The sequence below is a fragment of the Halorubrum halophilum genome (assembly GCF_000739595.1).
GTDB lineage: Archaea > Halobacteriota > Halobacteria > Halobacteriales > Haloferacaceae > Halorubrum > Halorubrum halophilum.
In genome coordinates, this window is the sequence record NZ_BBJP01000023.1 from 1 (window position 1) to 55,800 (window position 55,800).

Genomic DNA, 55,800 nt, shown 5'->3' on the forward strand with positions numbered 1-55,800 from the left:
TAATGTAGTATGGTCTTGAAGTGGGCTAGGAAAGCGCTCGCGCGGCTTCGCCGTGCGAGCGCGGTCATGGTTTCGTGAGTTCCGCGAAATCGCGCTGATGTGTGTCGTCTATAACATCAAGCGCTTCGTCAAACAGTGAATCTCTACGCCTTACAGCGATTCAACACAGCCTCTCAATATCGAACTCCTTTGTTTCGGAACCTTGGGTACTGACTAGGATCGCCTGACCCTTTGTTCCCCCGTCTAGGATATTGTTCGTGACTGTGTAGTTCGAACCATCACTAAACAGGATCGCCTGGGGGTCATCTCTCTCTGAGGAAGACAGGGTGAACTCGTTGTTACTGACAACTGTTTCTGCCGTCCCGGCGTCATCAATTCGGATCCCGTGCGGGCTCGACCTGGAGAGTTCAACCGTATTATTTCTGAACACCAGTCCTTCGCCGGGGTTCACATAGACCACTTCCCCGTTGGACAGGTCAATATCGAACCCGCTAAGCAGTACATCACTGGCGGAAACCTCTATACGATCTGCTGTTGCGTCAATAGTCGGTCGCGCGAATATCGACTGAATGTCGAGCGATTTGTCGACCGACACAGCATTGTATGTCGATCCGTCGACGGCTAACGTATCGCCATCGCTCGCGTCGTCGATAGCAGTCTGTAGCGCGTCACCACCCCCAGTAACCAGGGTGATATCACCGGGATAGAGGGCGCGACCAGACTTCTGAACAGAGGGTGTGAACGTGTTATTTTGATCAACCGACGTTAGATCAAGGGTCTCACTCGCATCTTGGACGAACACTTCCACATCCGGACTGTCCGCGCTGAAACTGTTCCCAGTGACAGACACATTAGACGCGCTTTCAGTGACGATAAGATGCGTTGGTGGTGCGAAGTTACCAGATGTCGTCGTTTCGACATTCGAGATATCGTTATTCTCGATCGTCACGTCGGTCGGTCCCGTCGTACTGTTACCGCCTTCCGACAGGGCGAGTACCTGCGTGAAGCCGCCAGGGTCGTTCGTTCCAGGGATATCTCCTTCCGTATTGAGGTCACTGATCGTGTTCCCTACAATCTCACCCGAAACATCGCCGTTGAACCTCACAGCGACCGCAGACCGCGTATCAAGCAGGTCCGTGATGCTATTATTTGCGATACGAGCCCCATCAATCCCCTCATCAATACTTCCGAGACTCCGCTGAGAATTAATGTGTACCGCCTGGAGTGCGCCTTGATCTTCGTCGGTCCCTTCTAGGTCCGTAATCGTGTTGCTCTCGACAGTAATTTGATCAGTCGCCCCTTGGGCGTAAACCGCCATGGGGTTCGCGTCATCGTTTTCTGTCCCGATCTCAGTGATAACGTTGCTTATCACTGACACACCTGTGTTTCCGGATTCCACGTTTACGCCAAGAGCACCGGCATTATCATCCGGACCGGAAGGAGAACCTTCCGGATTCTGGATATTGAGACGCTCGACTGTCACATCGTTCGACTGGACGGTGATTGTATCAGAATTCTGGCCGACAACAATTGCTGCGTCTCCCGATTCCGGATCAGTCGTTCCTCGAAGCGTTAACCCTTCAACGTCAACCTCGACACTCTCCTCGTAGGTTCCCGGCTCAACGTATACTGTGGTTCCATCTACGTCATCTACAGCGCCTTGGATCGAACTATACTCGCCGTCGTCCGGATTTTTGCTTACGACAGCAGCATCTTCTCCGACTCCATCAGAGGGGCTCGAATCGGTTGGGACATCGACATCAGCAGTAAGTGTTGCTGTGAGCATCTGATCCCCGTCATCCGATTCGAGGACGTTCGTGTCGATGTGGACGCCCATCTTGACGGTTTCACCGACGGGAACCGTCACAACGCTGTTCGTTCCGTCGTTCAGTTTTCGACTGGATTCTCCGTCCGGGTAGAACCAGATATCGTCGTCGCTCAGGTCGCCCCCACCGAAATTCGCCTAGACGTAGATCGTCTGTGTCCCCTGATTGGTAATTCTGAAAACGTCGTCGAAGTCGTAGACCGAGCTCAGGCCGACACCGCTTCCGCCGTTACCCGAGTTGTCGAAGTTCAGCGCGATCTGATCCGCATTACTGGAATCCTGCGTCGCGAACTCGCTGTTCGCGGACGACGACGGCGACGGTTCGATTCCGAGATAGGCGTTGTTCTCGTTTGCGACCGTCACCGAGACGTCGCGATCGGCCTCAACGCTGGTGAACGCTCCGGTTCCGATCACGCCAGCTGTGCCTGCCGCACCGCCAATCGAGATGAGCAGCGTACGTCGTTTCATGTTCAGAAGGTGGCCCTACAAAGGGCGATGCCCACCGGCGGAATCGAACCGCCGTACGCCAACGTGGGTAAAAATGGGGTGGTTCAGTTTAGATGTCGTTGGCACTTATCGTCGCATCTGCGCTGAAGTCGTCAATGCTGGGATCGTCGGTTATGACTTTAATTCCGATATTCTGGGAGTTTCCGGTGTTGATTGTAACCGGACTACTGTTGAGCGGACTGCTTGAATTAGATCCCGGATAGAACTGGACGGTCACTCCGCTCGCATCCGGATCAAAGTCACTATCTGAGAGCTCTGAGATCGAGACTTCGACATCCTGTGTTCCTTGATTTTTGATCTGGAACACATTGTCGAACTCGTAGGTCGAATCAAGGCCAACGCCGTCGCTACTGTCTTGCGTTCCGTTGGCGTCGTTAATATCGAACGAGATCTGGTTTTTCGTATTCTGCTGGGCAAATGTCGCGTTTTCGTAGACTGTTCCGTCAAGCTTGTCAATTCCGAGATAGGCTTTGTCCTCGTCGGCAACGTTGACGCTCACCGATCGGTCCGCAGTTACACTCGTGAATGCTCCAGTACCAACCGCTGCGGCCGACCCGGCGGCGAGCGATCCGACACCAATTATGAAGTTCCTACGGTTCATAGTGACTTTAATTTATTATTGATCAGCGTTCGTGGTCGTCGCATCCCCGCTGATCGTCAGGCTACCACTAAGATCACTAGTTCCTGAATTGATGGCGAAGTCAACGTCAACCGATTGTCCCGGATCAAGCTGAACTGCTCCGTCGGAGTCGGTGTTCGACCCTGAATTCAGCTGATCGACGGCAGTACTGAGGGCAGCACGAACCCCATCGGAACCGGGTGCCGATATACTACCGGGCGATTGAACTTCGAGATCGTCGGAATTGTTAGCCTCAAGACTCACTTCCACGCTCTGAGTACCCTGATTCGTGATCTTGAATACTTCTTTGGCCACGGTGTTGGCGTTCGGATTTACGCCGGACCCGCTATTTCCGGAGTCATTGAAATTGACAGCGTACTCGTCGCTGCCGGTATCGAAGTATGCGTCGTTCGGGTCACTCGAGTTATCGAGCCCGAGGAACGCGTTGGCGTCTTCGGCAACCTGAACGTCGACCTGCCGATCCGCACTCACACTCGTGAACGCACCCGTACCCATTGCAGCTGCACTACCCGTAGCCAATGCACCCAGACCGGCGATGAACTTGCGTCGGTTTGCCATTGTTGTTGACCTCGTTGACCGCACACGACCCGCGGGCCGCCGACGCGGGACATCCCGCGTCACCCGGGGTCGCTCTACTTCACCCATGAGGCCTATCCCATATCGTTATGAATTTCCAGAAACACTTCCGGGCGAGACTGAACTACAGACCGATCGGTTCCGCTCCCGCCTGAACCCTGATTCGATCGCTTCAGGCCCGGCCTGAGACCTCCTCGCGATCCGTTCAGGGCCGTCCTGAAGCGGCAATCGTTGCTGCGGAGATGCTATCGTATCTGATAAGAACCGGCAAATAATGAACTGACCATCACCGATCACAAACAGAGTAAATACAGTTTTTCAGAGGTATAACCCACTAAAACCCCAGAATAACACATCTACGCGAACAACTGTTTGAACGGAGAAAAAGTTTGTCTGAGTATCATAACCACGGGATTTATGTTGGCCGCTTCATATGTGTCTGACAGATATGGCGTCGGTGCAACAGGTTGACGGGGGAGGGACCGAACCGGCGACAGACATCTCCGAGGACGAGCTGTTCGACGTACTGGCGAACCAGCGCCGGCGGTTCGCGGTCCATCTGCTGAAGCGCGAGGAGGCCGACTCGATCGCGATCGGCGACATGGCCGAGCAGATCGCGGCGTGGGAGAACGGGATCGATATGAAAGAGATCACGGGCAACGAGCGCAAGCGCGTCTACACCGCGCTCCAGCAGTCGCACCTGCCGAAGATGGACGACGCGGGCGTCGTCGACTTCAACAAGGACCGCGGGATCGTCGAGCCGACGCCCGCGCTGCAGAACGTCGACCTCTACATGGACGTGGTCGAGGGGAGGGAAATCCCGTGGAGCGACTACTACCTCGGACTCTCCGGGGTGACCGTCGCGCTCACCGGCGCGGTGTGGCTCGACGCGTGGCCGTTCGTCCTCCTCCCCGACATGGCGTGGATGCTCGCGATCGTCGTCGCGTTCGCGTTCTCCGCGATCACGCACAAGTACTACACCGCGGAGATGAAGGTCGGAGAGCCGGAAGAGCCCCCGGAACTGACGTAAGGCAAAGGGGTTCAGGGGGCGCATAACCTTAGGGTCGGATCGCGTTGTGTCGGGTGAACGAAGTGCGGATCTCTGCCATCTATGAAACGACGACACGCCATCCTGCTGCTCGGCGGCGCGAGTTCCGGCGCGATGAGCGTCGGCACCGGCGCGTTCAGCAGCGTCGAGGCCGATCGCGGCGTCGAGGTAAACGTGGTCGAAGACGACGAGGCGTATCTGGGACTCGATGTTAAAACTAGGACTGTGACGGTCGGACAATCGACAGAGGTAGTGGAGATCACGAACCGTTTCGCGGATACGGAAAATCTCTCACTTGACGTGACTGTCGAGAGTACGGACGACATTGTTGATGAAGTCACGGTGTCCGATCAAAACCTCGGAAAACGTTCTTCACTGGAGATCGGTTCTGGTGAAAGCGAACCGGTGTCAATCAGGTGTAATCAATCCGGATCGGCGTCGTTCAAGCTTCAGTTCATTGGCGAAGTTGGTGGGTCCTCCGTAGAGAAGACACGGAAGTTCAACGATATTAACTGTGAAGCAAAAAGTAATCAGGAAATTTCTGGAATAACATTCGAATCAGGAAAATCAGGTATCGTAATCAATAGAGATGAAGCTACGGGTGCGTCTGTTTATTATGAGAAAGATAGTGGTCTCGGGAAAGCATATAGCGACGACGTGTCAGTAAATGAGACCCTCAAACTGAAGCAAGATTTCGATGGGCCGAACAATGGGGGAGAGATTGTCGCTGTTGCTGTTGACGGGGTAGAAGGCATATACGTCCATCCAGATTTCAATAAAACGGACTACGAGATCCCAGCTAGTAGCGGGCAGGCTAAGACGCAGACGGATACAGAACCTAGCGGCTACTTAGACGAGTACACCAATTGACGGACTATTCGGTGCTATTCATAGAAGGAGATGAACCCGCCAACCTCCGAGACGTAATGCGTACCAACCTGACGTATTCCGCCCACCGGATCACCTGCTCGTAGCGGGGCCGTCGCCCGGGACCACCGTCGGCACCGGACGAGCCCTCCTCAGGCGCTCGGTGACGCGGACGTTGATCGTCGTCGTCTCGGGGTCGTCGACGTCGGCGTCGTTCGTGCCCGTGTCAGACATACGTGCGTGTTGCGCTCGCGGTCGTATAAATGACACCGGACGAAGCCACCGTCCGCGACGTCAGAGTAGTCAGCCCACGAATCAAGCCGAATGCAGGAACGAATCGCGCCGAAACCTATGAATACATTGTACACATAGCAAACGCCATGCCCACCATCTCCACCCGCGTCCCCGAGGACCTCGAAGCCGAACTCGAGGCGTACCTCGAATCGGAACGCCTCGACCGGAGCACGGCGGTCCGGAAGCTCCTCTCCGAGGGGCTCGAAGCGTGGCGCACCGAGCGCGCGCTCGAACGCTTCGCCGACGGCGACGTTTCTCTTATAAAGGCTGCCGAACTCGCGGACCGCTCCGTCTGGGAGTTCGCCGACCTCGTCGCGGACGCCGACGACGCGTGGGTCTCGGGCGACCACCTCGAAGCCGACCTCGACGAGCTGTGAGCTGGGTCTTCGACGCGACGCCGCTGATCTACCTCGCGAAGGCGGAGCGGCTCGACGTTATCGAGACGCTGACCGAGCCGCGAGTCGTCCCGGAAGCCGTCCACCGCGAGGTCGTGACGACCGGCGTCGAGCAGGGGTACGACGACGCGCGCCGGATCGAGCGCGCGGTGGAAAACGACCTCGTCGACGTCGTCGCAGTTGAGACGGACGACTCGCCGGTAACGACGCGGCTCGCCGAGCATCCGGGGTTGAGCGACGCCGATGCCGCGGTCCTCGCCTCCGCGGACGCCCGCGACGCAGTCGCCGTGATGGACGAGTCGGCTGGGCGCTCCGCAGCCGAAGTGGAGGATATCGAGACGCGAGGGACCGCGTACCTCGTCCTCGCCGCCGTGAAGGACGGGAGACTGTCGACGGAAGAGGGACGAGACGCCGTCGACGCGATGATCGATCACGGCTGGTACGTGGCGCCGGACGTGTACACGAAGATCGTCGGGAAGCTGGAGTCGTTCGAGTAACGACTATGAGGGCTCGTGAGAAAGTCACCCGATATGGCATCGTCGCTCCCTCTATCAGAGGAAGAAAAGGAACGAATGCGGCGCGGTCGGGTCAGTTCCGGGGTCGCGACCGACGAAGCGGACATCGACGAGATACTCTACGGCTGAGTTCGAGTGTCGGCCTATTCGTCGTTGTTATTTTCTTCGTTACACTCATCTTCCGCCCGCAACGTCTCGTCCGCGAACTCCCGAATTCGCTTTCTGTCCTCGGCGCTCACGTCGACCGCCTGCGCGCTCTCGATCTGGCCGTTCACGACCGCGTTCTGCTGTGATCCCCACACCTCTGGCGGCTGTTCCTTGATATACTCGGCCCACCGGATCACCTGCTCGTAGCGGGGCGGTCGCTCGGGGCCGTCGTCGGCTTCGGCCGAGCCCTCCTCAGGCGTTCGTGAGTCGCTCATAGCGCTCCTCGACGCCGAGTCGTTCGACCCATGTTTCGAGTCGGTCGCGGGAAAGCGTTTCTCCGAAGACGGTGTAGAGGTGCGCGGCGTCTTCGAGGTCGGTGCGACCGCCGAGCGAGAGCTTGTACGCGATCTGGAGTTCGAGCGGCCCGATGGGGACCGTGTTCCCGCCGACGTGCGCGTCCACCGCGTTCGCGAGAGACGCGTCGTCGAACTCGTCGCTCGGGAACTTCACTTCGAGGTGGGGCGTCATCTCGCCGTCGGGCGCGATCCAGATGTTCGTCTCGTTGGAGAGATTCCCGTACATCTCGGAGAGCGGCATCGCGGGTCCCCAGTACCCCTCGCGTTCCAGCTCGGCGACGAGATCGTCGATCCGCTCCGCCGAACATCGCTCGACGAACACGTCGATGTCCTCGGTCGACCGCGATCGACCGGCGAGGATCGCGACGTAGCCGGCGACGAAGACGTGGTCGATGTCGAGCCGGGAGAGGATCGCAGAGAAGCCGACCGCGAGCTCGTCGAGTCGATTCGGCTCGCGGTCGACGACGAGCCCCCGATCGGTGAGTTCGACGCCGGTCATACGGGCCGATTCGCGCGATGGCAGATAAACCTCCCCGACGAACCCGCCGGGAACAGCGCGATCAGGCGTCGTATCCACCGCGCCGTTCAGATGGCCTTATGTGTCCCCCGTACTCACCGTAGCACATGGACGACCACTCTCACGAGCCCGACCCGGACAAGCGCGTGACCTCTCCCATGCAGACGTTCGGCAGCCGCGAGGTCGGTATCGGCGCGGCCGTCACCCTCGTCGGCCTGCTCGTCGCGTACGTCATCCCGTTCCTCTTCACCTTCTGAGCGACGACATCGCTCGCGGCTTTTCGGATCATCGAGAACCGCCGACAGCGACCCGCCTACCGCGGGTACCAGGCCAGCGGGTGCGCGGCGGTGAGCTCTAAGCTCACCGGCTCGTCGAGGTCGAACTCCTCGACGTGGTTGTGGAGGCAGTGGACGACCTCCCCGGACTCCAACTCGACCCGATAGACGAACGAGGGGCCGACGTACTGCCGCGAGACGATGGTCCCGTCGGCCAGTTCCGGGCTCGCCGGGCTCGCCCGGAGGTCGTCGGGGCGAATGAGCACGTCGACGGGCGCGCCGTCGTAAACGGTGTCGTACCCCTCCAGCGTGACGGCGTCGAACCGACCGATCCCGGTCTCGACCTTCCCGTCGCGGAGGTGTCCTTCGAGGAACGATGCCCGTCCGAGGAAGGAGGCGACGAACTTCGACTCGGGGCGCTCGAACACCGACTCGGGGCGGCCGACCTGCTCGATCTGTCCGTCGTTCATCACGGCGACGCGATCGGAGATGGAGAGCGCTTCTTCCTGATCGTGGGTGACGGAGACGGCGGTGACGCCGGCCTCCTTCAGGATCTGACGGACCTCCTCGCGCATCTCGACGCGGAGCCGCACGTCGAGGTTCGAGAACGGCTCGTCGAGGAGCAGCACGTCGGGTTCGGGCGCGAGCGACCGTGCGAGCGCGACGCGCTGTTTCTGCCCGCCGGAGAGCTGGTCCGGCGTCTTCTCGCCGTGTTCGGGGAGGTCGACGAGGTCGAGCATCTCGTCGACGCGGGCCGCGTTCGCGTCCGCGCTGTCGTCCAGCCCGAACGCGATGTTCTCTCGGACGGTGAGGTGGGGGAACAGCGCGAAGTTCTGGAAGACGATCCCCACGTCGCGCTGCTCGGGCGGGACGAACGCGCCGTCGCCGGAGACGGTCTCGTCGCCGAGGGTGATCTGCCCCTCGGTCGGCTCCTCCAGCCCGGCGATGGTCCGGAGCGTCGTCGTCTTCCCGCAGCCGGACGGCCCGAGAAAGGTGAGAAGCTCTCCCGGCTTGACGTCGAGAGAGACGCCGTCAACGGCGGTCTCCGACCCGAATTCCTTCGTCACGTCCGACAGCGACAAGACGGGGTCCGGCGACGCTGCGGCGGGCGGCTCGGTCGCGCCGGCGGGCGATTCGTTCGTGTCCGCGGACGACTCGCTCTCGTCCCGGGCCGACTGCGTCCGTTCGACTGATTGCGTGTGAGACATCGGTATGTCGGGCGCCGGACCGCCCGGCGTCCCGTAACTGGGACTACGTATTTTAGGAAAACCTAAAAGCGTATCGCTCGCTCCCTCTCGGCGGTAACGCGGGAGGCAACCCCTGCGCCGGTCTGACGGTGGTCCGCGAGACGATTCAGGCGAGTTCCCGTTCGATGACGCCCCGGAGCTCCCGGATCGCGTCGGCGTCGAGCGCGACCGCGTCGTCGCCGGCCGCAAGCGAGAGCGTCCCGTCGGTCGTCACGTCGCCGAGCCGGAGAACGGGCAGCTTGCCCGCGATCTCGGCGACCGCCTCGGGGTCGGTCGTCTGGACGACGAGCCGCCCGGGCGTCTCCTCGAAGGCCGCGACGCGGTCCGGGAGGCTCACGTCGGCGCCTGCCTCGTCGGTCACGAGTTCCGCGAGCGCGACCGCGAGCCCGCCGTCGCTCACGTCGTGGGTCGCGAGCGTCGACTCGTGGCGAGCGACCGACGCGAGCGACGCGACGCGGTCCGCGAGCCCCTCGGCCTCCGCGTCCGGTAGCGTCGGGAACCGGTCGGTGCCGCCCGCCTGCGCGAGGTACTCGGAGCCGCCGAGCGCGCCGCCGTCGGCGCCGCCGGCTCCGACCAACAGGAGTTCGGAGTCGCTCGCGCGGTCGGCGTCGAGGGCGGCGGGGGGCGCGTCGTACCCGCGGCGAGTCCCGAGCAGCGCCAGCGTCGGCGTCGGCGGGATCGGTCCCTCGACGCTGTCGTTGTACAGCGAGACGTTGCCGCCGACGACGGGGGCGTCGAGGTCGGCACAGGCGTCGGCGAGCCCGTCGACGACCCCCTTGAAGCCGCCGTACACGTCGGGCTTCTCCGGGTTACCGCCGTTGAGGCAGTCGACCGCGGCCAGCGGGACCGCGCCCTTCGCGGCGAGGTTGGTCGCGTTTTCGAGGGCGACCGCGCGGGCGCCCTCGTAGGGCGCGGTCTCGGTCCAGTTCGGGTTCGCACCGGAGGAGAGCGCGAGGCCGACGCCCTCGCTGCTGTCTTCACCCGCTGCCGCCTCCCGGATCGCCATGATCGCGGCGTCGTCCCCGGGTTTCATCGCCGTGCGAACCCCGACCTCGTGGTCGTACTGGCGGTACACCCAGCGCTTGCTCGCGGTCGAGGGGGCCGAGACGACCGCCTCGACCGCCTCGTCGAGGGCCGGTTCGGGCTCCGGGAGGTCGCGGTCCGGCTGCGTCGGGGCCTCGCTCGCGAGGTCGTTCATCGGGGCGCCGTCGGCGAGGTACTCGGCGTCCACGTCGACGACGACCTCGGACTCGGCGTCGTCGGAGTCGCCCTCCCCGGCGCCCGCGAACTCGCAGACGTAGTTCCCGTCGGTCACCTCGCCGATGACGGAGCAGCCGAGGTCGAAGCGCTCGGCGAGCGCCTCGACGCGCGCCACGTCCTCGGGCGCGACTTCGTAGCACATCCGCTCCTGGCTCTCGGCCAGCAGGATCTCCATCGCGTTCATCTTCGGCTCGCGCTGGTGGACGGCGTCGAGGTCGAGCCGAGCGCCGAGCCCGCCCTTCGCGACCAGTTCGGAGGAGGCGCCACCGAGGCCCGCCGCGCCGAGGTCGCGGGCCGACAGAATCAGATCCTCGTCCACGAGCGCCTCGTTGCACTCGATCAGCCGCTTTTCGGCGTAGGGGTCGCCCACCTGCACCGCGGGGCGGTCCTCCGTCTCGGCGTCCTCGGCGAGGTCCTCCGAGGCGAAGGAGGCACCGCCGAGCCCGTCGCGCCCGGTGCCGTTGCCGACGAGGACGAGCTTGTTCCCGGGTTCCTGCGCGGTCGCGGTCACGAGGCGGTCCTCGTTGGTGAGCCCGACGCAGGCGACGTTGACGAGGGGGTTCCCCTCGTAGCCGTCGTGAAAGGCGACGCTCCCGCCGACCGTGGGGACGCCGATGCAGTTGCCGTAGTGGGAGATTCCCTCGACGACGCCCTCGAAGAGGTATCGGGAGCGCTCGCGGTCGAAGCCGCCGAAGTACAGCGAGTCGAGCAGAGCGATGGGGTACGCGCCCATCGACATCGTGTCGCGGACGATGCCGCCGACGCCCGTCGCCGCCCCGTCGAACGGGTCCACGAAGGAGGGGTGGTTGTGGCTCTCGACGCCGAAGGTGACGTACTGGTCGCCGTAGTCGTCGGCGTCGCGGTTGGCCGCCGGCACGTCGGCGGCGTCCGGCTCGGGCAGCGCGAGGACCGCCGCGTCGTCGCCGGGGCCGACGACGACCTGATCGCCCTCGCTCTCGAACGCCGACAGCAGGGGCCGCGAGGAGCGGTACGCGCAGTGCTCGCTCCAGAGGTTCTCGAACAGCGCGGCCTCGGCCGCCGTCGGCTCCCGGCCGAGCTCCGCGACGACGAGCTCGTGGTCCGAATCGGACAGACTCATTCACTTACGTGGTTATCGAGCCGGTTCTAATGCTTTTCTATGTACACGTTCGTGTGATAAAATACGACTTCGACGACGCCACCGCTCGCGGTGCTGTGCGGTGGCGCGCGCCTCCGAGTGGCCGCCAGGGGCGGCCACGAGGAGTCCGTGCGAGGGACGCGGTGAGCGCTTTTAAGCGCGAACCGCGAGGCTGGGGAGGCGTGAGGCTGCGGTGCTGCGCGGTTGGGTGGGACTCAAAGGGGCAGTCGCGAGGACGAAGCCTAACGACGCAAGCACCACAACGAGGGAGCGAGTGAAACGAGCGACTGAGTGAGGAGCGCAGCGAGTCATGCGAGTCGTCGCGGCTGGGGCTTTGGAGGTGGTCACCGTCGATCTGCTAGAAGCCATCTATAAGCGATCGACTGCGACTGTGGAGGCGTTCGCCGTCGATCCGCCGGCAGTCATTTATAAGTAACCGGCTGACTTCGTCGAAACCCTCCGTAACTGGTGACGGATCGCCTGTCTGTACCAATTCCGGTCAAGCGGTGACCAGTTGCATCAGCAGTCCGACTGCCCAGATCACCAGCCCGAAGACGAGGAGATACGTGGTCGGCCCGTACTCGTCGACAATGGGGTTCTCTTCGTATCGAACTACCCCGTACAGGCCGGCCAGTAACAGAACGACGCCACCGATACCCTGCAGCACGGCACCGGCCGTGAAGGGCCGTCCCCCGACGATTCCGATCTGGGCTAAGAGCAAGACGCTGACCGCAACGAAACAGATCGCGACCAATCTGGAGGGATGCATGGACGCCAGATCACCCGTCACTCGTAATACTGCACCGAATTATATCAATTAGAGACAGTCGTGACACGCCCAGCAACCACTTATAAAGCCACGAGCGAGACGCCGTAGATCGCCAGCGATCCGACCGCGCCGACGGCCAGCGACTTCGCGTTCAGCCGCACCGCGCGTCGCCGGTCGGCTTCGAGCGCGTCCGCGTTGGCCACCTCTTGCGTCCCCTCACCGACGTCGAAGACGCCGATTCCCGCGAATCCGACGCAGAACCGCTCGCGGTACTGGAAGTAGCCCATCGCGGCGCCGTACAACGGGAACAGCGAGGCGATCAGCGTCCAGCGCGGCCAGCCCATCGCGAGGACCACGGCAACAGTAACCGCCGCGAGCAGCAGCGACCCGACTCCGAGGAGGAGCCGCCGTCGCTGCTGGGCCGGTCCGATGTTACACACGCCCGGTTGGTACTCCATACCGATCGCACGGGAGCCGCGTTCGAAAAGGGTCCGGATCCGCGCGGGAATCGCGCTCTGTTCGACGAGCGATCGACGATCACGACGGCCCATTTATTACCGAACGGCTGGAAGGAACGTCCAAGAGGAGTTATGACTGAAGAGTCACCTCGGGACAGGGAGTTACGGCGGTACGAGACGATCCTCGACTCGCTCGACGACGCCGTCTACGCCGTGCGTCCCGACGGAACCATCGCGTACGTCAACGAGCGGTACGCCGAGATGAAGGGCGTGAGCCCCGAGGAGCTGCTGGGAACGAACATCTACGACTGGGTGACCGAGGAGGCCGCGGAGAAGGCGAGGCGGGTCCGCCGCGAGATCGAGGCCGGAGAGCGGGGGGCCGGCGCGGTCGAGTACGAGTTCCTCACCGCGGACGGGGAACGGTTTCCGGTGGAGATGCGGTTCAACCGGCTCGTGGCGGGGCAGATCGGGGACGGTGCCTCCGAACTCGACCGCGTCGGCGTCATCAGAGACGTCCGCGAGCGGAAGCGGCGCGAGGAGGCGCTCCGAGAGAACAACGAGCGACTGGAGGAGTTCGCGAGCATCGTCTCGCACGACCTCCGGAACCCCCTCAGCGTCGCACAGGGGCGACTGGACCTCGCTCGCGAGGAGCACGACTCCGAGCACCTCGACGCCGTCGCCGACGCCCACGAGCGGATGGAGACGCTCATCGACGACCTCCTGACGCTCGCCCGCGACGGCGAGGGCGTCGAGGAGACCGAGCGGGTCTCCCTCGGCGAGTTCGCCGAGACGTGCTGGGACGGCGTCGAGACCGCGGGAGCCTCGCTTCGGGTCGAGACCGATCGCGCGATTCTCGCGGACCGGAGCCGACTCAGACAGCTCTTCGAGAACCTCCTGCGGAATGCGATCGAGCACGCGAGCGAGGATGTCACGGTGACGGTCGGCGACCTCGACGGCGGCTTCTACGTCGCTGACGACGGTTCGGGGATCCCCGAAAACGACCGCGAAAGGGTGTTCGAGACCGGCTACTCCACGAACGAGGACGGCACCGGGTTCGGCTTGGAAATCGTCGAGACCGTCGCGGAAGCCCACGGGTGGGATGTGCGTGTCACCGACGCCGCGGGGGGAGGCGCCCGCTTCGAGTTCACCGGAGTCGACGTGCTCGAGTGAGCGCTCCCCGGGCCGACACCTCCCCCGCGCTCACCCCTCCGCTTTCCGCGGTGGCAACCCTCAAAAGGGCTCCCGACGACCGTTCCGTGTGAAACGGATCCAGCTCGGCAACACCGTCTTCGAGGGCGAGAACGACGCGTACCTGCTCGACGGCGAGACGACCGCGCTCGTCGACACCGGCGTCGCGCTCCCGGACGTGCGCGAGGAGTTGGCGGCCGGCCTCGCCGAGCACGGCGTCGCGTTCGCCGACGTGGACGCGATCGCCCTCACTCACTGGCACCCCGATCACGCGGGGCTGGCCGGCGAGATCCAGGCCGAGGGCGACGCCGACGTGTACGTCCACGAGGCGGACGCGTCGCTGGTTGACGGGAGCGAGGCGCCCCTGTTCGCCGACCATGACCTCCAGCGCGAGACGTTCGATCGGTGGGGGATGCCCGAGCCCGACCGGGAGCGACTGACCGCCTTCTTCGACTCCGTGAGCGCCGGCCTCAGCGGGCGCCCCGCCGACGTGACGACGTTCGGTGACGGCGACGCGATCGACGCCGGCGGCGTCGAACTCGAAGCGGTCCACCTGCCGGGCCACACCGCCGGGCTCACTGGGTTCGCCTTCGACCCGCGCGAGGTCCCCGGCCACGAGCCGGTCGCCGGCGCAGATGCGACGCAAGAACTATTCGCCGGCGACGCGCTCCTCCCGCGGTACACCCCGAACGTCGGCGGCGCGGACGTGCGGGTCGAGAGACCCCTCGCCGCCTACGCCGAGAGCCTCGCGCGGCTCGTCGCCCGCGGCTTCGATGCGGCCCACCCCGGCCACCGCGAGCGGATCGACGAGCCGGGCCTGCGGGCCGCGACCATCCTCGACCACCACCGACACCGCACTCGACGAGTGCTTGACGCCCTCGCCGACGGGGGACCCGCGACCGCGTGGGAGGTCTCGGCCGCGCTGTTCGGCGACCTCTCGGAGATCCACGTCCTCCACGGCCCCGGCGAGGCGTTCGCGCACCTCGACCACCTCGCAGACGCCGGCGTCGTCGAGCGCGACGGGACCGCCTACCGACTGGTCGATCCGGACCCCGACGTCGACGCGCTGTTCCCGACCACCCCGCTCGACGACGCGGTCGACGGGTCGGCGGGATAGGCCGGCGAACCGACGTATCGACTCCTTCCCCCGCCGAAAGCTATTCCCGCGGGACCGCGTATCCACGGACGTGAAGCGGGACGCCCTCCTCGCGGTCGCCCTCGCCCTCCTCGCGGTCGTCGCGCTCGGCGTCGCCGCCGCCACGCTCGACTCGGCCGTTAGCCTCGGCGGCGGAGTCGGCGGGACCCAAGGCGACGCGCCCAGCGCCGGCGAGGGACCGGGCGACCCGGGCCTCTCACCGTCGCCCGGTGGGGAGGTGTCCCTCGCCGCGCAGCCGCTGTGCTACGAGTTCCTCCGCGAGCCGCCGGCGCTCCTCGTGCTCTCCGGGCTCGTCGTCGGGCTCGCGGCGATCGCCTACCGGGACACGCGCTCGCCGCTCGCCGCCCTCGCGGTCGCCGGCGCGGTCGGCGTCCCGATCGGGCTGCTGTGGGCGGCGCTGACCGCCTGCGAGTCGGCATCGACCGAGGCCGAGTTCGAGTTCGGCATCGCCGGCCCCGACGACGGGATCGTCCCCGAGGGCGCGGCCGGCGGCGCGGGCGCCGGTGGGGGCGAGGGGGCTGCCTCGGCGCCGGAGCTCCTGTTCGTACTCCTCGTGATCGCTGCGCTCGCCGCCAGCGTCGGCGTCCTTCTCCTCGCCGGCGGCGACGACGAGGCGACACCGGGCGCCGGAGCCGCCGAGGACGACCCCGAGGACTCAGAGCCCGACCTCACCGCCGTCGGCCGAACCGCCGGCGAAGCCGCCGACCGGATCGAGGAGTCCGACGCCGACAACGAGGTATACCGGGCGTGGCGCGACATGACGACGGTGCTCGACGTGGATCGGCCCGCCTCCTCGACGCCCGCGGAGTTCGCGGCCGCGGCGGTCGACGCCGGCGTCGACGAGGAGCCCGTCGCGACGCTCACCGAGGTCTTCGAGCGAGTCCGGTACGGCGGCGAAGACGCCACCGACGACCGCGAGCGGCGAGCGGTCGAGGCGCTGCGCCGGATCGAAGAGCGGTACGGCGACGGGGATCACCAGAGTGACCTGGCGACCTCCGGGGGTGACCGGTAGTGCGCCCCCTCGCGGTCGTCGGCGTCGCGGCGGTCGGGGTCGGGTTCGTCGCGGTCGTAAACCGCGGAATCGCGGCCGCGCTCGACCCCTCCGCCGTCGTCGTCACCCTGATCGGCGCCCTCGCCGTCGTGCAGGGGATCCGGTACGCGAACGAGCGCCGCGGCCGCGACCGACGGATCTCCGACCCCGGCGAACCGGAGCGACGGGCGCCCGCGACCGTACCGGGGGCCGACCTCGACGAGCGAATCGCCCGGATGACCGCCGGGTCTCCCGGGGGATACGCCTCGCGCCGCGAACTCCGGGAGCGGATCCGGACCGCCGCGGTGGCGGCGGTCGCCCGGGAGCGGAACCGCTCGACCGCCGCGGCTGAGCGGGCCGTAGCGGTCGGGACGTGGACCGACGACCCGACCGCGGCCGCGTTCCTCGCTGACGACGCGTCGTACCCGATCCGAGTTCGTCTCCGAGCCGCGATCCGTGGTCGGTCGCGGTACGGGTACGGGCTCCGCGCCGCGCTCGGCGCGATCGAACGGCTCGACGGCGACGATCCGGGGGGGTCGGCCCGATGAGCGCCAGACCCACCGAGGCCGGCTCCCCGGGCGACGACGCCGCGAGCCGCGAGACGGGAGACCGAGAGGCGACCCCCGCGACCGAGCGCACGCCACTCAGACGGTCTGAGACGGCTCGGTGGGACGGGATCGCCGGCGTCGCCCTCGCGCTCGTCGGGGTCGGCGTCGTCACCCGGCAGCCCGGGCTCGTGCTGGCCGGCGCCGTCGGCCTCGGGTACGCCGTCTACGCGCGGATCGGCGAGGCGCCCGAGGCGACGGTCGAAGTGTCTCGGACTGTGAGCGACGACGCCCCGGCGCCGGGCGACGAGGTGACCGTCGCGGTTCGCGCGCGCAACGTCGGCGACGCCCCCCTGCCGGACCTCCGGCTCGTCGACGGGGTGCCGTCCGGGCTGGAGGTCGTCGACGGCCCGGCGCGGATCGCGACCGCGCTCCGACCGGGCGCGACGGCGACCTTCGAGTACACCGTCCGGGCGAGCCGCGGGGAACACGAGTGGGAGCCGACCCGCGGGATCACGCGGACCGCGGCCGGCTCTCGGGAGCGCGCGACCGAGCTCGCGACGCCGACCCGGATCGTCTGCACCCCGGAGCTCTCGGCGGGCGGCGACCTCCCGCTGCGGGGGTTGACAACGATCGACCACGGCCGCGTTCCGACCGACGTCGGGGGCGCTGGCGTCGAGTTCCACGCCACCCGCGAGTACCGCCGCGGCGACCCCGTCAAGCGCATTGACTGGAACCGGCGGGCGCGGACGGGGGAGCTGGCGACGCTCGAACTCCGGGAGGAGCGCGCCGCGACCGTCGTCCTCCTGATCGACGCACGGGAGTCGGCGTACGCCGCGTCCGAGCCCGACGCCGACACCGCCGTCGAGGCGAGCGTCGAGGCCGCCGGGCAGGCGTTCACCGCGCTGCTCGACGGCGGGGACCGGGTCGGCATCGCGGCGGTCGGCCCGCGTGACTGCTGGCTCTCTCCGGGGGCCGGCACGGCGCACGCGGCCCGCGGGCGCGAGACGCTGGCGACCGACCCCGCGCTGGCGCCGACGCCGAGCGAGGGGCGGTTCTACGGGTCGCTGTGGCTCCGGCGGTTCCGCCGACGGCTCCCGGCCGACGCGCAGGTGCTCTTCTTCACCCCGCTGCTCGACGACTACGCGGTCTCGCTCGCGCGCCGAATCGACGCCCACGGTCACCTCGTCACCGTCTGCTCGCCCGACGTGACCGCCGGCGACACGCCCGGGACGAGGTTGGTTTCGTTCGAGCGCCGCGAACGGCTCCGAGAGCTGCGCGGGGCGGGGATCCGCGCCGTCGAGTGGGGCGACCGGTCGTTCCCCGTCGCGGTCGCGCGGGCCACCGGGAGGTGGTCGCGGTGAGCCGGCGCGGGACGGCGGACGGCGACGCGGACCCCGGTGATACGGACGACCGCGAGCGCGACGCTCGCCCGCCGACCGTCGCGGTCGCCGCGAGCCTCGTCGCCGGTGCGGTCGCGGCGCTGTCCGCGTTCCTCGCCGCCCCCCTCGGCGGGGCGCTCGTGGGGCTCGCAACGGTCGGCTTCCTCGCCGGGTCGCTCCGGCGGTCCGCTCGGATCCTCTCGTGGGCCGCGGGGGTCGGCGTCGTCGGGATCGCGGTCGCGGGATACCTCGGTGGGGCGGTCGAACCCCTGCTCGCGGCCGGCGTCGCGCTCGCGCTCGCGTGGGACCTCGCGGACCACGGGATCTCCCTCGGCGAGCAGGTCGGGCGAGACGGGCGGACTCGCCGGAACGTCGCGGTCCACGCCGGGACGAACCTGCTCGCGGGCGGGCTCTCGGTCGCGGTCGTCTACGGGACCTATCTGGCCGCCGCCGGGAACCAGCCGGTCGCCGCGCTCGCACTCCTCCTGTTCGGGGCGGTGGCGCTGGCGTCGGCGGTGCGGTGAGCGTCGAATCTCGCGGTTCGCGCGGTTCCCTCGCCCCGCCGCCGATCGCGAGTTCTTTTGTACTCCCTCGCCGACGCTTCGGTATGCACACCGAAGCGACCGCAGTGACCGCAGTGACCGCCGCGACCCCGGCCGCCGCAGGGACCGCGGCGGCTGCGGCGACCGCGGCAGCTACGGCGACCGCGGCGACCGCGGCGGCCGCCACGAGGAGGTGGTCGGCGTGACGGATCTGGTGACGTTCGGCGAGACGATGCTCCGGCTCTCGCCGCCGCGCGGCGAGCGGCTGGAGACCACCGAGAATCTGGGCGTGCAGGCGGGCGGCGCGGAGAGCAACGTCGCGGTCGGCGCCGCCCGGCTCGGCGCCGACGCCGTCTGGCTCTCGAAGCTCCCGGAGTCGCCGCTCGGCCGCCGGATCATCGGCGAGCTCCGAAGCCACGGCGTCCGGACGGGCGTGTCGTGGGCCGACCCCGAGACGAGCCGACTCGGCACGTACTACCTCGAACACGGCGGCGAGCCGCGCGGGACGAACGTGATCTACGACCGCGCCGACGCCGCGATCACGACGGTCACGCCCGCGGAGCTGCCGACCGGGGCGCTGGAGTCGGCCGAGCGCTTCCACACGACCGGGATCACGCCCGCGCTCTCGGAGCGGGCCGCGGAGACGACGACGGCGCTGCTTCGCACCGCGGGCGAGGCCGGCACGACGCGCTCGTTCGACCTCAACTACCGGGCGAAGCTCTGGGACCCCGAGACCGCCCGCGCCGCCTACGAGGAGCTCTTCGAGCACGTCGACACGCTGTTCGTCCCCCGGCGGGACGCCCGCGAGGTGCTGGGCCGCGAGGGCGACGCGGTCGAGATCGCTCACGGGCTCGCGTCGGCGTTCGACTTCGAGACGGTGGTCGTCACCCGCGGCACGGAGGGCGCGGTCGCGCTCCGGAACGGCGAGGTGTACGAGCAGGGCGTCTTCGAGGCCGACACCTACGACGCGATCGGCACCGGCGACGCGTTCGTCGCCGGCTACCTCGCGAAGCGAACGGACGGGGGCGACGTGGCCGACGCGCTGGAGTGGGCCGCCGCGGCCGCCGCCCTGAAGCGCACCGTCGACGGCGACCTCGCGGTGATCACGCCCGGCGACGTCGAGAGCGTCGTCGACGGCGCGGGCGGGATCGACCGATAGCGACCCTTATAAATACGGTGCGGTGGCGCACGCCTCCGAGTGGCCGCCCTCGGCGGCCACGAGGAGCCCGTGCGAGGTCGCCGGCGCGTAGCGCCGGCTGCCAGAGGGACCTTCGGTCCCTCGCTGGACGCCGCGAGCGCTTTTAAGCGCGAGCGGCGAGGTTGGGGAGGCGTGAGGTTCGGGGCGGTTGCGGGGCGGTTGCGGTGCGGGGCGACCGAGGCTGTGGAGCTCTTCACCGCGGAGTCCGCGCTCGATGCGGACGGGTCGGTCACGGAGACGCGTTCACGTCTCGGCCCGAAACGGGTATCCGCGCGCGACCGCAACCCGACACCGATGGAGTGTGACAGGTGCGGCGACGACGCGATCCACCACGCCGCCTACTCCGGGGCGCACCTCTGTGGCGACCACCTCCGCCGGTCGGTCGAGAAGCGCGTGAAACGCCGCGTCCGCGAGGACACCCTGCTCGATCCGGAGGCGACGCCGGACGACCCCGACCGCTGGGTGATCGGCCTCTCGGGCGGGAAAGACAGCGTCGCGCTGACCCAGATTTTGGACGACGTGTTCGGGAAGGACCCCCGCGTCGAGATGCTCGCGTTGACGATCCACGAGGGGATCGAGGGATACCGCGACGAGAGCCTCGACGCCTGCGTCGAACTCGCCGAGAACCTCTCGCTCCGCCACGAGGTCGTCTCCTACGAGGAGGAGTTCGACGTGCAGATGGACGACGTGGTCGAGAGCGACCCCGAGAACATGGCCGCCTGCGCGTACTGCGGCGTGTTCCGGCGGGACCTCTTGGAGACGTACGCCGCCGAGTTCGACGCCGACAAGCTGCTCACCGGCCACAACCTCGACGACGAGGCCCAGACGGCGATGATGAACTTCCTCGAGGGCGACGTGCGACAGGTGGCGAAACACTTCGACGCCTCGCTCGGCCCCTTCGACGAGCGCGAGGGGACCGACGAATTCGTCCCGCGCGCCAAGCCCCTCCGGGACGTGCCCGAAAAGGAGATCGCCCTGTACTGTCACGTCCGCGACCTCCCGACTCACATGGCGGAGTGCCCGCACTCCTCGGAGGCGTACCGTGGCGAGATCCAGTCGACGATCCACGAGTTAGAGGAGAACCACCCCGGCGCCCGCCACTCGATCATGGCCGGGTACGAGGAGCTCTCCGCGCTCGCCGCCGAGACGTATCGCGAGGGGGGTGACGCCGCCGACGACTCGCCCGACCTCGGCGAGTGCGAGCGCTGCGGATCGAAGACGAGCCGCGACGTCTGCCGGAAGTGCCGCCTGCTCGACTCGATCGAAGCGGCCTGAGCCGGTCGCCGAAGCGAGTTATTCCTCCGGACCGACCCGCCCGAGCAGGTCGAGCTGGTGGGTGAGGTAGACGAGCTCTCCGGCGTCGACCTGCCGCCGGCGGCGGGCGAGCCACGCGTCGAGTTCGGCGGCCGGGTCCTCGTCGTCCTCCGACAGCGTCCTCGCCGACGGCCCCTCCACCGTCCCCTCGATCACCTCGCCGATCGCCTCCTCCACGGTGTCGAGGATGTACCGGAGGAAGAACGCCTCGTCGCCGGGGTAGGGCGACTCGGGAGCGGTCTGCCGATCCGCGCCCTCGACCGGCCGGACCACCCAGTCCGAGCCGGCGGCGCCGAGGAGCGAGGCGCCCTCGATTCCTCGGAGCCGCGCGAGAGCGTCGCCGCCGGCGCGGCTGCTTCCGCCGGGCTTGGCGTCCATGTGCGCGTGGTAGCGGCGCTCGATCGCCCGGTCGGCCGGGTGGAACGGGCGAAATCGCGTCCCCCCGTCGAACGTGATCGGGAAGTAGTACGTCCCGCCGGGCGCGAGCGCGTCGAGCAGGGTCTCGAGTCCGGTCAGATCGAGCACGTCGAGCAGCGCCATCCCGATTAGGGCGTCGAACTCGCCCGGTCGCTCCGCCGCGTACGCGACCGCGTCGGCGGCGACCGACTCGACCTGAACCACGCGCGAGTTCGTCTCGACGACGACCGCGTCGGTCTCGCCTCCGTCGGCCGCCTCGGCGACGGAGACCGGCTCGTCCCGGCCCGCGGCCCACTCCCGGAGGAACGGGTCGAGTCCGGCGAGCGTCCCCGCGTCGCGGTCGACGGCGACGTACCGGGTCTCGCCGGGCGGGAGCACCTCCCAGTCGATCAGGCGGGCGACCATCGTCCCGATGCCGGCCCCGACCTCCAGCACGCGGAGCGGTCCCTCGGTCGCCGCGGCGCGGTCGGCGAGCCGCTCGCGGAGGATCCCGACGAGCCGCCGGTCGAGCGCCCGGTCGTCGACGGTGCGCTTCGCGCGGAGGTAGCGCCGGAAGGCGGCGGTCTCGTCGTCGCCCGTCACGCCACCACCCCCGCCTCGGAGCCGGTATCGGCGACGACCTCGGCAAGCAGCCGCCTGACGAGGGCCGTCGACTCCGCCCAGCTCGGGTGACGCTCGTACCGTCGCCTGGCCGCGCGACTCATCTCCGCGAGCCGGTCGGGATCGGCCGCGAACTCGTCGAGCGCGCGGGCGACGGCGTCGGGGTCGTCCGGGTCGACGAGGACGCCCGTCTCCCCGTCTGTGACCGTCTCGCTCGCGCCGCCGGCCCGCGAGGCGATCGCCGGGAGGCCGAAGCTCATCCCCTCCAAGTAGACGATCCCGAAGCCCTCGTACCGCGAGGGGACGGCGAGGACGTGGCTCTCGCGGAGGGCGTCGGCCAGCGCGTCGTCCGACAGCCGGCCGGCGAAGCGGACGCGGTCGCCGAGCCCGCGCTCCCGGACCAGCCGCCGGACGCCGGCGACGTGGGCCTCGTCGACCGGTCGACCGACGACCGTGAGGTCGACGCGGGCGTCGGCGCGGGCCATCCCCTCGACGAGCGTGTCCAGCCCCTTCCGCGGCGCGAGGTTCCCCACGAACGCGACTCGGAGGGGGGCGGCGTCGCCGCCACGCTCGTCGCCGTCACGCTCGTCGCCGCCGCGCGACGCGGCCCGCGCCGCGATTTCGGCGTCGTCGATCGCGGGGTCGAACCGGTCGCCGGCGGGCGGCGCGACGACGGTGGCCTCGGGGTCGACGCCGAGGGCGGCGACGGCGTCGCGGGTCGCCGCGCTGTTGCAGACGACGCCGTCGACGGCCGCGAGGTACCGGCGTTCGACGGCGCGGTACAGCGGCGAGAGGCGGCGCGGCTCGCTCGCGCGCAGGTGGTGAACGATACTGACGACCGGATACGGGAGGTCGCGGTTGGCGAGGAGCAGCGAGGGGTGCGCGAGCTCGTCCTGTAACATCACGTCGACGTCGACGCGGAGGCGGTCCCGGAACCTCGGGAGCGCGTTGTCGAGCAGTCCACGCGGATACGCCCGCCACGGAAGTTCGACGACCTCCACGGTGTCGCCCGCTCGGCGGAGCCCCTCGACCAGCTTCCGGTCGTAACGGAACCCCCCGGACTGCTCGTCGAGGCTCCCGTACAGCGCGAGACCGACCCTCATACCGGCGCGTCGTAGGTCGCGGCGGCCGCGTCGTCCTCCCAGACCGTCACGGCCAGTTCGGCCACGGTCTCGTCGGTCACCGCGTCGGTCACGCGCTCGAAGATGACGCGGGCGAAGCGCTCGACGCTTGGGTTGTCCCCCTCGAACTCGGGGAGATCGTTGAGCAGCTCGTCGCGGTAGCGGTCGGCGAGGTCGGCGAGCGCCGCCTCGGCGTCGTCGATGTCGACGAGGTAGTCGTGGGCGTTCAGCTCCGGGCCGCGGAAGGTCAGTTCCACCTCGAAGTGGTGGGAGTGCGGCACGCCCTCGGGTCCGGGATCGGGGACCGTGAGGTAGTGTTGGGCCACGAAGTCCGTCAGGACCGTCGTCGCGTACATGGACCGATCTGAGGGGCGCGACGCACCTAAATCCGGAGGGTGGCGGTAGGGCGAGGCGGGGAGCCGCCGTCGCGGGACCCGGCGAGTCCTCCCGCCGTCGTCACAGGTAGCCGAGCGCTTCGAGCCGCTCGCGCTCGCCCGTCTCGCCGCGGACCCGGCTCACCGGCAGCGGCTCCGGCGGTTCGATCTCGGGGTCGAGAGTCCCGCGGTCGGTCCCCGCCGTCTCCGCCCACGGGACGGCGAGGAGGGCGGGCACCGGCGTGTGCATGGGGTGCCCGTACAGCCCCCACTCGCCGAAGAGGTTACCGTGGTCGGCCGTGATCGCGACGCGGCCGTCGACGTTGTCGACGAGCGTCGCTACCTCGCCGAGGACGTGTCGCAGGTTCGCCTCGTAGGCGTCCCAGACGCGCTCCTCGGAGACCTCGCCGCGCCGGAGCGACACCCACGGGTTCCCCTCGTTGCTGTGGCTGCCCGTCCGAGCCAGCCCGTCGTCGCCGTCGAGCGGGTCCGGGACGAACGGGTGGTGCGGCTGCATGTAGTGGACGACGAGCCGGTCGGGATCGCGCTCGTGGGCGAGCGCGACGGCCCGGTCGGTGATCGCCGCCGCCGGCACGGTGCCGATCGCGTCGTCCCACGCGTACTTCCACACCTCGTCGAGCGCCGCGAACGCGTCGGCGTCGAGGTAGCGGTCGGTCCACGTGTTTCCCGTTACCATCGTTGTCCGCGCGGTCTCCGGGTGGTCCACGAAGGTGTTCTCCAACCACTCCGAGGAGGAGCTCCCGACCGAACGGACGGTCTCGACGCGGCCGAGGAAGTCGAAGTCCGGCGCGACCGCGCGCAGCAGGTCGGCCCGACAGGCGTCGAGGACGACGAGGGCGTCCCACTCGCGGTCGAAGGCGTTCATCCCATAGTCGAGCCGCCGACCGATCGCCTGCAGCCCGCGCAGGTAGGCGGTCCCGAGGCGGCTCATTCCCGGCTCAGTCACGACTGTGGGTTGGCACGAGGCGACTAAACCGCTCCGGCGACGCGGGACGCGATCGTCCGCCCCCTCCGTCGGGACACCTATACGTCTCGCCGCCTCGATACGACCGTGAACTGTCTGTTCGTGGGGGCCGGAGCGATCGCGCCGGAGTACGCCGCCGGGCTGTCGGGGAGTTCGCTGTCGCTGGCCGGCGTCGTCGACCTCGACGGCGACCGTGCCGCGGCGCTGGCCGCGGCCCACGACTGCCGGTCGTTCACCGACCTGGAGACGGCGCTCTCGGCCGTCGACGCGCCGCTCGTGGTGAACCTGACGAGCCACGCGGCCCACGCGCCGGTGACGCGGACCGCGCTCGGCGCCGACCGCCACGTCTACTCGCAGAAGCCGCTCGCGCTCGACGCCGACGAGGCGAGGGAGTTGGTGGCGCTCGCCCGCGACCACGACCTCGCACTGGGCTGTGCGCCCGGGACCCCGCGGGCCCCCTCGCAGCGCCGCGCGGGCCGCCTTCTTGCGGACGGTCGACTCGGCCCGGTCGGGCTGGGGTACGCTCACGCCCACGTCGGCCGCGTCACCGACTGGCACGACCGCCCGGACTCCTTCCTCGAGATCGGCCCGCTGTACGACGGGGCCGTCTACCCCCTCGCGCTGCTGGTCGCGTGGTTCGGTCCCGTCGAGCGCGTCCGCGTCGCCGACGCCCTCGACGTCTGGCCCGAGCGGGAGGCGCGGCGGCCGTCGACGCCGAGCCACGTCGAGGCGACGCTGGCGTTCGCGTCGGGGCCGACCGTCAGGCTGACCGCGAGCTTCTACGCCCCCCACCGGAGCCGGGAGTTCTACGGGCTGGAGCTCCACGGCGACGACGGCTCGCTGTATCTGAAGGGAACCGGCGCGATGGACACCGCCCGCGATCACGTCCGGTTCGGGCGCGTCGGACGGGAGTACGTGAGCGCGCCGTCGACCTCACCCGAAGAGCCCTACGCGTACGTCGACGCCGTGGAGCGCCTCGCCGCGACCGTTGAGGCGGGCTCTCCCTCGCGGGCCGGGGGGCGCCGGGGCGCGCACGTCGTCGCCGTCTGCAACGCGATCGAGGCGGCCGCCGAGGGCGAGGGGCCGGTCGCCGTCGACGACTGCGGAGCGACCGCCGACCCGCCGCCGGCGCCGGTCGTCAGGCCGGGGGAGAGCGACCGGAGCGCGTCCGCGATCCGCCTCCCCGCCGTCGGCTTCGGCTGCTCGCGCTACCGCGACGGAGAGTACGTCGAGCGCGCCGACTCGATCGCGACCGCGCTCGACGCCGGCTACCGCCTCCTCGACTCCGCCGAGCTGTACGGCAACGAACACCGGATCGGGGAGCTGCTCGCCGCCCCCGGCGCGCCGGACCGCGAGCGCGTGTTCCTGATCGGGAAGGCGTGGCGCACCAATCACCGCCGCGAGCACCTGCTCGCCGCCTGCGCCGGCAGCCGCGAGGAGCTGGGAATCGACGCGTTCGACTGCTACGCGCTCCACTGGCCCTCGGCGCTCGACCACCGAGGCGAGCTGAATCGCCTCGCCGAGAAGCCGGTCGAGCGGCAGGAGGACCTCACGTTCCCCGAGGGCGAAGGCGGCGAGCCCGCGACCGCCGACGTGTCGCTTGCGACGGCGTGGCGGAACCTGGAGACCGTCCACGAACGGGGGTGGACCCGGACGCTCGGGATCTGTAACGTCTCGCGGGCGCAGCTAGAGACGGTGCTCGAAGCGGGCGATGTCGATCCGGCGCTCGTCCAGGTCGAACGACACCCCTACCGGTCCCGGACCGACCTCGTGGAGTTCTGTCACGAGCGCGGGATGCGAGTCGTCGCGCACTCGCCGCTGTCGGCGCACGGTCTCCTCGACGAGCCCGTCCTGAACGCGATCGGGACGGAGCGGGGGCTCTCGCCCGCGGAAGTCGTGATCGCGTGGAACGCCTCTCGGGGCGTGGTGCCCATCCCGTCCAGTACGAGCGAGTCGCACGTCGTCTCGAACCTGGCCGCCGGGAGCGAGCGGCTGACCGCCGACGAGATCGCACGGATCGACGCCCTCCGGGATCCGGACTTCGAGCGGTAGGGGATCCATAACTGACCAGATCCCGCCGATCGGGGCGGTATTCCTATGTGACAGAAGTCCGTGTGTGTGGTATGGCAACGTCTGAATCTCGGCAGCGGACCGTCGATATCGGCTCGTTGAACGGCCTCCATTGGGTGGGTATCGTCGCGGCCCTGATCTCCGCCGCCGTCCACCTCCTCCTCGGTGTTAGAATGTTCCCGTCCCCCATGGGAATCAGTTTCATCCTCGCGGGGCTGGGCTTCGTCGGGGGCGTCGGTCTCTTGCTGATCGACTACCGCCGGCGCGCGGTGTACGGGGTCGGAATCGCCTTCACCCTCGTCCAGATCGTCCTCTGGTACGCCGTCAACTTCGCGGGCGGACCGAAGTCGTTCCCGGCCGATGTCGGCACGCTCGGCGCCGTCGACAAGATCGCACAGGTCGCGTTGATCGCCGTGTTAGTCGTCCTCCTCCGCCGATAGCCGTGCCGCGTCGGAACTGCCGACCACGACCCGGGCGCGCCGCCCCGATCACCGAGGCGAGGGGTGACGAGTAGATGGCCGAGGCCCGCCGGCGACGATCCGTTCGCGTCGGGGTCGGCGTCGGGCTCCCGCTCGTCGCCGCGATCGCGCTCGCAGCCCTCCTGTTGCGGCTGTTCCCCGCGGACGAGATGGGCCGATGGGGGCTCTCTCCCGCCGTCCTCGCCGGGGTCTGCTGGGCCGGGCAGCTCTGGTACGTCGGCTACGGGCTCGGTCCGGGGCGGCTGACCGGCGGGTTCTGGCGGCGGCTGCTCGGGCTGGCGAACGCGGTTACGCTCGTGCGGGGAGCGCTGTACGCCGTCGTCGCCGGGTTCGTCGTCGTGCCGCCGGCGACGACGCTCGCGTGGGTGCCCGCGCTGTGTTACGGAACCGGCGTCGCTCTCGACAACCTCGATGGGACCGTCGCGCGGACGGTCGGTCGAGAGACGGATATCGGCCGCCGGCTCGACATGGCGTTCGACACCTTCGGGTTCGTCGCCGCGCCGCTGGTGGCGGTAGTGTGGGGGCTACTGCCGGTCTGGTACCTCTCGATCTCCGCCGCGCGCTACGTCTTCCGCGGGGCCGTGTGGCTGCGGCGCGTCCGCGGCCTCCCCGTCGGCGACCTCCCCGACAGCGATCTCGGCAAGTACCTCGCGGGCGTGCAGATGGTCTTCGTGACCGTCGCGCTCGTCCCGCCGGTGCCGACGGATCTCGTGTGGACCCTCGCGCCCGTCGTCCTCGCGCCGTCGCTGGCGGTGTTCGCACGGGACTACCTCGCCGTCAGCGGGCGGCTCCCCGGCCGCCGGTGAGCGCGGCCGGCGCTCACGAGTACTCGAGAATCACCTGTACCGCGGCGTCGGGCGCCGAGTCGAGCAGCTCGTACGCCTCCGGCGCGCGCTCGAAGGGGATCCGATGGGTGATTAGCTCGTCGGCGGGGATCCAGTCGAGCCGATCGAGCGCCGCGTCCATGCGTCGGTCGCGGTCCCAGCGCCCCCGGAGCTCGGGACTGATCGTCGACACCTGACTGGAGACGATGTCGATCCGGTCCCGGTGGAACCGCCCGCCCAGATCGATCGGCTCGCGTTTGGTCCCGTACCACGAGCCGACGACGATCCGCGCGTCGTAGCCGACCGCGCCGAGCGCGTCGTCGAGCGCGCTCGGCTGCCCGGACAGCTCGATCGCGAGGTCGGCCTGCTCGACGGCAGGATCGGTGTCGACGGGGTCCGTGTCGGCACGGTCTACGTCGGCAGTCTCGGTGTCGGCGAGGTCGGCCGGCGTCGTCGTTCGGTCGGCGCCGAGCGCCGCGGCGAGCGTCCGACGGCGCTCGATCGGATCGACCACGACGAGCGATTCCAGCGGAAACGCGGCCAGCAGTCGGGTGACGCAGAGTCCGATCACCCCGGCGCCGAAGACCACGACCCGCTCTCCGAGCCGGGGGGCAGCGTCGAGGACGAGGTTCGTCGCGGTCTCGACCGAGGGGAGGAGCGACCCGGCGGCCGGCGTCGTCTCCGGCGGGAGCGCGAGCACCGAGTCAGGCGTCGCGCGAAAGCTCGTCTGATGCGGGACGAACGAGAACACCGGCCGGCTGATCCAGTCCGGATCGACATCGGCGCCAACCTCGCGGACGACGCCGCTCGCGGCGTAGCCGTACCGGAGCGGGTACGACAGGTCCCCGTCGAGCGCGTCGAGGGTCTCGTCCGCCGGGAGGTCGGACGGCATCTGGTCGCGGTACACGAGCAGCTCCGTCCCGGCGCTTATCGCCGACGCGCGGGTGTCGACGAGCAGTTCGTCGGCGGCCGGCTGGCCGACCGCCGTCTCCCGGAGTTCGACGGTCTCGGGCCCGGTGAAATAGAGTGCTGCGTCGGTCATCGGGTCGCGAACTCGGCACGATCGTTGGCGACGCCCGAGCGATACCGACCGATTCGGCTCGGCTGGTGACGTGACACGTAACGTCCCACGGACCGTGCGATGTTAAGTCCTCGCGCCGTCGGCGGAGCGCGTCGAAACCGACGGATGGGCGATGCGTGGACGGACACGAAAAGAGCGAAATCAAAACGAGAAGTGGAAAGCCGCGTCGGCGGTCGGTCGCCGCGGGATGCCTAGCGGATGACGTCGAGGCCGTTGCTCTTCTCAGTCGGCTTGCTGCCGCCGTCGGACTCCCACGCCCCCTGGTCGGCGCCGCCCGAGACCGCCGCGTTGCCGGCGGTGCCGTTCGTCTCGGCCGCCCGCGAGCGCGAGTCGCCGAGGTCGTCGGCGTCCACCGCGGCGCGGGACTTGTCGGCCTGCTTCTGCGTCGAGGGGCCGAGCACCTGCGCGCTCTGGACGCCCGTCATGATCGCCATGACGCGGACCTTCCCCTTGTACTCGTCCTGGATACGTGCGCCCCAGATGACGTTGGCGCTCGCCTCCAGCCGCTCGGTGATGTTGTTCGCGATGCCCTCGGCCTCTTTGAGCGTGAGGTCCGGGCCGCCCGTGATGTGGACGAGCCCGCCGCTCGCGCCGCGGTAGTCGACGTCCAAGAGCGGGTGGTTCATCGCGTCGTTGACCACCTCTTGGGTCTTGTTCTTGTCCTGGGTCTCGCCGACGAGCATGACGGCCACGCCGCCCTGGTTCATGATCGTCGACATATCGGCGTAGTCCAGGTTGATGAGGCTCGGCTGGGTGATCGTCTCGGAGATCCCCTTCACCGTCTCCGCGATGATCTGGTCCATCACGGAGAACGCCTTCCCGATCGGCAGGTTCGGCACGTAGTCGAGCAGCCGGTTGTTGTCGAGGACGATGATCGAGTCGGCCTCGTTACGGAGGGTTTCGAGTCCCTCCTCCGCCTTCACCGTGCGGGCGCGCTCGACGTTGAACGGCGTCGAGACCATCCCGACGACGATGGCGCCCTGCTCTTTGGCGATCTTCGAGACGACCGGCGCGGCGCCGGTACCGGTGCCGCCGCCCATCCCGGCGGTGACGAAGACGAGGTCGGCGTCGCCGAGCACCTCTTTGATCGTGCCTTGGGCCATCTCGGTGGCGCGCTCGCCCATCTTGGGGTCGCCGCCGGCGCCGAGCCCCTGCGTGAGCGACTTGCCCACGAGGATCTTGGTGTCGGCCTCGATCATCTTGAGGTGCTGTTTGTCCGTGTTGATCGCGACGGTGTCGGCGCCGTCGACGCCGATGTTGTACAGCCGGTTGACCGTGTTGTTCCCGGCGCCGCCGGCACCGACGATGACGATTCGGGGGTCCCCGAACTCGTCGTCGTCCATGTCGACGTCCATGTCGCGCTTCTCCGCTTCCGCGTTGTCGAGTGCGTCCTGAACGAGATCTTGCATTAGTTTACACCTTCGCCCAGTTGCGGTTGCGGCCGCGCTCGTCGCGCTCGCCGTCCTGTTCGTTCAACATGTCGCGGACGGCCGACCGGATCGCCTCGCTCCGGTTCGGGAACTCGCCCGTCTCGACCATCTGTTCGACTTCGTCGATCTGCTGTTTCGGGATTCGTAGTGTCACACGCTCCATTGGTATTCCCCCGGTAAGACGGCGAGCACGCGACGCGTGTGTCTTACAGCGACAAATCGCCCGACGACGGAGGGTCACCCCGACTCGGACGGTCGCTGTAAGACGACCGTCTTACGCAGATGTAGTCACCGAGGCTACCAATATAAAAGTACCGGAGGGTGTAAGACATATCTCGAAAACGGCCGAATTTTGGCGTATACGGGTATTCAGAAGTCGATTACTGATCCTTCAATACGTCGGCAGCGGGAGTTCGGCGCCCGCAGCCGGGGCAGAACGCCCAGTCGGTCCGGAGCTCGTCGCCGCACTCGCAGAACGCTCGGTGGGATTGCTTTTCCCCACAGTTCGGGCAGTAAACGTGGTCAGACGGGACGTTTTCGCCGCATCCGCCACAGACGTTTTCCCGCGTTTGCACGTCCGGATCGGCGTGCGTCTTACGCGTCTGCGCGTCGGCGTCCGAGGTCGTCTCACGCGTCACACTCGCGTCGTCCTCGTCGGCTCCCGGAGCCTCGAGAGTGACGTTTACGTTGATCTCACCGGCGTTTCCGGGCGTATACGTCCCGTGAGGTGCCGGCGAAGGCGCCGCCGGTCGGTCACCGAACCGCTCGTCCAGCGCGGCGTCGAGCCGATCCGCGATGAGGTCGTCGATCCGATCGGCCAGCGCGTCGTCGACACTCGCGTCCGACGCGCCCACGTCGTCGCCGTCGGCCGCGCCGCCGAGGTGGGTCCGGAGCGCCTCCCGCATCACCTCGCTTTTGGAGGCATCACACGCTTCCAGCCGCTCGACGAGATCGTCGTCGGCCCGGAAGGTGATCTTGCTCATACCGAACCGATATCAACCCTCACTACAAGTATCTTCTCCTCGTGTCCGACGATCGACAGACACGTTTCAGTGGGGTGAAACGTGTCTCTTCGGCGCCGCTCAGAAACCATGTGGTACGGACACACCCATGTGGTACGGACACACATGTCTGACGCAGATTTATACGGCCCGCGTGGGCATACGTGTGTATAATGAGTAACCGGGTCGAGGATCTCGAACGACAGGTCGCGGAGCTACAGGCGGCGGTCAACGGGCTCACCGAGGAGCTCGTCGAGATGAAAGAGCGCGTCCGACAGGTGGAAGACGCTCAGGAGGTGTCCGTCGCGGCCGACGCCGCCGGGTCGACGGAGTCGACGGAGTCGGCGGAGCCGGCGCAGGACGGATCGGCTGACGCGGCAACCGAGGAGTCCGAGGCGACCGGCGGCGAGCGCCGGACCCACTCCGACGACCACGTCGAGGTCGTCGAGCGGACCGACGACGGGCCCGGGGCCGAGGAGTCCGAGGCGACGGACGGCGACGCGAGCGCGTCCGAGGGCGACGTAATCGTCCCCGAGCAGGAGGCGACGACGCCGGACGCCGAGGCCGCCGAGGGGTCAGACGCGGACGGAGAGGGCGACGAGGAGTCCGACAGCGACATCATCGTCGCGTAACCGCCGTCTTACCCTCCCGCGACACATGCACATCACAGAAGTGGTTTTAGACGGGTTCAAGAGCTTCGGACGGACGACGAGGATTCCCTTTTACGACGACTTCACGGTCGTCACCGGACCGAACGGCTCCGGGAAATCGAACATCATCGACGGGGTCCTCTTCGCGCTCGGGCTGGCTCGCACCCGCGGGATCCGGGCGAAGAAGCTCACGGACCTGATCTACAACCCCGGCCACGACGGCGGGGAGGGCTCCGGCGGTCCGAACGAGGCGTCGGTGACGGTGGTGCTCTCCAACGAGGACGGGACCCTCGACCGCTCGCAGGTCGTCTCCGCGGCCGGCACGGAGAACGTCGGCGACGTCTCCGAGATCACGATCAAGCGGCGCGTCAAGGAGACCGAGGACAACTACTACTCGTACTACTACCTCAACGGGCGGTCGGTGAACCTCTCGGACGTGCAGGACCTGCTCGCGGCCGCCGGGGTCACGCCGGAGGGGTACAACGTCGTGATGCAGGGCGACGTGACCGAGATCATCAACATGACCCCGTACCAGCGCCGGGGGATCGTCGACGAGATCGCTGGCGTCGCCGAGTTCGACGAGAAGAAAGAGGCCGCCTACGAGGAGTTAGAGACGGTCGAAGACCGGATCGAGGAGGCCGACCTCCGGATCGGCGAGAAGCAGGACCGGCTCGATCAGCTGGCCGACGAGCGTGAGACCGCCCTCCAGTATCAGGAGTACCGCGACGAGTTAGAGGAGTACCGCGGCTTCCTCAAGGCCTCCGAGCTGGAGGAGAAACGAGAGGCGCTCGCGGGCGTCGAAGGGGACATCGACGACGCCGAGGCCGAACTGGAGGAGCTTCGCACCGAGCTCGACGCGAGACAGGGAAAGCTCACGCGGCTGGAGGAAGACCTCGCCGACCTCAACCACGAGATCGAGACCAAAGGCGAGGACGAGCAGATCGAGATCCGCTCCGAGATCGAGGAGGTGAAAGGCGAGATCTCACGGCTGGAGGACAAGATCGAGGCCGCCGAGGAGCGCGCCGCGGAGGCCGAGACCGAGCGCCGCGACGCGTTCGTCCAGATCGACCGCAAGGAGGAGACGATCGAGGAGCTCGACGAGGAGATCCGCGAGGTAAAAGTCGAGAAGGCCTCGGTGAAATCCGAGATCGCCACGAAGCGCTCCGAGCTCGCCGACGTGGAGGCCGAGATCGAGGGCGCCGACACCGAGTTCGACGAGCTGAAGGCCGACCTCTCGGAGAAGAAGGAGTCGATCGAGTCGCTGCGGGAGGAGAAAAACGAGCTGCAACGCGAGAAGGACCGCCTGCTCGACGAGGCTCGCCGGCGCTCGAACGCGGTAAGCGAGGCGCGAGAGGATCTGGAGGAGGCCCGCGAGTCGCTCCCCGAGCACAACGCGCGGATCTCCGAGCTGCACAGCGAGCTCGACAAGGCGAAGAAGAACGAGGAGACGATCGAGGACGCGGTCGCGGACCTCTTCTCGGAGAAGGCCGAGAAGAGCGAGCAGTTGGAGGCGATCGAGGAGGACCTCCGAGAGAAGCAGAACGAGTACGCGAAGCTGGAGGCCGCCGCCGACGAGCGCGGCGACGCCTCGTGGCCGCGCGCGGTGACCGAGGTGAAGAACGGCGGGATCGACGGGGTCCACGGCGCGGTCGGCGAGCTGGGCTCCGTCGAGGCCGAGTACGCCGAGGCGTGTGAGACGGCGGCCGGCGGTCGGCTCGCGAACGTCGTCGTCGACGACGACGGCGTGGGCTCGACGTGTATCGACTACCTCAAGCGGCGCAACGCGGGCCGGGCGACGTTCCTCCCCATCACCAAGATGGACAACCGGAGCCTCCCGCGCAAGCCCTCGATGCCGGGCGTCGTCGACTTTGCGCGCAACCTGGTCGACTACGACGCCGAGTACGAGTCGATCTTCTCGTACGTCCTCGGCTCCACGCTGGTCGTCGAGGACATGGCGACCGCCCGCGACCTGATGGGCGACTACCGGATGGTGACGCTCGACGGCGACCTCGTCGAGAAGTCCGGCGCGATGACCGGCGGGTCGGGCGGCGGCTCCCGGTACGCGTTCACCAAGTCGGGCGGCGGCAAACTCGAACGGCTCGCGACCGAGATCTCGGACCTGGAGGACGACCGGCAATCGCTGCAGGCGGAGATCGACGAGCTGGAAGACGACATCGACGACGCCCGCGACCGGAAGGCCGACGCCGCGGAGCGCGTCCGGTCGCTGGAGGCCGACGTCGAGCGCGCCGAGGGCGAGCTGTCCGACGCCGAGGACCGCATCGACGAACTCGAGACCGAACTCGAGGATCTGGAGGCGGAACGCGAGTCGGTCGACGCGGAGATGAGCGAGCTCGACGCAGAGATCGACGAGCTGAACGCCGAGATCGACGAGCTCGACGCCAAGATCGACGATATCGAGGCGGAGCTGGCCGACTCGAAGATCCCGGAGCTCTCGGAGCGCGCCGGCGAGATCCGCGGCGAGATCTCGGACCTGGAGGACCGGATGAGCTCGCTCGACGGGCGGCAGAACGAGCTCGAACTGGAGAAGGGGTACGCCGAGGACGCGGTCGACGACCTCCATGACACCGTGGAGACGTCGCAGAACCGGAAGGCGGAGGCCGAGGAGGCGGTCGCCGAGCACGAGGCCGCGATCGACGAGAAGGAGGAGACGCTGGCGGCGAAACGCGAGGCGATCGCGGAGCTCGAGGAGGAGCTGACGGAGCTGAAGGCGGACCGCGAGGATCTCCGCGAGGAGATCGCCGAGGCGACCCGCGAGCGCGACGAGCAGCGCTCGCTCGTCTCGGAGGCCGAGTCGGACCTGGAGGACCTCACCGACCGGCGCGACCGGCTGGCGTGGGAGATCGACGAACTCGAGTCGCAGGTCGGCGAATACGACGCTTCGGAGATCCCCGACCTCGACGAGGTCGAGTCGCGGATCGAGGAGTTAGAGGCGGAGATGGAGGCGCTCGAACCCGTCAACATGCTCGCGATCGACGAGTACGACGAGGTCGAGGAGGCGCTGGAGACGCTCCAGGAGCGCCGCGACGTGCTCGTCGAGGAGCGCGACGCGATCGCGGAGCGCATCGAGGGGTACGAGGCGGCGAAGAAGGAGACGTTCATGGCGACGTTCGAGTCGATCAACGCCCACTTCGAGGACATCTTCGCGCGCCTCTCCGCCGGCAGCGGCGAGCTCCTCTTGGAGAACCCCGAGGACCCCTTCGAGGAGGGGTTAACGATGAAGGCCCAGCCCGCCGACAAGCCGGTCCAGCGGCTCGAGGCGATGAGCGGCGGGGAGAAGTCGCTGACCGCGCTCTCGTTCATCTTCGCGATCCAGCGGCACAACCCCGCGCCGTTCTACGCGCTCGACGAGATCGACGCGTTCCTCGACGCGGTCAACGCCGAGCGCGTCGGCGAGATGATCGAGGAGCTGGCCGAGGAGGCCCAGTTCGTCGTCGTCGGCCACCGCTCGGCGCTGCTGGAGCGCTCCGACCGCGCCATCGGCGTCACGATGCAGGGCGACAACCTCTCGGCGGTGACGGGGATGCAGTTCGGCGACGACGGCGACGGCGACGATCAGGGCGAGGTGACCGCGGATGACTGAGCCGCCGGAGTCGGCGGGCGGGGTCCCGGACCTCGACCTGACGAGCGAACGCGACGGCCCGGACCCGTTCGCCGACGGCTCCCCGGACGACGACGGTGATTCGGCCGACGAGGACGAGGTCGAACCCGTCGAGCTCCTCGTCCAGCTCGCCGAGGAGGGCGAGATCGAGCCGTGGGACATCGACATCGTGCAGGTGACGGACGCGTTCTTGGAGAAGCTCGACGAGACCGATCTCCGGACGACGGGGCGCGCGCTCTTCTACGCCAGCGTCCTGCTCCGGATGAAAAGCGACGGAATGCTGGCCGACGACGACGAGGACGAGGAGCCCGAGCCGGAGCCGTGGGAGGTCGCGATGGAGGGCGGCGCGCCCGACCCCGCCGACGGCGGCTTCGATCCGATCGACGAATTAGAGGCCGAGATGGACCGCCGGCTCGACCGGAAGAACACCCGGGGCTCCCCGGAGACGCTCGACGAGCTGGTCCGGGAGCTCCGCGAGGCCGAGCGCGGCTCGTGGTGGAAGGACTCCCGCGAGTACGACACCTCGGAGTCGCCGCACGGTCACGCCCGCGGCACGCAGACGCTCGACTACCACGCCGGCGACGAGTTCCGCCAGGACGGGGAGCCGACCGCGGGCGAGGCGACCGACCGCACCCACGACGAGGACATCGAGGAGGTGATCGTGGAGATCGACAACGTCCTCCGGACCCACTTCGACCGCGGGCGCACGGAGGTGTTGTTCGCGGAGATAGAGACCGCCGGCGGTCGCCCGTTCATGACGTACCTCGCGCTGCTGTTCATGGCTCATCGGGGATCAGTCCGGCTCCAGCAGGACGACCTGTTCGGCGACCTGTGGGTGAAGGACCCGTCGGCGATGACCGGGGAGTCGGAAGCGATCGCGGACTGAGTCGATCGCGGACCGCGTCGGTCCGCCGGGACAGGTCGGAATTTTCATATCTGTTCCGAAACACGAACGGATAGTGATCGAGTTCGCCACGAACGACCCCGCGCTCACCGTCGTCGTCGCCGCGCTGTGGATCGCGTTGGTGCTGTACGGGTTCTCGGCGGTGTGGTGGCTGTTCGAGTCCGTGGTGCTCGCTCGGGGCGGCCGCGTCGACCCCGAGGACGTGGAGTGGGGGTACGACGACGTGCAGGTCCGGATCCTCACCATCGACTCGCAGGCGGTCGTACAGGCGACGGTGGATTCGGTACCGGACGGGCTCGAGGACGTGCGCGTGATCGCGGAGGCGCCGATGGAGATCGATGGGGCCTCGGTCCACGTCGTCCCCGGGTCGTTCGAGTGCGAGGCGACGAACAAGGGTCGGGCAGTCGAGTGGGCGCGACGCAACGTCCCCTGCCACCGCGAGTACGTGCTCTACCTCGACGAGGACACGATCATGGCGGGGTTCGAGGGACTGCCCGACGCCGACATGGTGCAGTTCACGGAGAAACCGCTGTACACGGGCTCGCGGATCGCGTACCTCAGCGAGGTGTTCCGGGTCGGCTACCAGTACGAGCAGTTCGCGTTCCACAGGCTCCGATACCCGCTGTACGCGTGGGGTGGGGGGGTCGCGATCCGGCACTCGCTGGAGGACGAGATCACGTGGGACACGGCGACGATCACCGAGGACACGAACTTCATCTGGCGGGCCGCGGACCAGGCGGGCGTCTCCTTCGCCGTGCTCGACGTGCGGTTCCGCAATCAGGCGCCGCCGTCGCTGCGCGCGATGGCGAAGCAGCGCCGGCGCTGGATCTCCGGGACCCGCGCCGACGGCCACCTGCTCCCGCTCGCGTACCGACCGATGTACTACACCCGGATCGTCGCGTGGGCGTTCTCGCCGCTCGTCCCGCTGTTGGCGGTCGCGTCGCTCCTCCTGCCGGGCACCGCGCCGGGTGCGGGGTGGTACCGGACCGCGTCGCTGACGCTGTTCGGGATCCTGTTCGTCTACACGCTGGTCGGCGCCGCCAGCTACGACAAACACCCGCTCACGTGGCCGCTGTACCTCCTCCTCACGCCGGTGGCCTTTTTCGCCCACTCGATCGGTGCGATCTGGGGAGTCGTCAGTCCCGTGACGGCCTTCGAGGTGACCGAGAAGGTGACGCCGGACGTGATCGAAGACGTTCACGAGTCGATGGGGCCGGGGTTCCTCCACGAGCACGACGGCTCCGAGCGGCTGACCGACGAATCCGACGACGAGTTCGTCTTCGACGTGTTCGACGACTGATAGGCGTTCGACGACTGGTGTATATTCGGCGTCAGATCGACGGTGAGTATCTCTGTAGCTCCAGCCGCTCGGCGATACGTGATCGACTCCTCTGCGATGAACACCTTTCAAAGCCCCAGCCGCGACGACTCGCGCGACTCGTTGTCGTTCGAAAGGCGCTCCGCGCCTTTCGTGATGACGAAACGGCTTCGCCGTTTCGAACCACGCTCCTCAGTCGCTCGTTTCACTCGCTCTTGCGGTGCTTACGTCGTCGTGCTTCGTCGACGCGGCAGCGAGGCGCAAAGCGCCTCTGGAAGCCGGCGGCGTTGCCGCCGGCGACTGCCCCTTTGAGTCCCACCCGACCGCAACCTCACACCTCCCCAGCCTCGCGGTTCGCGCTCTCCGAGCGCTCACCGCGTCCCTCGCGCGGTGCTGACTCGCGCCCAGAGGGCGCTCGCAGGCACGCGCCACCGCACGGCAGACCTATTTATAAGTACTCTCCCAGCAGCGGCTCGACGCGCTCGCGGGTCTCTTCCGGGATCGCCTCGGTGGGCGTGTTGACGGTGCCTTCGAGGGAGGTGTGCGCCTCGCACTCGAGGTCATCCGGAAGCGCTCGCACGGCCTCCTCGACGGCGGCCTTGATCGCTTTCTGATTCTGCTCGGCGTTTTCGAGGACTTCTTCGAGCGTCACCTCGCTGTCCGCCTTCCAGACGTCGTAGTCGGTGACGCCGGCGATCGTCGCGTACGCGATCTCGGCCTCGCGGGCGAGCTTCGCCTCCGGGATCGCAGTCATGCCGACGAGGTCCCACCCTTGGCTCTTATAAAACTCCGACTCCGCGCGCGTCGAGTACTGGGGCCCCTCGATGCAGACGTAGGTGCCGCCCTTCACGACGTTCGTGTCGGCGGGTGCGGACGACTCGGCGGCCTCGGTGAGGTGCTCGACCAGTTCGGGGCTGTACGGGTCCGCGAACGGCTGGTGGACGACGACGCCGTCGCCGTAGAAAGAGAGGTCGCGGTGCTTGGTCCGGTCGTAGATCTGGTCGGGGACGACGAGGGTGCCGGGCTCCAGTTCCTCCTTCAGACTGCCGACCGCGTTCGACGCGAAGACGTGGGTGACGCCCGCCTTTTTGAGGGCGTACATGTTCGCGCGGTACGGGAGGTCGGTGGGCGAAACGCCGTGGTCCGAGCCGTGTCGGGGGAGGAACGCGACCTCCGTCCCGGTGTCCGCGAACTCGCCGATCGTGATCGCGTCGCTCGGCTCGCCGTAGGGCGTGTCGTACTCGACCTCGCGCACGTCGTTGAGGGGCAGCGCCTCGTAGATACCGCTGCCGCCGATGAAGCCGATGGTGCTCATACGCGGACTGCGTCCGCCCGCTACTTATACGGACTGAAAAGGGGACTACAGCAGCCACCGCACCGCCGCCAGCGCGAGCGCGCTCACGACGAGCAGGTGGACGAGGACGGCGCCGACGGCGGCCCCACCGACCTCGCGCATCTCGCGGAGCCGGATCGAGAGCCCGAGGCCGACGAACGCCAGCGTGAACAGCGCGTCCGAGACGCGCCCGATCGACTCCAGCGCGGCCGGCGAGAGGAGCCCGCTGTTCGCGACCGCGGCGACCACGAGGAAGCCGAGCAGGAACTTCGGGAACTCCGCCCACAGCCGGCGCACGCCGGGGTCCGTCGCCGACCGGGCGGCGTACGCGAGCGAGTAGGCGACCGCGACGCCCCCCAGAAGGGAGTTGCGCGCGAGCTTCGTCACGGTCGCCCACTGGCCCGCCTCCGGCGAGTGCGCGAATCCCGCGGCCGCGACGGGGCCGGTCGAGAACATGCTCACGCCGGCCCAGACGCCGAACTGCCGGCCGGTGAGCCCGAGCCACTCGCCGGCGATCGGGAACGCGACGAGCGTGACGGCGTCGAAGAGGAGGACGGTCGCCGCCGCGAACGTGATCGCCGACCCGCGAGCGTCGAGCACGCGCCCGATCGCGACGACCGCGGAGACGCCGCAGATGCTCGCGCCCGCGGCGAGCAGCGAGGGGGTCTTCCCCTCGAGCCGGAACAGTCCTCGGGCGATCAGCTCCGCGAGCAGGAGCCCGCCGGCGACCGCCGCGACGACCAGTCCGAGCACGATCGGCCCCGCAGCGAGGAACTCCTCGACCACGACCGCCGCGCCGAGCAGGACGATCCCGGTCTCCAAGAACAGCTTGTCGACGCCGACGCCGGGCTCGGCCGCGTCGGGCGTGCCGACGGTGTTGCCGACGAGCGCGCCGACCGCGACGGCGACGACGAGGGGCTGGAGCCCGCCGACCGCGCCCGCGACGAGGTGCGAGAGGAGCGCACCGACGGTCAGCAGCGCGAGGCCGGGGAGGTACGGCCGAGCGGCGGCGACGGGACGCATCAGAAGAGACCCACGGCCTGCGCCCCGGCGTGGGCGGCGACGACCCCCAGCCCGAGCGCGAGCGCCTGCCAGCCGCGGTCGAGCGCGACCCACCGGTCGGCGAGCGGGGAGCCGGCCTCGTCGGCGGCTTCCCGGCCGCCCCGTCCGTCTGCGGCGTCCGATACCATGTGTGGGGGTCACCGCGCTCGCTACTTATAAGGACTGAATCGGGGAGTTTCGGGAGCGAAGCGCGTCGAACGGTGCCCGGCACCGGGAGGGCGACCGAAAGAGGCACGTCGCGGGGCGGCGTCGTGTCCACGATCGATGCCCACCACCCAGATCAAAGACGCCGTCCACGGCTACGTCGAGCTGCCGGACGCGCTCGTCGAGGGCGTCGTCGACACCCGACCGTTCCAGCGGCTTCGGTACGTCCGACAGCTTTCGGCCACGCACCTCGTGTATCCGGGCGCGAACCACACCCGCTTCGAGCACTCGCTCGGCGTCTATCACCTCGGCCGCACCGTCTTCGAAAACCTCCGCCAACAGTCCTATTTCGCGCGCGACGCGACGACCGACGAACTGGAGGAGATCCAGCGCACGCTGGAGTGCGCTTGCCTGCTCCACGACGTGGGCCACCCGCCCTTCTCGCACCTCTCCGAGGGGTTCCTCGACGAGGGGATCCTCCGGGAGCGCGTCGCGGAGACCGGGCTGGTCGACGCCTTCGACGAGGCCGGCGTCGGCGGCGCCCCGCTCCGCTCGGCGAACCCGCACGAGCTGCTCGGCTGCGTGATCGTCGTCGAGGAGTACGGCGACGCCCTCCGCGATTTCGACGTGGACCCATTCGAGGTGTGCGCGTACGTGCTCGGCTACAGCCTCGCGTACGAGCGCGGCGAGCCGTGGCAGTACGGGGTCGGCGCCCAGCTGCTCCACTCCCCCATCGACGTGGACCGGCTCGACTACATCACCCGCGATAACTACATGACCGGCGCGGGCGTGCTGAGCTTCGACGTCGAGCGCATGGTCGACGCCTACACCGCCCACCCCGAGGAGGGGCTGGCGCTCTCGGAGAAGGCGCTGTCGACCATCGGCAACTACCTCGAGGGGCGGATCGCGCTGTACATGTGGGTCACCCAACACCACAAGTCGGTGTACGCGAACCGGCTCCTGCAGGCGATGCTCGGCGAGTACGAGGCCGAGACGGGCGAGAGCCCGGTCACGGTCGACGGTATCTTAGACCGGGAGCTCGACGACAACGGGGTGCTCGAGCGCCTCCGGGTCGCCGCACGCGAGAACCCCGACTCGACGCTGGCGTCGATGTACGACCGCTTCCGCGGGCGGCGCTTCCCGGCCACCTGCTGGAAACACCGGATCGCGCTGGCGGACCGGATCGGCAGCGATCTCGACGGCGGAGAGGGCGGGAACGGCGAGGACCGTGGAGAGGGCGGGAACGGCGAGGACCGTGGAGAGGGCGGGAACGGCGAGGACGGCGGAGAGGGTGAGGACGCCGGAGGCGGACGCGCCCCCGACCTCGACGAGTTCACGGCGTGGCTCACCGAGGGAGACGACCGGTTGGAGTCCCTCCTCGCGGACGCCCTCGACGTGCCGGCGCACGAGGTGTGGATCGACCGCTCCTACGTCCCCGCCTACGACCCGGACGAGCTGGAGGACATCCCCATCGCGTACGGCGGGACGACGCGCTCCGTCGGCGACTGGGGGCTGTACGGCGACCGCGCCTTCGACGTGCCGATCCCCTTCGTGTTCGTCCCCGACGGGACGAAGCGGCGAGCGATCCGCGTGCTCAGGGAGGCGTTCGAGCGAGAGGTCGGGGAGAAGCAGCGGACGTAGCTCCGAGCAACGGGGACGGTCGTCGCCCGGATCAGTCGTTAGTCGCGTCAGTCGTCGGCTTCGGCGGGGACCCGGTCGTCCGAGTCGTCGTCCTCGGCCTCCGCGTCCTCGTCGTCGATCCGCGGGAAGTTCTCGATCGTCGCCTCGCGGAAGGCGCCCTCGTCGAACTCGTGGTCCTCGTCGAAGAAGTCGAGGACCGTCTGCACGTCGGTCATCGCGTTCTTCAGCGCGGTCGAGGCGCCCGGCGAGGGCGTGATGTTGAACAGGACACCGTCGCCGGTGATCTTCGCCTCGCCCATGTCGAGCTCCTTCGTCTCCGTGTTGACGATCTGCGGGCGCACGCCGCCGTACCCCTTCGCGCGCTCGATGTCGTCGACATCGACGCTCGGCACGACCTTCTGGACGTCCGGGAGGAACGCGCGCTTACCGACCTCGGGGATGTCGTACACGAGGTTGCGCACGACGTACGGGAACAGGATGCGGTCCGAGAGGATGTTGACGTAGCTCAGGATCGACGCCGGGGAGAAGCCGAACACGTCGGCGAAGTCGCCCACGGTGGAGAGCCGGCCGCGTTCGAGCGCCGGGACGAGCTTCGCGGTGGGACCGAAGCGGGTGACGCCTTGGTCGTGGACGTCGGCGTCGCCGTGGACCGCCGCGAACGGGAGCTTCTTCATCTGGAGCGTGTACACCTTCCCGTTCAGCAGGTCGTCGGCGAGGAAGAAGCTCCCCGCGACCGGCAGCAGCGACATGTGCTCGCCGTACCCCATCTCCTTCGCGAACTGGAGGCTGTGGGAACCGGCGGCGACGACGACCGCGTCGGCTTCGAAGTCGCCGTCGTCGGTCTCGACGGTGAACCCGTCGCGGCCCTCGTCGACGTCCTCGACTTCGGTGCCGAGGTGGACGCCGACGCCCTCCTCCTCGCGGGCGGCGTCCACGAACGACTTCGCGACCGCGCCGTAGTCGACGACGTAGCCGTCGGGCGTCTGGAGCGCCTTGAGCTCCGTGGACGGGTCGCGGCCCTCGACGACCTTCGGCTCTAAGTCTTCGATCTCCTCGCGGCCGATCTCGCGCAGCTTCGGGAAGAGGTCGCCGAACCCGTTGTCGTGGTAGCGCTCCTCCAGCTTGGCGACCTCCTCGTCGCCGACGCCGAGCACCATCTTGCTGCGCTTGCTGTGCATCTCGCGATCCGGGTCCGTCCCTTCGAGGTAGCCCGCGAGCAGCTCCGCGCCCTCCTTGACCTCCTCGGCCTTCTCGAGGGTGTAGTTCGTCTCGATGTCGCCGAAGTGCAGCGTCTGGGAGTTGTTCGTCCGGTGGGAGTTGATCGCCGCGATCTCCCGCTCCTTCTCGATCAGCGTCACGTCGTCGACGTCGGTGAACTTCGCCACCGTGTACAGAAGCGACGCCCCGCTGATTCCCCCGCCGACGATAATCAGGTCAGTGTTCTCGGACATGCGTGGTGAAAGCTCTCACTCACCGAAACGGACTCGGCCGTTAACGTTCTTGCTATCTCTCGCCGCTGATCGGCCGGGAGAGGACCTACAGTCGTCGTTTTTGAGGTTCGACGTTCGTCGAACCCTCGCGGGAGATCGGGATGACTACCTCTCGTCCCGAACCGCCCGATACCGCTCGTGAAATCGGTCGAACAGCGCGCGGCCCGTCTCGGTTCGAAGGCGGGGTTCGGTCGTCGCGAAGAACTCGTCGAGGTCGTCGTACTCGCGGAACGCCTCCGGGTCGCCGTCGGCGGGATCGTACCGGTCGCCGCGCTCGTAGAGCACCGCCTGCAGACAGACGTCGAGGAGGTCGCACTCCTTGACGAGCACCGCCTCCGGCGACTCGCGGGCCTCGTACGCCTCCCACGCGTCGCGGACGCGGTCCGGGAGCGGCCCGGCGAGGTCTTCCATCGCCTCGCGCTCGGCGTCCTCCTTGGCGTCCGGATCCACCGTCTCAGCGGTCGAGTCGGCACGCGTCGCGGGGTCGCCGGTCTCGGCCTCCGCCACGTCGTGGACCACGGCGAGTCGGAGCGCGCGGTCGAGGTCGACGCCGGGCAGGTCCTCGCGGAACCGGTCGCCGAGCGCGAGGACGAGATACGCGACGCCCCACGCGTGCGCGGCGACCGACTCGGGGGCGTCGACGCCGCGGAGCTGCCACCCCGTGCGCCGCTCGTCTTTCAGGGCGTAGGCGTCGAGGAGGGCGTCGAGGGCCGGATCAGCCTCGGATTCGTCTGCCGTCATCCCGAACCGCTACTCGGCGAGCGTCCAGGCATTCTCGCCGGCGCGGTCGGCCACGTCGCGGCGGACCATCTCGTCGAGCACCTCGTCGAGGCGGCCGGCCTGGGCGACCTCCATCTCGATGCGGCCGATGCCGTGGTACTCGTCGAGGTAGTGGCGAACGTCCTCCCGGTCGAAGACGGTCTCGTCGGCGCGCTCCATCGCGCCCTCGGTGAGGTCGATCATGTCTTCGAGGAAGTTCCACGGGTAGACGACCCACGTCCACTGTTCGAGTCGCTCGCCGACGAAGTCGGGCTGGAACTCGGAGGTGCCGAGCAGCTGGAGGGTGGCGGTCCGGACCTCGCCGGCGTCCCGGTCGTCGACGTACTCCTCGGCGCGGCGGATCGAGCCGCCGGTGTCCGCGATGTCGTCGATGATCAGGACGTCTTTCCCCTCGACGCTCCCCTCCGGCATCGGGTACCGGATCTGAGGCTCGTCGCTCTTCTCGGCGGCGCCGACGTAGTGCTCCATCTTCAGGCTCGTGAGGTCGTTGAGCCCGAGGAAGTCGCAGATGCACCGCCCCGCGAACCAGCCGCCACGGGCGAGCGCGACGACCACGTCCGGCTCGAAGTCGGCGCGCTTCACCTCGTTCGAGACGTTGCGGCAGAGCCCGTAGATGTACTCCCAGTTGGTGAGGGTGCAGTCGAAGTCGTCCGGGAGATCGCTCATACGACCGCTTCTCCCACCCGCGCGCTGATAAGGGTTTAGCAACGGTCGTCGAAGGCGACGACCGGAGCGAGAATTCTCATTTAACCCACGGTAAACACTGCGGTGGCGCGCGCCTCCGAGCGCCCGCAGGGCGCGAGGAGTACGCGCGAGGGACGCGGTGAGCGCTCGAAGAGCGCGAACCGCGAGGCTGGGGAGGTGCGAGGCTGCGGTTGCGGTGCGGTCGGGTGGGACTCAAAGGGGCAGTCGGGAGGACGAAGCACGGCGATACAAGGACCGCAGGGAAGGAGCGGAGCGACTGACCGAGGACCGCAGCGAGCCGCGCGAGTCCTCCCGACTGGGGCTTTGGAAGTGTCCACCGCCGGTCCGTGCTCAACCGTTTATAAGCAAGCGGCTGGGGCGTTGGAGGTGTTCGCCGTCGACCTATCACTAACCATTTATAAACGGGCGGCTGGAGCGTTGGAGGTGTTCGCAGCGTCACCGATGGTGACGACGAGAAGCGGAGAGGCACGAAGAGGAGTTCCTGAATCTGCGCCAGTTCGACACAAATCCGCATCGTATCGGTCCCGACACGATTTAGGTGGCCGACTCACAACGAACCGGTAATGAGCACTCAGGCCGCGACGGAGGAGCGGACGGTCGTGATCGGGCTGGAGGTCCACGTCCAGCTCGAGACCGACACGAAGATCTTCTGCGGCTGTTCGACGGAACCCGCCGACGAGGAGGAGCCGAACACGCGCACGTGCCCGACCTGCCTCGGGCTCCCGGGCGCGCTGCCGGTCCTCAACGAGGGCGCCGTCGAGGCCGCGGTGAAGATCGGCAAGGCGATCGACGCCGACATCCCCGAGACGACCACGTTCCACCGGAAGAACTACTACTACCCCGACCTGCCGAAGAATTTCCAGCTCACCCAGTACGACGCCCCGATCTGCCAGTCCGGGGAACTCGAAGTGCGCGTCGACGACGAGGCCCGGACCATCGGGATCACCCGCGCGCACCTCGAAGAGGACCCCGGCAGCCTCCAGCACGCCGGCGGCTCCATCGAGTCGGCGACACACACGCTCGTGAACTACAACCGCGCCGGGACGCCCCTGATGGAGATCGTCACCGAGCCGGACTTCCGGTCGCCGGCCGAGACGCGGGCCTTCTTGGCGAAACTCGAAGAAGTCCTCGAATATCTCGGCGTCTTCGACCCGACCCGCGACGGGAGCCTGCGCGTCGACGCCAACGTCTCCTTAGTCCCCGAGAGCGAGGTCGCCGACGACGGGACGATCACGGACGACGCGCTCGCGGACGTGAACCGCGCGGAGGTGAAGAACATCTCCAGTCACAAGGGCGCCGAGCAGGCGCTCGCGTACGAGGTCACCCGACAGGAGAACGTGCTCCGGCGCGGCCGCGAGATCGAACAGGAGACCCGCCACTGGGACGAGGCACGCGGCGTCACCGTCTCGATGCGCTCGAAGGAGGCCGAAAAGGACTACCGCTACTTCCGGGAGGCCGACCTCCCCGCGCTGGAGGTGTCGGACTGGAAGGCGCGGATTCCGATCCCGGAGCTGCCCGACGCCCGCCGGGAGCGCTTCCGCGAGGAGTACGGGCTCGACCGCGAGTCGGCCTCGAAGCTCACCTCGACGAAGGCAGTCGCCGACTTCTTCGAGGACGTGGCCGAGTCGTTCGACCCCGACCTCGCCGCGACCTGGGTCGCCGACAACCTGCTCGGCGAGCTCAACTACCGCGAGATGTCGATTACGGACGTCGAGGACCGCCTCGACGAGTTCAAACGCCTGATAGAACTCGTGGCCGACGAGGAGCTAACGGTGAAAAACGCCGAGGAGGTCGTCCTCCGCGAGATGCTCGACGAGGGTGAGGACCCCGACACCGTCATCGAGCGCGAGGGGCTCGGCGTCGCCGACTCCGGCGAGGTCGAGGCCGCCGTCGCGACCGCCATCGACGACAACCCCGACGCCGTGAGCGACTACCACGACGGCGACGAGGGCGCGATCAACTTCCTCGTCGGACAGGTGATGCAGGCGACGGGCGGGAGCGCCGACCCCGGCGAGGTGAACGGCCTGCTCCGCGAGGAGCTAGACGGGTAACTTCCGTGACCGCTCTCAGCGAGGCCGCGAACCGATGAACGTCACCGTCGAGGTCGTCGGCGAGGGAACCGACGAGTACGATCTCCCCAACGACGCCACCTACGCCGACCTGATCCGCGAGGCCGGCTACCACCCGCAGGAGGCGTCCGCGCTGGTCGACGGGTCGCCGGTCCCGGGCGACCGCGTCGTCGACGCCGAGTCGGTGAAGCTGCTTAGACTTATAAAGGGCGGGGCGACGGACGGAAGTGCGTGAGCGGGGACCGCGACCGACCCGACCCGCCCGATAATATCGAGGTCGAGCCCGCGGCGACGCGCGACCGCCTCGGTATGCTCCGCGTGCTCGACGCCGCCATGCTTGAGACCGACGACGAGAGCGTCGACGCCGCGATCGACGCTGACGACGCTCTCGTCGCCCGGTTTAAAAGGACGGACGCGGTCGTCGGCGCGCTGATCGCGACGCGTCCCGAACCGGAGCGACTCCACGTCGACGCCGTCGCGGTCAGACGCGCGCGTCGCGGGAAGGAAATCGGCTCCATGCTCGTCGCCGAGGTGGTGCGGCAGGCGGAACGCGATCCCGAGACCGAACTCGTGACCGCCGAGTTCGACCCGAAACTGGAGGACTTTTATACCGATCTCGGCTTCGACGCGGTTCCGGCGACAGACGCTGATAAGCCCGACCGATTGCGGGGCCGTCGTCAGGTCAACGCTGAGGGCGACTGCGAGAACCCCGACAACCGGCGCGATTGAGGACGCGATCGGTCCCTTATAAACGCCGTCTCGAATCAGGCGCGAACGACGAGCACGGAGAGGTCGGAGAAGGCGCTGTCGCCCGGGTCGTCGCCGCCGGCGCCGGTGTCCGGGGCCGTCCCGCCCCCGCCGTCGGCGAGCGTCCCGAGATCGGTCCGCGTGATCTGCTCGTCGGGATGGGTCAGCCGCTCGCAGACGAGGGCGTCGAGGCACCGATCCGCGCCCGCTTCGACGAGTTCGGCCGCGAGGTCCTCGGGCATCCAGTCGTACGGCCGAGGGATCACGATCAGGTTCCGGTCGCCGACGGCTCGGCCGAGACGCGCGAGGGCGGGCGAGACGTCGCCCCTGACGTGCAACGTCTCGAAGACCGACTCCTCCATCGGCGTGCGCGCGCGGCTCGCGGCGACCTGCACCGAGGAGATTCCGGGGACGACCGCGACCGGCGCGTCGACCGCGGCCTCGACCTTCCCGAGGAACTGGTAGCCGGAGTGGTTCGGATCGCCCATCAGCACCGCGACGCCGCGGGCGCCGTCGGCGACGCGGGCGGCGAACCGCCCGAGCGCCTCGGGTTCGTCGCGGTAGCCGCAGGTGATCAGCTCCGCGTCCGTCTCGCTCGCGACGAAGTCGACGACCGTCTCGAAGCCGACGACGACGTCGGCCTCGTCGAGCAGCCGACCCGCGCGCCGCGTCAGCAGCTCGGTGTTCCCCGGACCGATGCCGACGGCGTGGACGAGATCATCGTCACCCGAGCCCGACCGCGGCGGCTCCGGCGCCGCGCTCGCCGCCTCGGCCGGGCGGTCCGGGAGATCCGGGACCTCCGGCGCGTCCGCCCCGTCGCCCGTCACAGCTCGACCGCCCCGTCGCGGGCGTCGCTGGCGACGTGGACCAGCTCGTTCGTCAGTCCGGCCGCGAGACCGCTGCCGCCGCGGCGGCCGACGTTCGTCACCGCGGGCACGCCGTGCTCGGCACAGACCTTCCGAATTCGCTCGCGCGAGTCGGCGGCTTTCACGAAGCCGACGGGGGTCGCGACGACGACCGCCGGCCAAGTCCCGTCCTCGATGCAGTCCGCCAGCGCGAGCGCCGCGGTCGGCGCGTTCCCGATCACGGCGATCGCGCCGTCGTAGGCCCCCTCGCGGTCGAGTTCGAGCACGGCCGCCGCGGTGCGCGTCATCCCGGTCTCGGCGGCCAACTCGGCGCCGTTACCGATCGCCTTCCGCACCGCGCAGTCGTGGCCGCGGCCGGTGATCCCGGACTTCACCATCGTGATGTCCGTCACGATCGGCCGCTCGTTGAGCACCGCGCGCGCGCCAGCGCGAACCGGCTCGCTCTCGTCGCCGCCGGTGAACCGGACGAGGTGCTGGAACTCGGGGTCGCCGGTGGCGTGGACTGACTTCGCGCGCAGGCGGTCCGCGAGCGTCTCCTGCGGAACGATCTCGTGGACGCGGTCCATGCTGGTCTCGGCGATGTCCATCGCCGCCTCGGTCGTCGCGCCGAGGTCGGCGTACGCCTCGCCGTCCGGGTCGTCGTCATCCGTCGTCGTATCGTCGGTCGTCGTCGCGTCGTCGTCCGTCGTCGTGTCGGGTGTGTCGTTCATGTGTTTGGTGGTGATCGAACCTACTCGCCGGCTCCCGGCCGCCCCGCGAGCGCGTCCTCCTCGTCCTCGCCCCGCGACTCGCGCTCTTCGATCGCTCCCTCGGCGCGGAGGCTCAGGTCGCGCAGCCGTTCCCTCGTCTCCGAATCGGCGTCCCAGAGGCCGCGGTCGATCGCCTCCAGCAGCGTGTCGGTGATCGAGTCGAGCGCCCACGGGTTCACGTCGGAGAGCCACTCGCGGCGGTCCTCGTCGAAGGCGTACTCGTCCGCGACGGCCTCCCAGAGGGTGTCGCTCACGACGCCGGTGGTGGCGTCCCAGCCGAGGACCACGTCGACCGTCGTGGAGAGGTCGCCGGCGCCCTTGTAGCCGTGCTCCTCCATCGAGTCGAGCCAGCGGGGGTTCAGGACGCGCGAGCGCATCGCCTTCCGGACCTTCTCCTCGTTGGTGTACACGCGCACGTCGTCGGGGTCCGAGGAGTCGCCGACGTAGGAGGCGGGCTCGGCGCCCGCGTGCTCCGTGACCGCGGTGATGAACCCGCCGTGAAACGCGTACCAGTCGGAGGAGTCGAACTCGTCCTGCTCGTCGGTGTCCTCGATCTTCACGGTCGCCTCGACGTTCGAGAGCCGGCGCTCGAACGCATCGTGCGCCTCGCTCACGCGGCCGCGCTTCCCGAGCGCGTACCCGCCCCACTGGGTGTACACCGCCGCGAGGTCCGACCGGTCCTCCCACTCGCCCTCGTCGACCGCCTTGTTCGTGCCGGCGCCGTAGCCGCCGGGCGTCGTCGTGAACACCCGGTGACGGGCGGCCGACTCGGGGTCGTCGACTCCGGCCTCGGCCAGCTCCTCGGCCTCCTCCTCGACGTGTTTCTTGACGTAGTTGCGGTCGTGCGGCTCGTCCAACTCGACCACGGCGTCGACCGCGTCGTGGATCGCTCCCGCCGCCGCGGGGAACGCGTCCCGGAAGAGCCCGGAGACGCGCGTGGTCACGTCGATCCGCGGGCGGCCGAGTTCGTTCAGCGGGATCGGCTCCACGTCCTCGACGCGGCCGGCGTCGGACCACACCGGCTCGACGCCCATCAGCGCGAGCACCTGCGCGACGGTCTCTCCCCGCGTCCGGACGGTAGGGGTGCCCCACGCGACGACGCCGACCTCCTCGGGGTACTCGCCCTCGTCATCCACGTGACGGTCCAATATCCCCTCGGCGACCTCCCTGCCCACGTCCCACGCGGCGCGGGCGGGCACCTTCCGCGGGTCGAGCGTGTAGAAGTTCCGCCCCGAGGGGAGCAGGTCGACCCCGCCGCGGGTGGGCGCGCCGCTGCCGCCCGGCGGGACGTACTCGCCCGCGAGCGCGTCGGCGACGTTGCCGACCTCGGCGCGGGCGCCGCCCACGCGCGGAGCGGCCTCCTCGCAGACGTAGCGGAGCGCCTCCCGGAGGTCGTCGTGGGCGCCGGATACCGCCCGGCCGTCGCCGAGGGTGTCGACGTCGACGACGAGGAGGTTCATGTTGACCTCGTCGTCGGGGTCGGCCTCGCGCTCCGAGGCCGGCACGTCGAACCCGTGTTCCGCGAGCGTCGCCACGAGGTCGCAGCTCACCTCGTGGACGCGGTCGGCCGCTTCCGAGTAGGTCATCCCGAGGGCCTCGTCGTAGGCGCCGGGCTCCTCGCGCAGCCGGTCGTAGTCGACGCCGAGGACGCCCGCGACCGACTCGCGGAGGCTCGGCGCGCCGGGGTTCTCCAGCCGGGTGAGCGCGACGAGGTACTCTACGAGCCGGTCGCCCGCGGGCGGCTCTCCGAGCGTGTGGAGGCCCATCCGGATCTGGGTGGTCTTCACGTCCGTCAGGTGCTCGTGGACCCGTTCGACGAGGTCGTCCACGTCCACCTCCTCGCCTGCGACCTCGCCCTTCGCGAGCGTCGACCCGGCTTCCTCGGGCCCGCGCACGTCGACCTTCTCGTCGATGTCGCCCGCGATCCCGAGCTCGACCGCCAGATCGAGGTCGTCGACCGCCTCGCGGATCCGGCGTTCGAGCCGCTCGCCGTCGTCGGGGCGGGCGGCGGTCGTCCCCGCCTCGCGGTACTGGTCGGCCAGCTCCTCAAGCTCCGCGAGGTCGTCGTAGGTGCCGGCGTTGGCCATCGGCGGGGTGAGGTGGTCGACGACCGCAGCGTACGACCGACGCTTCGCCTGCGTCCCCTCGCCGGGGTTGTTGATCACGTAGGGGTAGACGTTCGGGAGGTCGCCGATAAGCTGGTCCGGGGCGGACGACGAGTCCAGCCCGACGGTCTTCCCGGGGAGCCACTCCAGCGAGCCGTGAGTCCCCATGTGGACGACCGCGTCGGCGCCGAACGACTCGCGGAGCCAGCCGTAGAAGGCCACGTAGTCGTGCGGGGGCTGGAGGTCCGAGTCGTGGTACACCTTGCTCGGGTCCATCCCGAACCCGCGCGGGGGCTGGACCGTCACGAGGACGTTCCCGAACTCGACGCCCGGGATCGCGAAGGGGCGGTCGGGCGGGTCGCCCCACTCCGCGAGGACGGCCTCGCGGAAGTCGTCGTCGAGGGCCGCGAACCACTCGCGGTAGGCGCCGGGCGCGACGGTGTCGACGCTCAGCTCGCGGACGTCCTCCGGCGCGACCCATCGGTCGTCGAGGGTGAGCTGCGAGGTGAGCGCGTCGATGAGCGCCTCGCCGTCGGCTGGGGGTCCATTATGACCATTAGCCTCCCCGAGGTCGTACCCGCGCTCGTCCAGTTCCGAGAGGAGGTTCACGGTGCTCTCGGGCGTGTCCAGCCCGAACGCCGTGCCGATCCCGTCGTCGCTCGGCGGGTAGTTGTGGAGGACGACTGCCACGCGCGACTCGTCGTTCGGGAGGTGCCGGAGCCGCGCCCAGTTGACCGCCAGCGACGCGACGTGGTCGATCCGGTCGTCGATCGGGAAGTGCTGTTTCGGAGCCGATCCGATCCCTCTCTCGTCGTCCGTGCGCTCCTTCCCCGAGATGGGATGGGTGATTACGTTGCCGTCGAACTCCGGGAGCGCCACCGAGAGCGCCAGTTCGAACCCCATCACGCCCGTGTCGCTGGCCTCGTAGCGCGAGCGCGAGCGCATCGTCGTCACGGTCTGAAGCACGGGGACGCCGAGCCGATCGAGGAACACCTCCTCGGCGCTCTCGCCCTCGTCGCTCGCGTCGCGGCCGCGCTCGTCCATCGACAGCGCGAACATGAACGACGAGCACATCGCGTCGACGACCGGCTCGCCGTCGTCGTCGAGCAGCCACTCGTCGGTGACGCGCTCTGCGTCCCACCCCTCCTCGTCGCCCGCGGGGTCGCAGAACACCGGGAGCGCGTCGACGCCGCGCTCCTCTAACGCGCGCACCTGCGCGTCGACGTAGCGGGTGTTCTCGTGAGTCCAGTGGGACGCGTAGAACCAGACGCCGACCGTCGGCGTCTCCGGGTCGAACGTCGCGACCAGCTCCTCGTAGCTCGCTCCCGGGTGGTCGGGGTGGTAGACGCCCTCCGACGGCAGCGCGACCGGGTCGTCGTGCTCGTAGCCGCCGGGGGGCGCCTCGTCGGCCGCGCCGTAGGCGTCGGCGAGGTACCGGAGGAGGTTCGCGAGGTTGGCGGTGCCGCCGCGCTCCAGGTACTCGCGGGCCCGCGTCGCGAGCTCGGCGTCGGCCGTCGTGTCCTCGGCGGCGAACGCGTCCCCGGTCGCCTTCACGACGACCGGGACGCCCGCCTCGCGGAGCCGTTCCGTCGCGCGCTCGTACCCCGGCATGCTGTCGGTGCCGCCGTGGAGCCACAGCACGACCGCCGCGGCGTCCGCCGCCACAAGCTCCGACAGGAAGTCGTCCACGTCGGTCGGGTCGTCGAGGTCGCCCTTCGAGCGCGCGAGGAGGTCGACCTCCGTCTCGCCCGCCGCGGCGGCCGCGGACCCGAGCTCGTTCTCAGTCGCCGTGTAAAGTCCGATTGTCGTCATAACGTTTGTAAATCCTCGTTGTTGTAAGTCAACTGTGCTTGACAAAGGAAGCGACAAAAACCCACCGACCCCGACCGCCGGATTCGACGACGTGGTCGGACAGGCGGAGCTGAAGCGGGCGCTCGTGGCGGTCGGCAGCAACGACGACCTCTCCGGCGTGCTGGTCCGGGGCGAGAAGGGGACCGGCAAGTCCACGCTCGCCCGCGCGCTCGCGGCGGCCCTCCCCAAGCGCCGCGTCGTCGCCGACTGCCGGTACGGCTGTCCGCCCGGCGACCCGAGCCGGCAGTGTCCGGAGTGCCGCCGCCGAGCGACGCTCCCGGCCGCGACCCGGCCCGCGCCCTTCGTGACGCTGCCGCTGGGGGCGACCCGCGAGGCGGTCGTGGGATCGCTGTCGGTCGCGGACGCGCTCGACGGCGACGCCGAGTTCGATCCGGGGCTGCTGGCGCGCGCGAACCGGGGGGTCCTCTACGTGGACGAGGTGAACCTCCTCGACGACCACCTCGTCGACGTGGTGCTCGACGCGGCCGCGTCGGGCGTGAACGCGGTGGAGCGCGACGGCGTTTCGCTGACTCATCCCGCCGAGTTCACGCTGATCGGGACGATGAATCCGGAGGAGGGCGCCCTCAGGCCACAGCTCCGCGACCGGTTCGACCTCGCCGTCGACGTGACCGGCCTCGACGCGACCGAGGACCGGATGGCGGTTGTCGACCGGGCGCTCGGCCGCGACGCCGATGTCGGGGGCGACGAGGTCGGGGACGACAAGGGGGAGTCCGCCCTCAACGACCCCGCCGCGGCGGTCGCCGACGCCCGCGACCGTCTCCCCGACGTGATGCTCCCGGACTCGTTCGTCCGCGATCTGGTTGAGCTGTGCCGCGACGCCGGCGTCGACGGCCACCGGGCGGACATCGCGACCGCCCGGTGCGCCCGCACCCTCGCCGCGCTGGACGGGCGAACGCGGGTTATCGAGAGCGACCTGCGGGAGGCCGCGTCGTGGGCGCTCCCGCACCGCCTCCGCACTGACCCCTTCGAGGAGTCGACCGACGCCGACGAGCTGATCGACGACCACCTCGGCGACGACGGCGGACAGGGAGAAGGCGAGGACCGCGACGAGGCCGGAGCCGACGAGAGCGAATCCGGTGAAGGCGAATCCGAGAGGGGCGAAACCGAGCCCGAGGAAAGTCGAGGCGACGGCGAGGGCGACGAGGCCGACGAATCCGGCGACGGAACCGACGAGAAGGAGCGCCCGGCGGCCGGAGACGGTGATTCTGAACGAGAATCCCGTTCCGGCTCGGAACGGGGATCCGAATCCGGCTCGTCCGAGGCGGGGGAAGCCGGCGGTGACGACGGGGGGTCCGAGGAGAGCGGAGACGACGGCGAAAAGGGTGACGGCGAGGGCGCTACCGACGAGAGCGACGAGGGCGGCGACGGCGACGACGAGGCGACCCCGCTGGTTCCGGGCAGCGAGCGGGCCGGCGTCGGCGACGCGGTCGCGCCGGAGGTGAAAGCGCCAGACGACGAGACGACGACCGCGGGCGACGGGGTCGGTCGGGGGAGCGCCGCCCCCTCTCCGCGCGGGACCGGTCCGCGGGTCCGGACCGAGAGCGCGGCGCCGGACGACCGGATCGACGCGGGCGCCTCGGTCCGGGCGGCGGCCGAGAGAGGAGCACGGGCGGTCGAGGAGCGCGACCTCCGACGGTCCGTCCGCGCCGCCGACGCGGAGACGCTGGTGTGTTTCGCCGTCGACGCCTCCGCCTCGATGCGGGGGCCGATGCGGGCGGCGAAGGGCGCCGCGATCGACCTGCTCCGCGACGCCTACGAGCACCGCGACGCCGTCTCGCTGGTGGCGTTTGCCGGCGACGACGCCGCCGTCCTGCTCCCGCCGACCGACGACGTGGGACGGGCGGCGCGCCATTTAAAAGAGCTTCCGACGGGCGACCGCACGCCGCTGGCGGCGGGGGTGGAGACCGCGGCGGACGCGATCGCCCGCGCCGACGCCGACGTGTCGCTGGCGGTCGTCGTCACCGACGGCGGCGCCAACGGGGCGAAACGCCCCACTGCGGCCGTCCGGGAAGCGGGAAAGCGGCTCCGCGAGGTCGCCGACCGGACGCTGGTGGTCGATGCCGGCGAGGGTGAGGGCGTCGTGCCGACCCTCGTCGGCTCGACCGGGGGCGAGCGCGTGTCCCTGTCGGCGCTCTCTGCCGAGCGGGTCGACCGCGAGCTCGGCGGAGCAACGAAGGAACGGTCCGCGGAGCGGTA

At 68.8% G+C, this 55,800-nt stretch carries 54 protein-coding genes and 1 pseudogene (1 of these 55 only partly in view); 27 read left to right on the forward strand and 28 right to left on the reverse strand.

Annotated features, from left to right (window positions below; genetic code table 11):
* Nucleotides 1-31: 31 nt before the first annotated feature.
* Nucleotides 32-139, forward strand: a pseudogene (locus tag ACP96_RS19880) (IS5/IS1182 family transposase); the annotation flags it as partial.
* 21 nt (nt 140-160) lie between these two features.
* Here the strand turns inward: ACP96_RS19880 and ACP96_RS07740 are convergent.
* The 4 genes from ACP96_RS07740 to ACP96_RS07755 all read right to left on the reverse strand — a co-directional run bounded on the left by ACP96_RS07740 (nt 161) and on the right by ACP96_RS07755 (nt 3,530).
* Nucleotides 161-1,837 carry a hypothetical protein gene (locus ACP96_RS07740; protein ID WP_154020431.1) on the reverse strand — a complete coding sequence of 559 codons (1,677 nt, stop codon included), beginning with the start codon at nt 1,835-1,837 and terminating at the stop codon, nt 161-163.
* Nucleotides 1,838-1,963: 126 nt separating this feature from the next.
* Nucleotides 1,964-2,293 carry a hypothetical protein gene (locus ACP96_RS07745; RefSeq protein WP_154020432.1) on the reverse strand — a complete coding sequence of 110 codons (330 nt, stop codon included), beginning with the start codon at nt 2,291-2,293 and terminating at the stop codon, nt 1,964-1,966.
* 88 nt (nt 2,294-2,381) lie between these two features.
* Nucleotides 2,382-2,933: a DUF1102 domain-containing protein gene (locus ACP96_RS07750; RefSeq protein WP_050032895.1), complete on the reverse strand. Its 552-nt coding sequence runs from the start codon at nt 2,931-2,933 to the stop codon at nt 2,382-2,384.
* A gap of 15 nt (nt 2,934-2,948) precedes the next feature.
* A complete protein-coding gene (locus tag ACP96_RS07755; protein ID WP_050032896.1) occupies nt 2,949-3,530 on the reverse strand; it encodes a hypothetical protein in 582 nt (193 codons plus the stop codon).
* Nucleotides 3,531-3,996: 466 nt separating this feature from the next.
* Between ACP96_RS07755 and ACP96_RS07760 the strand changes: the two genes are divergently transcribed.
* Together ACP96_RS07760 and ACP96_RS07765 are read left to right on the forward strand one after the other, a co-directional pair.
* Nucleotides 3,997-4,578 carry a DUF7344 domain-containing protein gene (locus tag ACP96_RS07760; protein ID WP_050032897.1) on the forward strand — a complete coding sequence of 194 codons (582 nt, stop codon included), beginning with the start codon at nt 3,997-3,999 and terminating at the stop codon, nt 4,576-4,578.
* A gap of 132 nt (nt 4,579-4,710) precedes the next feature.
* Nucleotides 4,711-5,466: a hypothetical protein gene (locus ACP96_RS07765; protein ID WP_154020433.1), complete on the forward strand. Its 756-nt coding sequence runs from the start codon at nt 4,711-4,713 to the stop codon at nt 5,464-5,466.
* 90 nt (nt 5,467-5,556) lie between these two features.
* Here the strand turns inward: ACP96_RS07765 and ACP96_RS19490 are convergent, their stop codons facing one another.
* A complete protein-coding gene (locus ACP96_RS19490; protein ID WP_237561627.1) occupies nt 5,557-5,697 on the reverse strand; it encodes a hypothetical protein in 141 nt (46 codons plus the stop codon).
* A gap of 146 nt (nt 5,698-5,843) precedes the next feature.
* Here ACP96_RS19490 and ACP96_RS07770 point away from each other — a divergent pair, with 146 nt between their 5' ends.
* Together ACP96_RS07770 and ACP96_RS07775 are read left to right on the forward strand one after the other, a co-directional pair.
* Entirely contained in the window at nt 5,844-6,134 is a 291-nt protein-coding gene (locus ACP96_RS07770) for a hypothetical protein (protein WP_050032899.1), read from the forward strand.
* A complete protein-coding gene (locus tag ACP96_RS07775; protein WP_050032900.1) occupies nt 6,131-6,649 on the forward strand; it encodes a DUF3368 domain-containing protein in 519 nt (172 codons plus the stop codon). Before ACP96_RS07770 ends, ACP96_RS07775 begins: the two co-directional genes overlap by 4 nt.
* Nucleotides 6,650-6,810: 161 nt before the next feature.
* Here the strand turns inward: ACP96_RS07775 and ACP96_RS07780 are convergent, their stop codons facing one another.
* Both ACP96_RS07780 and ACP96_RS07785 read right to left on the reverse strand, forming a co-directional pair.
* Entirely contained in the window at nt 6,811-7,089 is a 279-nt protein-coding gene (locus tag ACP96_RS07780; protein ID WP_050032901.1) for a hypothetical protein, read from the reverse strand.
* Nucleotides 7,067-7,669 carry a hypothetical protein gene (locus ACP96_RS07785; protein WP_050025643.1) on the reverse strand — a complete coding sequence of 201 codons (603 nt, stop codon included), beginning with the start codon at nt 7,667-7,669 and terminating at the stop codon, nt 7,067-7,069. The genes ACP96_RS07780 and ACP96_RS07785 overlap by 23 nt, the downstream gene beginning before the upstream one ends.
* A 125-nt stretch (nt 7,670-7,794) precedes the next feature.
* On the opposite strand from ACP96_RS07785, the gene ACP96_RS19165 reads away from it, so the two are divergent.
* Entirely contained in the window at nt 7,795-7,944 is a 150-nt protein-coding gene (locus ACP96_RS19165) for a DUF7550 family protein (RefSeq protein ID WP_164471058.1), read from the forward strand.
* 56 nt (nt 7,945-8,000) lie between these two features.
* Here the strand turns inward: ACP96_RS19165 and ACP96_RS07790 are convergent, their stop codons facing one another.
* The 4 genes from ACP96_RS07790 to ACP96_RS07805 form a co-directional block, all read right to left on the reverse strand.
* Nucleotides 8,001-9,170 (reverse strand): ABC transporter ATP-binding protein, encoded by a 1,170-nt coding sequence (locus ACP96_RS07790; RefSeq protein ID WP_050025645.1) that lies wholly within the window; start codon nt 9,168-9,170, stop codon nt 8,001-8,003.
* 145 nt (nt 9,171-9,315) lie between these two features.
* Nucleotides 9,316-11,568, reverse strand: coding sequence for a phosphoribosylformylglycinamidine synthase subunit PurL (purL, locus tag ACP96_RS07795; RefSeq protein WP_050032902.1), 2,253 nt, complete (start codon nt 11,566-11,568; stop codon nt 9,316-9,318).
* A 517-nt stretch (nt 11,569-12,085) separates the two neighbouring features.
* On the reverse strand, nt 12,086-12,355 hold the full coding sequence (locus ACP96_RS07800) for a hypothetical protein (protein WP_050033081.1): 270 nt from the start codon (nt 12,353-12,355) through the stop codon (nt 12,086-12,088).
* A gap of 80 nt (nt 12,356-12,435) precedes the next feature.
* Entirely contained in the window at nt 12,436-12,813 is a 378-nt protein-coding gene (locus ACP96_RS07805) for a hypothetical protein (RefSeq protein ID WP_050025658.1), read from the reverse strand.
* A gap of 132 nt (nt 12,814-12,945) precedes the next feature.
* Between ACP96_RS07805 and ACP96_RS07810 the strand changes: the two genes are divergently transcribed.
* The 9 genes from ACP96_RS07810 (at nt 12,946) to ncsA (ending at nt 21,129) form a co-directional block, all read left to right on the forward strand.
* Nucleotides 12,946-13,983 (forward strand): two-component system sensor histidine kinase NtrB, encoded by a 1,038-nt coding sequence (locus ACP96_RS07810; RefSeq protein ID WP_050032903.1) that lies wholly within the window; start codon nt 12,946-12,948, stop codon nt 13,981-13,983.
* Between the two features lie 88 nt (nt 13,984-14,071).
* On the forward strand, nt 14,072-15,118 hold the full coding sequence (locus tag ACP96_RS07815; RefSeq protein WP_050032904.1) for an MBL fold metallo-hydrolase: 1,047 nt from the start codon (nt 14,072-14,074) through the stop codon (nt 15,116-15,118).
* A 70-nt stretch (nt 15,119-15,188) separates the two neighbouring features.
* Nucleotides 15,189-16,169, forward strand: a complete 981-nt coding sequence (locus ACP96_RS07820; protein ID WP_050032905.1) for a DUF4129 domain-containing protein — start codon at nt 15,189-15,191, stop codon at nt 16,167-16,169.
* The gene (locus tag ACP96_RS07825) at nt 16,169-16,735 is read left to right on the forward strand and encodes a DUF7269 family protein (RefSeq protein ID WP_050032906.1); all 567 of its coding nucleotides are present in this window, start codon (nt 16,169-16,171) and stop codon (nt 16,733-16,735) included. Before ACP96_RS07820 ends, ACP96_RS07825 begins: the two co-directional genes overlap by 1 nt.
* Nucleotides 16,732-18,096: a DUF58 domain-containing protein gene (locus ACP96_RS07830; protein WP_050032907.1), complete on the forward strand. Its 1,365-nt coding sequence runs from the start codon at nt 16,732-16,734 to the stop codon at nt 18,094-18,096. The genes ACP96_RS07825 and ACP96_RS07830 overlap by 4 nt, the downstream gene beginning before the upstream one ends.
* The gene (locus ACP96_RS07835) at nt 18,036-18,638 is read left to right on the forward strand and encodes a DUF7519 family protein (protein ID WP_050032908.1); all 603 of its coding nucleotides are present in this window, start codon (nt 18,036-18,038) and stop codon (nt 18,636-18,638) included. Before ACP96_RS07830 ends, ACP96_RS07835 begins: the two co-directional genes overlap by 61 nt.
* Nucleotides 18,639-18,721: 83 nt before the next feature.
* A complete protein-coding gene (locus ACP96_RS18590; protein ID WP_154020434.1) occupies nt 18,722-18,862 on the forward strand; it encodes a hypothetical protein in 141 nt (46 codons plus the stop codon).
* Nucleotides 18,850-19,815: a bifunctional 2-dehydro-3-deoxygluconokinase/2-dehydro-3-deoxygalactonokinase gene (gene kdgK1, locus ACP96_RS07840; RefSeq protein WP_202593925.1), complete on the forward strand. Its 966-nt coding sequence runs from the start codon at nt 18,850-18,852 to the stop codon at nt 19,813-19,815. Before ACP96_RS18590 ends, kdgK1 begins: the two co-directional genes overlap by 13 nt.
* A gap of 333 nt (nt 19,816-20,148) precedes the next feature.
* A complete protein-coding gene (gene ncsA / locus ACP96_RS07845; RefSeq protein ID WP_050033083.1) occupies nt 20,149-21,129 on the forward strand; it encodes a tRNA 2-thiolation protein NcsA in 981 nt (326 codons plus the stop codon).
* 18 nt (nt 21,130-21,147) lie between these two features.
* On the opposite strand, the gene ACP96_RS07850 is transcribed toward ncsA, so the two are convergent.
* From ACP96_RS07850 to ACP96_RS07865, 4 genes are all read right to left on the reverse strand, one after another.
* The gene (locus ACP96_RS07850) at nt 21,148-22,167 is read right to left on the reverse strand and encodes a hypothetical protein (protein WP_050032909.1); all 1,020 of its coding nucleotides are present in this window, start codon (nt 22,165-22,167) and stop codon (nt 21,148-21,150) included.
* Nucleotides 22,164-23,288 (reverse strand): glycosyltransferase family 4 protein, encoded by a 1,125-nt coding sequence (locus ACP96_RS07855; RefSeq protein WP_050032910.1) that lies wholly within the window; start codon nt 23,286-23,288, stop codon nt 22,164-22,166. The genes ACP96_RS07850 and ACP96_RS07855 overlap by 4 nt, the downstream gene beginning before the upstream one ends.
* A complete protein-coding gene (locus ACP96_RS07860) occupies nt 23,285-23,662 on the reverse strand; it encodes a 6-pyruvoyl trahydropterin synthase family protein (protein WP_050032911.1) in 378 nt (125 codons plus the stop codon). Before ACP96_RS07860 ends, ACP96_RS07855 begins: the two co-directional genes overlap by 4 nt.
* 100 nt (nt 23,663-23,762) lie before the next feature.
* Nucleotides 23,763-24,632: a hypothetical protein gene (locus ACP96_RS07865; RefSeq protein ID WP_050033084.1), complete on the reverse strand. Its 870-nt coding sequence runs from the start codon at nt 24,630-24,632 to the stop codon at nt 23,763-23,765.
* Between the two features lie 120 nt (nt 24,633-24,752).
* On the opposite strand from ACP96_RS07865, the gene ACP96_RS07870 reads away from it, so the two are divergent.
* The 3 genes from ACP96_RS07870 to ACP96_RS07880 all read left to right on the forward strand — a co-directional run bounded on the left by ACP96_RS07870 (nt 24,753) and on the right by ACP96_RS07880 (nt 28,020).
* A complete protein-coding gene (locus tag ACP96_RS07870) occupies nt 24,753-26,717 on the forward strand; it encodes an aldo/keto reductase (RefSeq protein WP_050032912.1) in 1,965 nt (654 codons plus the stop codon).
* A 71-nt stretch (nt 26,718-26,788) separates the two neighbouring features.
* Nucleotides 26,789-27,175, forward strand: coding sequence for a DUF7475 family protein (locus ACP96_RS07875; RefSeq protein WP_050032913.1), 387 nt, complete (start codon nt 26,789-26,791; stop codon nt 27,173-27,175).
* A gap of 74 nt (nt 27,176-27,249) precedes the next feature.
* Nucleotides 27,250-28,020, forward strand: a complete 771-nt coding sequence (locus ACP96_RS07880) for a CDP-alcohol phosphatidyltransferase family protein (protein ID WP_050032914.1) — start codon at nt 27,250-27,252, stop codon at nt 28,018-28,020.
* A gap of 13 nt (nt 28,021-28,033) precedes the next feature.
* Here the strand turns inward: ACP96_RS07880 and ACP96_RS07885 are convergent, their stop codons facing one another.
* The 4 genes from ACP96_RS07885 to ACP96_RS07900 all read right to left on the reverse strand — a co-directional run bounded on the left by ACP96_RS07885 (nt 28,034) and on the right by ACP96_RS07900 (nt 31,532).
* Nucleotides 28,034-29,080, reverse strand: a complete 1,047-nt coding sequence (locus tag ACP96_RS07885; protein WP_050032915.1) for a zinc-dependent alcohol dehydrogenase — start codon at nt 29,078-29,080, stop codon at nt 28,034-28,036.
* A gap of 230 nt (nt 29,081-29,310) precedes the next feature.
* Entirely contained in the window at nt 29,311-30,528 is a 1,218-nt protein-coding gene (gene ftsZ / locus ACP96_RS07890) for a cell division protein FtsZ (protein ID WP_050032916.1), read from the reverse strand.
* A 4-nt stretch (nt 30,529-30,532) separates the two neighbouring features.
* Nucleotides 30,533-30,712, reverse strand: coding sequence for a ribbon-helix-helix domain-containing protein (locus ACP96_RS07895; protein ID WP_004595187.1), 180 nt, complete (start codon nt 30,710-30,712; stop codon nt 30,533-30,535).
* A 217-nt stretch (nt 30,713-30,929) separates the two neighbouring features.
* Nucleotides 30,930-31,532 (reverse strand): double zinc ribbon domain-containing protein, encoded by a 603-nt coding sequence (locus ACP96_RS07900; protein WP_050032917.1) that lies wholly within the window; start codon nt 31,530-31,532, stop codon nt 30,930-30,932.
* Between the two features lie 191 nt (nt 31,533-31,723).
* Here ACP96_RS07900 and ACP96_RS07905 point away from each other — a divergent pair, with 191 nt between their 5' ends.
* The 4 genes from ACP96_RS07905 (at nt 31,724) to ACP96_RS07920 (ending at nt 38,023) form a co-directional block, all read left to right on the forward strand.
* Complete coding sequence (locus tag ACP96_RS07905) at nt 31,724-32,182, forward strand: DUF7518 family protein (RefSeq protein WP_050026703.1); 459 nt, start codon at nt 31,724-31,726, stop codon at nt 32,180-32,182.
* Nucleotides 32,183-32,207: 25 nt separating this feature from the next.
* Entirely contained in the window at nt 32,208-35,801 is a 3,594-nt protein-coding gene (gene smc, locus ACP96_RS07910; protein ID WP_050032918.1) for a chromosome segregation protein SMC, read from the forward strand.
* Entirely contained in the window at nt 35,794-36,705 is a 912-nt protein-coding gene (locus ACP96_RS07915; protein WP_050026705.1) for a segregation and condensation protein A, read from the forward strand. Before smc ends, ACP96_RS07915 begins: the two co-directional genes overlap by 8 nt.
* 73 nt (nt 36,706-36,778) lie before the next feature.
* On the forward strand, nt 36,779-38,023 hold the full coding sequence (locus ACP96_RS07920) for a glycosyltransferase (RefSeq protein WP_050032919.1): 1,245 nt from the start codon (nt 36,779-36,781) through the stop codon (nt 38,021-38,023).
* Between the two features lie 466 nt (nt 38,024-38,489).
* Here ACP96_RS07920 and mtnP read toward each other — a convergent pair whose 3' ends face one another.
* The 3 genes from mtnP to ACP96_RS19170 are packed head-to-tail and all read right to left on the reverse strand — an operon-like array spanning nt 38,490 to nt 40,564.
* Nucleotides 38,490-39,356 carry an S-methyl-5'-thioadenosine phosphorylase gene (gene mtnP, locus ACP96_RS07925; protein WP_050032920.1) on the reverse strand — a complete coding sequence of 289 codons (867 nt, stop codon included), beginning with the start codon at nt 39,354-39,356 and terminating at the stop codon, nt 38,490-38,492.
* A gap of 45 nt (nt 39,357-39,401) precedes the next feature.
* Nucleotides 39,402-40,397: a YeiH family protein gene (locus ACP96_RS07930; protein WP_050032921.1), complete on the reverse strand. Its 996-nt coding sequence runs from the start codon at nt 40,395-40,397 to the stop codon at nt 39,402-39,404.
* A complete protein-coding gene (locus tag ACP96_RS19170) occupies nt 40,397-40,564 on the reverse strand; it encodes a hypothetical protein (RefSeq protein ID WP_202593926.1) in 168 nt (55 codons plus the stop codon). The genes ACP96_RS07930 and ACP96_RS19170 overlap by 1 nt, the downstream gene beginning before the upstream one ends.
* A 136-nt stretch (nt 40,565-40,700) precedes the next feature.
* Between ACP96_RS19170 and ACP96_RS07935 the strand changes: the two genes are divergently transcribed.
* Nucleotides 40,701-42,221, forward strand: a complete 1,521-nt coding sequence (locus ACP96_RS07935) for an HD domain-containing protein (protein ID WP_050032922.1) — start codon at nt 40,701-40,703, stop codon at nt 42,219-42,221.
* 47 nt (nt 42,222-42,268) lie between these two features.
* On the opposite strand, the gene ACP96_RS07940 is transcribed toward ACP96_RS07935, so the two are convergent.
* From ACP96_RS07940 to ACP96_RS07950, 3 genes are all read right to left on the reverse strand, one after another.
* Nucleotides 42,269-43,672, reverse strand: a complete 1,404-nt coding sequence (locus ACP96_RS07940) for an FAD-dependent oxidoreductase (protein ID WP_050026396.1) — start codon at nt 43,670-43,672, stop codon at nt 42,269-42,271.
* 144 nt (nt 43,673-43,816) lie between these two features.
* Nucleotides 43,817-44,452, reverse strand: coding sequence for an HD domain-containing protein (locus tag ACP96_RS07945; RefSeq protein ID WP_050032923.1), 636 nt, complete (start codon nt 44,450-44,452; stop codon nt 43,817-43,819).
* Between the two features lie 9 nt (nt 44,453-44,461).
* On the reverse strand, nt 44,462-45,157 hold the full coding sequence (locus tag ACP96_RS07950) for a phosphoribosyltransferase (protein ID WP_050032924.1): 696 nt from the start codon (nt 45,155-45,157) through the stop codon (nt 44,462-44,464).
* Between the two features lie 602 nt (nt 45,158-45,759).
* On the opposite strand from ACP96_RS07950, the gene gatB reads away from it, so the two are divergent.
* Genes gatB through ACP96_RS07965 form a run of 3 tightly spaced genes read left to right on the forward strand, consistent with a single transcriptional unit; the run spans nt 45,760 to nt 47,994 of the window.
* On the forward strand, nt 45,760-47,247 hold the full coding sequence (gene gatB / locus ACP96_RS07955) for an Asp-tRNA(Asn)/Glu-tRNA(Gln) amidotransferase subunit GatB (protein WP_050032925.1): 1,488 nt from the start codon (nt 45,760-45,762) through the stop codon (nt 47,245-47,247).
* Between the two features lie 34 nt (nt 47,248-47,281).
* Complete coding sequence (gene samp2, locus ACP96_RS07960; protein ID WP_050026388.1) at nt 47,282-47,500, forward strand: ubiquitin-like small modifier protein SAMP2; 219 nt, start codon at nt 47,282-47,284, stop codon at nt 47,498-47,500.
* Nucleotides 47,497-47,994 carry a GNAT family N-acetyltransferase gene (locus ACP96_RS07965; RefSeq protein WP_050032926.1) on the forward strand — a complete coding sequence of 166 codons (498 nt, stop codon included), beginning with the start codon at nt 47,497-47,499 and terminating at the stop codon, nt 47,992-47,994. The genes samp2 and ACP96_RS07965 overlap by 4 nt, the downstream gene beginning before the upstream one ends.
* Nucleotides 47,995-48,029: 35 nt before the next feature.
* On the opposite strand, the gene ACP96_RS07970 is transcribed toward ACP96_RS07965, so the two are convergent.
* Genes ACP96_RS07970 through cobN form a run of 3 tightly spaced genes read right to left on the reverse strand, consistent with a single transcriptional unit; the run spans nt 48,030 to nt 53,544 of the window.
* Nucleotides 48,030-48,839: a cobalt-precorrin-7 (C(5))-methyltransferase gene (locus ACP96_RS07970; protein WP_050032927.1), complete on the reverse strand. Its 810-nt coding sequence runs from the start codon at nt 48,837-48,839 to the stop codon at nt 48,030-48,032.
* Nucleotides 48,836-49,588 (reverse strand): precorrin-8X methylmutase, encoded by a 753-nt coding sequence (locus tag ACP96_RS07975; RefSeq protein WP_050032928.1) that lies wholly within the window; start codon nt 49,586-49,588, stop codon nt 48,836-48,838. The genes ACP96_RS07970 and ACP96_RS07975 overlap by 4 nt, the downstream gene beginning before the upstream one ends.
* Nucleotides 49,589-49,608: 20 nt before the next feature.
* On the reverse strand, nt 49,609-53,544 hold the full coding sequence (cobN, locus tag ACP96_RS07980) for a cobaltochelatase subunit CobN (protein ID WP_050032929.1): 3,936 nt from the start codon (nt 53,542-53,544) through the stop codon (nt 49,609-49,611).
* A 34-nt stretch (nt 53,545-53,578) separates the two neighbouring features.
* Between cobN and ACP96_RS07985 the strand changes: the two genes are divergently transcribed.
* Nucleotides 53,579-55,800, forward strand: partial view of a VWA domain-containing protein gene (locus ACP96_RS07985; RefSeq protein ID WP_050032930.1) — the 5' portion only. Its footprint extends 1 nt past the window's final position; only the first 2,222 of its 2,223 coding nucleotides appear in the window; it begins with the start codon at nt 53,579-53,581; only part of the stop codon is in view: it crosses the right edge, with 2 bases visible at nt 55,799-55,800.

Coding starts and splice junctions, on each gene's coding strand:
- ACP96_RS07740 (WP_154020431.1), bottom strand. CDS start 1,837: ATGGGCGTCCACATCGACACGAACGTCCTCGAATCGGATGACGGGGAT.
- ACP96_RS07745 (WP_154020432.1), bottom strand. CDS start 2,293: ATGAAACGACGTACGCTGCTCATCTCGATTGGCGGTGCGGCAGGCACA.
- ACP96_RS07750 (WP_050032895.1), bottom strand. CDS start 2,933: ATGAACCGTAGGAACTTCATAATTGGTGTCGGATCGCTCGCCGCCGGG.
- ACP96_RS07755 (WP_050032896.1), bottom strand. CDS start 3,530: ATGGCAAACCGACGCAAGTTCATCGCCGGTCTGGGTGCATTGGCTACG.
- ACP96_RS07760 (WP_050032897.1), top strand. CDS start 3,997: ATGGCGTCGGTGCAACAGGTTGACGGGGGAGGGACCGAACCGGCGACA.
- ACP96_RS07765 (WP_154020433.1), top strand. CDS start 4,711: ATGAGCGTCGGCACCGGCGCGTTCAGCAGCGTCGAGGCCGATCGCGGC.
- ACP96_RS19490 (WP_237561627.1), bottom strand. CDS start 5,697: ATGTCTGACACGGGCACGAACGACGCCGACGTCGACGACCCCGAGACG.
- ACP96_RS07770 (WP_050032899.1), top strand. CDS start 5,844: ATGCCCACCATCTCCACCCGCGTCCCCGAGGACCTCGAAGCCGAACTC.
- ACP96_RS07780 (WP_050032901.1), bottom strand. CDS start 7,089: ATGAGCGACTCACGAACGCCTGAGGAGGGCTCGGCCGAAGCCGACGAC.
- ACP96_RS07785 (WP_050025643.1), bottom strand. CDS start 7,669: ATGACCGGCGTCGAACTCACCGATCGGGGGCTCGTCGTCGACCGCGAG.
- ACP96_RS19165 (WP_164471058.1), top strand. CDS start 7,795: ATGGACGACCACTCTCACGAGCCCGACCCGGACAAGCGCGTGACCTCT.
- ACP96_RS07790 (WP_050025645.1), bottom strand. CDS start 9,170: ATGTCTCACACGCAATCAGTCGAACGGACGCAGTCGGCCCGGGACGAG.
- purL (WP_050032902.1), bottom strand. CDS start 11,568: ATGAGTCTGTCCGATTCGGACCACGAGCTCGTCGTCGCGGAGCTCGGC.
- ACP96_RS07800 (WP_050033081.1), bottom strand. CDS start 12,355: ATGCATCCCTCCAGATTGGTCGCGATCTGTTTCGTTGCGGTCAGCGTC.
- ACP96_RS07805 (WP_050025658.1), bottom strand. CDS start 12,813: ATGGAGTACCAACCGGGCGTGTGTAACATCGGACCGGCCCAGCAGCGA.
- ACP96_RS07810 (WP_050032903.1), top strand. CDS start 12,946: ATGACTGAAGAGTCACCTCGGGACAGGGAGTTACGGCGGTACGAGACG.
- ACP96_RS07830 (WP_050032907.1), top strand. CDS start 16,732: ATGAGCGCCAGACCCACCGAGGCCGGCTCCCCGGGCGACGACGCCGCG.
- ACP96_RS18590 (WP_154020434.1), top strand. CDS start 18,722: ATGCACACCGAAGCGACCGCAGTGACCGCAGTGACCGCCGCGACCCCG.
- ncsA (WP_050033083.1), top strand. CDS start 20,149: ATGGAGTGTGACAGGTGCGGCGACGACGCGATCCACCACGCCGCCTAC.
- ACP96_RS07855 (WP_050032910.1), bottom strand. CDS start 23,288: ATGAGGGTCGGTCTCGCGCTGTACGGGAGCCTCGACGAGCAGTCCGGG.
- ACP96_RS07860 (WP_050032911.1), bottom strand. CDS start 23,662: ATGTACGCGACGACGGTCCTGACGGACTTCGTGGCCCAACACTACCTC.
- ACP96_RS07865 (WP_050033084.1), bottom strand. CDS start 24,632: ATGAGCCGCCTCGGGACCGCCTACCTGCGCGGGCTGCAGGCGATCGGT.
- ACP96_RS07875 (WP_050032913.1), top strand. CDS start 26,789: ATGGCAACGTCTGAATCTCGGCAGCGGACCGTCGATATCGGCTCGTTG.
- ACP96_RS07880 (WP_050032914.1), top strand. CDS start 27,250: ATGGCCGAGGCCCGCCGGCGACGATCCGTTCGCGTCGGGGTCGGCGTC.
- ACP96_RS07885 (WP_050032915.1), bottom strand. CDS start 29,080: ATGACCGACGCAGCACTCTATTTCACCGGGCCCGAGACCGTCGAACTC.
- ftsZ (WP_050032916.1), bottom strand. CDS start 30,528: ATGCAAGATCTCGTTCAGGACGCACTCGACAACGCGGAAGCGGAGAAG.
- ACP96_RS07895 (WP_004595187.1), bottom strand. CDS start 30,712: ATGGAGCGTGTGACACTACGAATCCCGAAACAGCAGATCGACGAAGTC.
- ACP96_RS07900 (WP_050032917.1), bottom strand. CDS start 31,532: ATGAGCAAGATCACCTTCCGGGCCGACGACGATCTCGTCGAGCGGCTG.
- ACP96_RS07905 (WP_050026703.1), top strand. CDS start 31,724: ATGAGTAACCGGGTCGAGGATCTCGAACGACAGGTCGCGGAGCTACAG.
- smc (WP_050032918.1), top strand. CDS start 32,208: ATGCACATCACAGAAGTGGTTTTAGACGGGTTCAAGAGCTTCGGACGG.
- ACP96_RS07915 (WP_050026705.1), top strand. CDS start 35,794: ATGACTGAGCCGCCGGAGTCGGCGGGCGGGGTCCCGGACCTCGACCTG.
- mtnP (WP_050032920.1), bottom strand. CDS start 39,356: ATGAGCACCATCGGCTTCATCGGCGGCAGCGGTATCTACGAGGCGCTG.
- ACP96_RS07930 (WP_050032921.1), bottom strand. CDS start 40,397: ATGCGTCCCGTCGCCGCCGCTCGGCCGTACCTCCCCGGCCTCGCGCTG.
- ACP96_RS19170 (WP_202593926.1), bottom strand. CDS start 40,564: ATGGTATCGGACGCCGCAGACGGACGGGGCGGCCGGGAAGCCGCCGAC.
- ACP96_RS07935 (WP_050032922.1), top strand. CDS start 40,701: ATGCCCACCACCCAGATCAAAGACGCCGTCCACGGCTACGTCGAGCTG.
- ACP96_RS07940 (WP_050026396.1), bottom strand. CDS start 43,672: ATGTCCGAGAACACTGACCTGATTATCGTCGGCGGGGGAATCAGCGGG.
- ACP96_RS07945 (WP_050032923.1), bottom strand. CDS start 44,452: ATGACGGCAGACGAATCCGAGGCTGATCCGGCCCTCGACGCCCTCCTC.
- ACP96_RS07950 (WP_050032924.1), bottom strand. CDS start 45,157: ATGAGCGATCTCCCGGACGACTTCGACTGCACCCTCACCAACTGGGAG.
- gatB (WP_050032925.1), top strand. CDS start 45,760: ATGAGCACTCAGGCCGCGACGGAGGAGCGGACGGTCGTGATCGGGCTG.
- samp2 (WP_050026388.1), top strand. CDS start 47,282: ATGAACGTCACCGTCGAGGTCGTCGGCGAGGGAACCGACGAGTACGAT.
- ACP96_RS07975 (WP_050032928.1), bottom strand. CDS start 49,588: ATGAACGACACACCCGACACGACGACGGACGACGACGCGACGACGACC.
- cobN (WP_050032929.1), bottom strand. CDS start 53,544: ATGACGACAATCGGACTTTACACGGCGACTGAGAACGAGCTCGGGTCC.